The organism is Ruegeria sp. AM5 (assembly GCF_056540645.1).
The window spans coordinates 1-47,726 of record NZ_JBQFXC010000017.1; the positions used below are offsets into that span (position 1 = coordinate 1).

The 47,726-nt window shown below is 52.8% G+C and carries 32 protein-coding genes and 3 pseudogenes; 20 read left to right on the top strand and 15 right to left on the bottom strand.

What is annotated here, in order from left to right; genetic code table 11:
- Positions 1 to 153 precede the first annotated feature (153 nt).
- From ACR0AH_RS20040 to ACR0AH_RS20050, 3 genes are all read left to right on the top strand, one after another.
- Positions 154 to 744 (top strand): YceI family protein, encoded by a 591-nt coding sequence (locus ACR0AH_RS20040; RefSeq protein ID WP_170733644.1) that lies wholly within the window; start codon positions 154 to 156, stop codon positions 742 to 744.
- Positions 745 to 797: 53 nt separating this feature from the next.
- Positions 798 to 1,349 carry a luciferase domain-containing protein gene (locus tag ACR0AH_RS20045; RefSeq protein ID WP_480593437.1) on the top strand — a complete coding sequence of 184 codons (552 nt, stop codon included), beginning with the start codon at positions 798 to 800 and terminating at the stop codon, positions 1,347 to 1,349.
- A gap of 480 nt (positions 1,350 to 1,829) precedes the next feature.
- Complete coding sequence (locus ACR0AH_RS20050) at positions 1,830 to 3,194, top strand: alpha/beta fold hydrolase (protein WP_480593439.1); 1,365 nt, start codon at positions 1,830 to 1,832, stop codon at positions 3,192 to 3,194.
- Between the two features lie 234 nt (positions 3,195 to 3,428).
- Here the strand turns inward: ACR0AH_RS20050 and ACR0AH_RS20055 are convergent, their stop codons facing one another.
- Positions 3,429 to 4,787, bottom strand: a complete 1,359-nt coding sequence (locus ACR0AH_RS20055; RefSeq protein WP_480593440.1) for a hypothetical protein — start codon at positions 4,785 to 4,787, stop codon at positions 3,429 to 3,431.
- Positions 4,788 to 4,945: 158 nt separating this feature from the next.
- Here ACR0AH_RS20055 and ACR0AH_RS20060 point away from each other — a divergent pair, with 158 nt between their 5' ends.
- From ACR0AH_RS20060 to ACR0AH_RS20070, 3 genes are all read left to right on the top strand, one after another.
- A complete protein-coding gene (locus ACR0AH_RS20060) occupies positions 4,946 to 5,626 on the top strand; it encodes a hypothetical protein (protein ID WP_480593442.1) in 681 nt (226 codons plus the stop codon).
- Between the two features lie 335 nt (positions 5,627 to 5,961).
- Positions 5,962 to 9,474 carry a DEAD/DEAH box helicase gene (locus tag ACR0AH_RS20065; RefSeq protein WP_480593444.1) on the top strand — a complete coding sequence of 1,171 codons (3,513 nt, stop codon included), beginning with the start codon at positions 5,962 to 5,964 and terminating at the stop codon, positions 9,472 to 9,474.
- Positions 9,474 to 10,835: a hypothetical protein gene (locus ACR0AH_RS20070; protein WP_480593446.1), complete on the top strand. Its 1,362-nt coding sequence runs from the start codon at positions 9,474 to 9,476 to the stop codon at positions 10,833 to 10,835. The genes ACR0AH_RS20065 and ACR0AH_RS20070 overlap by 1 nt, the downstream gene beginning before the upstream one ends.
- Positions 10,836 to 11,086: 251 nt before the next feature.
- Here the strand turns inward: ACR0AH_RS20070 and ACR0AH_RS20075 are convergent, their stop codons facing one another.
- From ACR0AH_RS20075 to ACR0AH_RS20100, 6 genes are all read right to left on the bottom strand, one after another.
- Positions 11,087 to 14,455 carry a DEAD/DEAH box helicase family protein gene (locus ACR0AH_RS20075; RefSeq protein WP_480593448.1) on the bottom strand — a complete coding sequence of 1,123 codons (3,369 nt, stop codon included), beginning with the start codon at positions 14,453 to 14,455 and terminating at the stop codon, positions 11,087 to 11,089.
- 238 nt (positions 14,456 to 14,693) lie between these two features.
- On the bottom strand, positions 14,694 to 14,897 hold the full coding sequence (locus tag ACR0AH_RS20080; RefSeq protein WP_480593450.1) for a hypothetical protein: 204 nt from the start codon (positions 14,895 to 14,897) through the stop codon (positions 14,694 to 14,696).
- Between the two features lie 374 nt (positions 14,898 to 15,271).
- Positions 15,272 to 16,297 (bottom strand): adenylate/guanylate cyclase domain-containing protein, encoded by a 1,026-nt coding sequence (locus tag ACR0AH_RS20085; protein WP_480593452.1) that lies wholly within the window; start codon positions 16,295 to 16,297, stop codon positions 15,272 to 15,274.
- Positions 16,290 to 16,631, bottom strand: a complete 342-nt coding sequence (locus ACR0AH_RS20090; RefSeq protein WP_170519322.1) for an Hpt domain-containing protein — start codon at positions 16,629 to 16,631, stop codon at positions 16,290 to 16,292. Before ACR0AH_RS20090 ends, ACR0AH_RS20085 begins: the two co-directional genes overlap by 8 nt.
- Before the next feature lie 3 nt (positions 16,632 to 16,634).
- Positions 16,635 to 23,513, bottom strand: coding sequence for a GAF domain-containing protein (locus tag ACR0AH_RS20095; protein WP_480593454.1), 6,879 nt, complete (start codon positions 23,511 to 23,513; stop codon positions 16,635 to 16,637).
- A 482-nt stretch (positions 23,514 to 23,995) separates the two neighbouring features.
- Entirely contained in the window at positions 23,996 to 25,033 is a 1,038-nt protein-coding gene (locus tag ACR0AH_RS20100) for a GlxA family transcriptional regulator (RefSeq protein WP_480593456.1), read from the bottom strand.
- Between the two features lie 122 nt (positions 25,034 to 25,155).
- Between ACR0AH_RS20100 and ACR0AH_RS20105 the strand changes: the two genes are divergently transcribed.
- The 3 genes and pseudogenes from ACR0AH_RS20105 (at position 25,156) to ACR0AH_RS20115 (ending at position 27,856) form a co-directional block, all read left to right on the top strand.
- Positions 25,156 to 25,965 carry a class I SAM-dependent methyltransferase gene (locus ACR0AH_RS20105; RefSeq protein WP_480593458.1) on the top strand — a complete coding sequence of 270 codons (810 nt, stop codon included), beginning with the start codon at positions 25,156 to 25,158 and terminating at the stop codon, positions 25,963 to 25,965.
- Between the two features lie 78 nt (positions 25,966 to 26,043).
- On the top strand, positions 26,044 to 26,790 hold the full coding sequence (locus tag ACR0AH_RS20110) for an SDR family NAD(P)-dependent oxidoreductase (RefSeq protein WP_480593460.1): 747 nt from the start codon (positions 26,044 to 26,046) through the stop codon (positions 26,788 to 26,790).
- A gap of 307 nt (positions 26,791 to 27,097) precedes the next feature.
- Positions 27,098 to 27,856 (top strand): annotated as a pseudogene (locus ACR0AH_RS20115) (SDR family NAD(P)-dependent oxidoreductase).
- Positions 27,857 to 27,948: 92 nt separating this feature from the next.
- Here ACR0AH_RS20115 and ACR0AH_RS20120 read toward each other — a convergent pair.
- Positions 27,949 to 28,950 (bottom strand): LysR substrate-binding domain-containing protein, encoded by a 1,002-nt coding sequence (locus ACR0AH_RS20120; protein ID WP_480593462.1) that lies wholly within the window; start codon positions 28,948 to 28,950, stop codon positions 27,949 to 27,951.
- Between the two features lie 20 nt (positions 28,951 to 28,970).
- On the opposite strand from ACR0AH_RS20120, the gene ACR0AH_RS20125 reads away from it, so the two are divergent.
- The 5 genes from ACR0AH_RS20125 to ACR0AH_RS20145 all read left to right on the top strand — a co-directional run bounded on the left by ACR0AH_RS20125 (position 28,971) and on the right by ACR0AH_RS20145 (position 31,572).
- The gene (locus tag ACR0AH_RS20125) at positions 28,971 to 29,471 is read left to right on the top strand and encodes a DUF6647 family protein (protein ID WP_480593464.1); all 501 of its coding nucleotides are present in this window, start codon (positions 28,971 to 28,973) and stop codon (positions 29,469 to 29,471) included.
- Positions 29,472 to 29,635: 164 nt separating this feature from the next.
- A complete protein-coding gene (locus ACR0AH_RS20130; RefSeq protein ID WP_480593465.1) occupies positions 29,636 to 29,929 on the top strand; it encodes an antibiotic biosynthesis monooxygenase family protein in 294 nt (97 codons plus the stop codon).
- Positions 29,930 to 29,932: 3 nt separating this feature from the next.
- Positions 29,933 to 30,415, top strand: coding sequence for a GFA family protein (locus tag ACR0AH_RS20135; protein ID WP_480593466.1), 483 nt, complete (start codon positions 29,933 to 29,935; stop codon positions 30,413 to 30,415).
- A 108-nt stretch (positions 30,416 to 30,523) separates the two neighbouring features.
- The gene (locus ACR0AH_RS20140) at positions 30,524 to 30,943 is read left to right on the top strand and encodes a YybH family protein (protein ID WP_480593468.1); all 420 of its coding nucleotides are present in this window, start codon (positions 30,524 to 30,526) and stop codon (positions 30,941 to 30,943) included.
- 203 nt (positions 30,944 to 31,146) lie between these two features.
- The gene (locus tag ACR0AH_RS20145) at positions 31,147 to 31,572 is read left to right on the top strand and encodes an acyl-CoA thioesterase (protein ID WP_480593470.1); all 426 of its coding nucleotides are present in this window, start codon (positions 31,147 to 31,149) and stop codon (positions 31,570 to 31,572) included.
- 70 nt (positions 31,573 to 31,642) lie between these two features.
- Here the strand turns inward: ACR0AH_RS20145 and ACR0AH_RS20150 are convergent, their stop codons facing one another.
- Together ACR0AH_RS20150 and ACR0AH_RS20155 are read right to left on the bottom strand one after the other, a co-directional pair.
- Entirely contained in the window at positions 31,643 to 32,347 is a 705-nt protein-coding gene (locus tag ACR0AH_RS20150) for an SDR family NAD(P)-dependent oxidoreductase (RefSeq protein WP_480593471.1), read from the bottom strand.
- Between the two features lie 244 nt (positions 32,348 to 32,591).
- Positions 32,592 to 33,995, bottom strand: coding sequence for a pyridoxal phosphate-dependent decarboxylase family protein (locus ACR0AH_RS20155; protein ID WP_480593472.1), 1,404 nt, complete (start codon positions 33,993 to 33,995; stop codon positions 32,592 to 32,594).
- 447 nt (positions 33,996 to 34,442) lie between these two features.
- Between ACR0AH_RS20155 and ACR0AH_RS20160 the strand changes: the two genes are divergently transcribed.
- Together ACR0AH_RS20160 and ACR0AH_RS20165 are read left to right on the top strand one after the other, a co-directional pair.
- Positions 34,443 to 35,015 (top strand): carboxymuconolactone decarboxylase family protein, encoded by a 573-nt coding sequence (locus ACR0AH_RS20160; RefSeq protein ID WP_480593474.1) that lies wholly within the window; start codon positions 34,443 to 34,445, stop codon positions 35,013 to 35,015.
- Positions 35,016 to 35,236: 221 nt separating this feature from the next.
- On the top strand, positions 35,237 to 36,016 hold the full coding sequence (locus ACR0AH_RS20165) for a methyltransferase domain-containing protein (RefSeq protein ID WP_480593476.1): 780 nt from the start codon (positions 35,237 to 35,239) through the stop codon (positions 36,014 to 36,016).
- A 120-nt stretch (positions 36,017 to 36,136) separates the two neighbouring features.
- Here the strand turns inward: ACR0AH_RS20165 and ACR0AH_RS20170 are convergent.
- Positions 36,137 to 36,517, bottom strand: a pseudogene (locus ACR0AH_RS20170) (class I SAM-dependent methyltransferase); the annotation flags it as partial.
- 151 nt (positions 36,518 to 36,668) lie between these two features.
- Between ACR0AH_RS20170 and ACR0AH_RS20175 the strand changes: the two are divergent.
- Complete coding sequence (locus tag ACR0AH_RS20175; protein WP_480593477.1) at positions 36,669 to 38,366, top strand: adenylate/guanylate cyclase domain-containing protein; 1,698 nt, start codon at positions 36,669 to 36,671, stop codon at positions 38,364 to 38,366.
- 588 nt (positions 38,367 to 38,954) lie between these two features.
- Positions 38,955 to 39,482, top strand: coding sequence for a hypothetical protein (locus tag ACR0AH_RS20180; RefSeq protein ID WP_480593479.1), 528 nt, complete (start codon positions 38,955 to 38,957; stop codon positions 39,480 to 39,482).
- Between the two features lie 149 nt (positions 39,483 to 39,631).
- Here ACR0AH_RS20180 and ACR0AH_RS20185 read toward each other — a convergent pair whose 3' ends face one another.
- Positions 39,632 to 41,374: an adenylate/guanylate cyclase domain-containing protein gene (locus ACR0AH_RS20185; RefSeq protein WP_480593480.1), complete on the bottom strand. Its 1,743-nt coding sequence runs from the start codon at positions 41,372 to 41,374 to the stop codon at positions 39,632 to 39,634.
- Positions 41,375 to 41,602: 228 nt separating this feature from the next.
- Entirely contained in the window at positions 41,603 to 42,520 is a 918-nt protein-coding gene (locus tag ACR0AH_RS20190) for a LysR family transcriptional regulator (RefSeq protein ID WP_480593481.1), read from the bottom strand.
- A gap of 101 nt (positions 42,521 to 42,621) precedes the next feature.
- On the opposite strand from ACR0AH_RS20190, the gene ACR0AH_RS20195 reads away from it, so the two are divergent.
- A complete protein-coding gene (locus ACR0AH_RS20195) occupies positions 42,622 to 43,488 on the top strand; it encodes an NAD(P)-dependent oxidoreductase (protein ID WP_480593483.1) in 867 nt (288 codons plus the stop codon).
- Positions 43,489 to 45,170: 1,682 nt separating this feature from the next.
- On the opposite strand, the gene ACR0AH_RS20200 is transcribed toward ACR0AH_RS20195, so the two are convergent.
- Positions 45,171 to 46,670 carry a ShlB/FhaC/HecB family hemolysin secretion/activation protein gene (locus ACR0AH_RS20200; RefSeq protein WP_480593485.1) on the bottom strand — a complete coding sequence of 500 codons (1,500 nt, stop codon included), beginning with the start codon at positions 46,668 to 46,670 and terminating at the stop codon, positions 45,171 to 45,173.
- Between the two features lie 169 nt (positions 46,671 to 46,839).
- Positions 46,840 to 47,139 (bottom strand): hypothetical protein, encoded by a 300-nt coding sequence (locus tag ACR0AH_RS20205; protein ID WP_480593487.1) that lies wholly within the window; start codon positions 47,137 to 47,139, stop codon positions 46,840 to 46,842.
- A gap of 423 nt (positions 47,140 to 47,562) precedes the next feature.
- Between ACR0AH_RS20205 and ACR0AH_RS20210 the strand changes: the two are divergent.
- Positions 47,563 to 47,652: pseudogene (locus ACR0AH_RS20210) on the top strand (DUF805 domain-containing protein); the annotation flags it as partial.
- Between the last annotated feature and the right edge of the window lie 74 nt (positions 47,653 to 47,726).

Sequence of the window (47,726 nt, forward strand, 5' to 3'; positions counted from 1 at the left end):
CGCCGCCTGTCGTGTGGCGATCAGCCTAGGATCTTCTTTCAATCACCCCTCCTATAGAACATTTTGTTGCACAGTAGAACATTTTGTTCTAAAAGCTTGGTCGGTCAAAACCTAAATCCCACAAATACGTCTTGTCAAAACGGGAGCGTATCAATGTTCAAAGTGGCAGCAACCCCGCTGGCGGTACTCTTATCGATGGGCGCGACAAACGCATTGTCCGAGAGTGGCACCTACGAGCTGGATCCTGGACATAGCCAGGTATTGTTCAGCTACGACCACATCGGTTTTTCAGAAACATTTGGAATGTTCTCAGGTTTTAGCGGTGAGATAGAGTTCAACGAAGATGATCCGTCATCATCATCTGTCTTAGTGTCTATGCCTGTAAAATCCATGATCACGGGCTGGGACGCCCGTCTGCAACACTTCATGTCCGATGACTTTTTTAGCGCGAGTGACAGTGACGTGGTCACGTTCGCCTCGACCAGCATTGAAGTCACCGGGGACAATACCGCGAGTATTTCTGGCGACCTGACCATGAATGGCATCACCAAACCTGTTGTTTTAGAAACAACGCTTAACAAGTCAGCTCCATACCCGTTTGGCCCAAAAGAGGGCACGCCGACCCTGGGCCTAGCAGCCACGGCGACCATCGTGCGGTCTGAATTCGGACTTGGGGCATTTGCGCCAGCAGTGAGCGACGAGATAGAGCTCTTGATCAATATCGAAGCGTTAAAGGCTGAATGATGTGTGCAAGGGCGCCGATACTGCGCTGAACGCTCATTCCTTGATTTTGGCGGATGGTCAACACGATGAATGAAATCTTGAGAACATTGGCGTTTGCTATGACGGTAGTGGCATTGATGTGCTCGATGGCGTCCGCGCAAGAGCGCTCCTTGCCGGAGCGCACCTCGCACCGTCCTGAAACGACAAGCGGCGTACCGCATACTCAGATTGGTGTCAAAATTGATGCCGAATTGGCCCAGCTATTGCTGGAGCGAGTTGCTCAATTCCCAGGAGTTACACTTGGCCCCACACGCATATCACTACCTGGCGCAATTGGTTTTCAGCTTGATCCCGACATGCTGCTGTCTCAACCGAGCTCTATCGTCGGTGGGTTTGAATTTGCGCATATGCATCCTGATGGCAGCTTGCACGCTTCGCTGCATCCGGCAATGGCGCGGCGGGCAATTGAGGCTGGCTGGGCCGTAGCTCACCCTTGGGCCAAGCAACGTCCTGGGTGGAGCGGCTTTGTCTTGATATATACACCGACCACACCAGAAGAGTTGGATGTCGTCATCGATCTGGTAGAAAGCTCTTACACCTTCATCACCGGCAACACATTGGGCTAAGCTCGAATTGTGCGAAAGTGTGCGGGGACACCTGTTTCCTGTCAGAGAGCAGTTTCAGCCACCTTGTTTCTCATAGTCATTTTTTTATTAGATTGTCGCCGTGGCGAAGCGCTCGATACCTTCAAGCCATTCACACTAATGGAAGCTGCCGTCCGCTTGTTAGATTTTGCAAAGCTCAGAGTCGAAGTTCCGCTTCGGGCCGCCATCGGTCACAGATGAAGAGAGCAACGGGCTGACACTTTCAGAATGGATATTGCAAAGTGAACCTTTGTTAGTAACGCGAAACGCGCTAACTACTTCACCTCAATTCTAGGCTTCGCCAGCCAATTAGACATTTTGCTCGGCTGTGTGTTTCAACGCAAGTTTGGGAACTTGCAGGCTTAGCAAAATGCCCAGGCACAAGTTTTGGTCAAAATAATCTATTCTTCTGTTAATTTTGGTTCAGAGGAATTGGTTTAGCTAAAAGGATCACATCGACTGATGAAGCGGAAAATTGCTGCGATCCTAAGCATCGATGTCGTCGATTATACCAAGCGCATGTCAGAGGATGCTGAGACCACGCTGAACACTCTACAACGCATTTTGGACGATGTGATCAGACCGTTGGTCCATGAAAACAAAGGACGAATATTCAAGCTGATGGGAGATGGTGCTTTGGTTGAGTTTGTTGCAGCCGCAGACGCAATTGATGCTGCCAGCCAGATTTTCAGTCAGATCAGGGAAGAAGAAGTGACACTTCGAGGAGGTCTCCACGTTGGCGACGTAATGCCAAATGGCACAGACTTGTTCGGAGAGGCCGTGAATGTTGCGTCTCGCCTTCAGTCCAGTGCGCATATTGGAAGTTGTCTCGTCAGCAAGACAGCTGCTGAAGTTGCGGGAACTTCGCTGGCGGTTGCCTTACGACCAGAAAGCTCAATACGCCTAAAAGGAATTCCAAATCCGGTGGAAGCCTACTCTATTGATTTGGATGGTGACAAAAGGCGCGCAAAGAACAAGCTTCTGGCTAACTCCCAAGACGTCCGCTTTGCAAAATCAAAAGACGGTACAACGCTTGCCTGGACTTCGACTGGAAGCGGCAGAAAGCTACTGGTCACGCCAAACTGGCTTAGGCATCTGGAATACGATTGGACGATGAACACCATCGCCGGATGGTTGCCGCTGCTTTCTGAAGATCACTGCCTTTATCGGTTTGATGGTAGAAACAATGGCTTGTCCCAGAGGGGCGTACGGGATGTGTCTTTGAATCGGATCGTCGAAGATGTTGAGGCCGTATTGGACGCAGCCGGGATCGAAAAAGTGCCATTGTTTGGAATTTCTTTTGGGGCAACCATTGCCGCGGCTTTTGCCGCACATAATCCTGACCGTGTTTCGGGGTTGGTTCTACTCGGCGGATTCGCACAAGGACTCGCGGTGCGTTCACAGCCCGGAATTGCCGCGCTTGGGCAAGCAATGATGGATATGAGTCTCGAAGGCTGGAACGATGAATATCCTTCTGCAAGAGACTTGATGGCCCAGTCATTTGCTCCAACCGCAAGTCCGCATGACCAGCGCACTTATGCAGAGTTTATGAAAGTGGCAATGGACCATCAGGATTGGCTTAAGATTGGACCGCTGGTCGCCGAAGTCGACGTAACCGATCTGCTTCCGCGGATCACTTGTCCAGCTTTAATCATGCATGCTAATCGAGACAGGATGCACAGTGTTGAACAAGGTAGGATATTCGCCTCCGGCATCGAGAAGGCGCGCTTCATTGGCCTTGAGACGGCAAACAACACAATGCCAGAGTATGATCCTGCCTGGCCCAAAGCCCTAGTGGAAATAGAGCGTTTTTTGAATTCAATTTGAGCAGTGTACGTTGTTTTTCGCCAAACCTTTATTGTTCGAAGGTAAGAGGATGCCGTGCGCCTTTCGATTTTCGATACTGGAATTTGAAAACTCTAGGCTTCTCGTCATCGACCACTTTGTCCTGATCTCGGAAATTGCAAAGTCTTGTTACGAATGTCCGGTTTGGGCTGATGCTGTGTTGAAACCCTCTTGATTATTGGGGGCGCTCGTAGACATATTTTTCTGAAGCTCAAATCAGCCTTCAAAGTCCTCTGCATCTTCTGCGATGGCATCTATAGAAACATCCTCAGCAGTCGGCTTGTCCTGTTTGATCCGCGGCGCTGCCTTCTTCCAGACAGATAGATTTGCGCCGACTTCTCCATAAAACAGGGGAACAACTTCCTCTAAGTCGGATATGAAGTTGGCCTGTTGCGTGAAACGACCGCCGAGGCGTTTGGATAGGAACACGTGAAAGCCGTGTGTAACGAGGTGGTCTTTGCCTTCTTGGCAGATATCAATGTCTTCCCGCAGGTCTGAGACCAAGTGCTGTGTCGGTTCGCTGGCGCCAGGCCAAAGCAAGCGAATATACAGCCCCTCCATGTTGTCGACTTTGATCTGGCGCAGGAGCCAATTCAGCCTAGCTTTAGTCGACCTTTTATCTTCAGGTGCGCGTATGGTCATTCCGACGTCGACGCACCGCCGCTTCAGATCAGCTGTAACTTCGATAGGAGCGGCCGTATCCGGGACATCCAATGTGCATTGGAGCTGGTGGTGTTCGCGAAGCATCAGCAGCTCATCCTTTTTTCGCTGAGCCGGATCATTGATGTGCTTGCGCGACAGTTTTTCACTGACGGATGTTTCGACCAATCGGCTCAATATCAGCGACAGGTCTCGGGTTTCCTGATGCCAAGCGTCAATCACGACCTGAGCTTCTTGCGACCGCGCTGGAATGACACCGCCGGAAGACACTAGTTTGTTGAGATCACCCCATTCCTTGGGCATCCGATGGAAGCCCTGTACGCCGGCGCTCTCATGGTTGAGGAAGCGCCGAAGCTCATTCAGCAACAGTAGCTGGTCCTTGTCCTCGACTTGCTCATTGCTAATCAGCAACTCCGCAGTCGTGACGACGTGCATCCATGACCAGTGGTACACAGGTATTTTGGATCTACTTTTCCTGACTTCCTCGACTGGGTGAGCGGTCGGTGTAGTAGCGAACTGATTGGAGATCGTGATGACACAATCGACGCCATTCTCTTTTGCGAGAGCACGGTATCTTTCGACTTGCTCTGCATCGAGGGTGTTGTTCCCAACTTTAGTTTCAACGAGGGCCTTCCACTCGCGGGAGCCTACCTTCAGGACAATTAATCCGTCGGGCCGATCCTTGATTGTCTTGGACTGGTTCTTGAACACCACCTCAGTGAAAGCATGAACCTGGGCCCGTTTTCCGCGCTTCTGGCCTATTGATTGCAGCAACGCGGCTCCCAGCTCTTCAATCTGAACCATGCAGGCCAACACGATGGACGTCGTGCGACCTTCCTTTGAAGTGGTTGAGAGAACGGGGAACAAACGGGCGGCTTCGCCTTGAGCCAGGTAATCTGGCAACTTCTCAGTCATCTATGCGCCTGCAACTTGAAATTGAATGTCATGTCTCAAATAGAAAGTCGGCGCAGCTTTCCGTCAAGTTTTCAATGAAGTATCGTCCACAAAACGTTGAGGGAAACCGCTTCTCGCGTCGTTGAGTGACTACAGTTGTGAAGGAGTAGCATATTTCAATGAAGTTCCATTCTGATTGGAAATTCACGCAATGGCAGTCAGTTGAACGAGTTGCCAACAATGACTTAACGCGTGTCGTCGCGTTGGTGCCTATCATTGGGTATCTAATCCTGTTCAACGACAAAATTGCGGAAATAGCTTCATTTCGAATGATAGCTGGAGTTGAACCAGGTGTAGAAACACCGTTTTACCTAACTGGTATAGCTAAGATGAGGCTGGTCTTCTTTGGCAGTCTGCTTTTGTTGTGCTCAAATTTGATCTTTAAGGTGTTTCGCCCACCTGTTTTGGAGCTAGCCAAAGGAGATATTGAGTTTGCCGCCAGAGTTGGGGAACGCTACAGCGTCCATGAGCTTGCGGACATGGAAGCAAACGTTTTTTCCGATCATTGGAGACCGAGACTGCCCCTGTTTTGGAAAGTGCATGACGAGTTCAGGAGCAAAAAACCAGTTGTTTCAGGCTACAGGCCCGATGTGCGATCAGCCATGTTCAACAAATATAGCGACTACATCAGCTACCTTTCGCGAGAGTGGTGGACCGGGCAGATGCACACATTTCGGTTGGCCCGTCTCGCATCACTAAGTCTGGGGATCGCGGGTAGTGTTTTGCTTGCTATTCCTACGCTGGATATCACTCAAGCCGTCGTCGGAGACGTATCATCAAGCCTCATGTGGTTTGTATAATCCTAGCTCTCCTTGTCTTTTATGCGCAAAAGACCGGCTTGGCGCGAAAATCATCCAGCCGAGTTGATTGCAGAGCATATCATCTAATGTCACCTTCACCCCTTTCAGAACAATCAACCAGAGTTTGTGCGAGGCTACGTGCTCAGTTTGTGCCAGACTGTCCGAAGAAGAGGTGCGTAAGAAAACTCACCGGAGGCGCAGCCAATAGGTTGTTTTTCACTTTGCAGACGTGACAATGAATGGTGCAATAGATCACGGCGCGCTCATTGAAGAGATGTTCATAGCCTGTCTAACCCATAGTAAAATATTCCTAAAAAATAGAGAATTGTGCAAAAATGCCGAGCAGACCATATTTTAAAAAATCAATTAAAGAGCTGGAAACACTATTCGCTCAAAACAGCGAAGATGCTGCCATCCTTAGCAATCTGAAAGTTGAGCTTGGCTTTCGAAATACGCAGCGGGCGCATACCCTGAAAAGCAAGGTGCTTGCCGTAAATGGGAGCGCGCCAAAGGCTGAACCTAATACCAAGACGAAAACCAAGGAACCAAGCACCAGAGGTAAGGTAGAACCAAAGGCCGAAACACCTGTCCAGCCTGCCCCTGTTCAACCGTCCGCCAAGAAAACGACTTTGAAGCGCAGCGATCTAGGTCCGAAACCACCTGTCGAAAATTTTCCGCAGGATATTTTGCGTGCCTGGACGGCACTCGAAGTTCTCTCGCCCCAAGGCTATAAGCGTGAAGCAGACTTGGCTGCTGGCGATACTTCAAGAATTGCCCGTTTTGATGAAAGAGACTTGCCTTGGGAACTCGGTGAGAGATCACGGCCAAAGAAACGCCTGTATTATGAGCTTATCCTTGGCGCTATCGCTCTTGCCCCTGCCGTGGAAGAGCTTCTTAAGCTCTATTCCGACAATCGGCCAGATAAGCCAAGCATGAAGGGCTTTTGCCCGATAGCCAGTGTTTTGCTTGATAAAGAAGGCAGACCGCTGGAGGAAGACACATCCGCCGCAATTTCCAGCTTTGCCTGGGGTGTTCCCATCGCGCTTCATGGTGATCTGAAAGCATTGGCGGACTGGCCACATCAAGAAAAGCAATTGATGGCCGAGTTCAAAAAACGGCTGATCAGACGCGACCGCAATGATGATGTCATTCCTCTATCCAAGAAGCACATTGCCGAGGTGTTTGAACATCTGGTGCGGGCCTTGAATCTCGTAGGGCATGAAATCAAAGCCCCGTATTTCGCGCTTCGGCGCTATGAGTTTTTTGCAAGCAAGACACCGCCCGAGCCTGGATTGCTGAATTCATTCTTTCTGGAAGATCTGGCGCTTGCCCGAACCATGGAAAGCAGCGGCGATCTTCCCCATGCGCTGAAACACTATCTGGGCATTGCCAAGCCGCCAAGGCAGACAGACTTGTTGGAAAATGATGCGGGCTTGCAGCATCTTCTCCAACCTGCGCTATCGCCGCTTGGGCGATGGCCGGGCAATGGGCGATACCCTTTGGCTTTGTTGCAGCAGGCGGCTGTTAACGCCACCGATAAGCGCCTGATGGAAACAGGGATATTGGCGGTGAATGGACCGCCGGGAACGGGCAAGACAACATTGCTTCGGGATGTTGTAGCAGCACGGCTTATCGAGCGCGCCACAATCATGTGCGAGTTCAAGAACCCTTCCAGCGCATTTGCTCCAACAAATCAAAGCCTTCAAAGAAGCGGTGCAAAAATCACCCTGCACAAGCTCGATGAGCGTTTGAAAGGCTTCGAGATGGTCGTCGCATCATCAAACAACAAAGCGGTTGAAAACGTCAGTGCAGAGCTACCCGCACTGGACACCATCGCAGATGATGCGCCTGAATTGCGATACTTCAAGAGCATTTCCGACAAGGTGCTGGAACGTGATACCTGGGGGATCATATCGGCGGTTCTAGGGAATTCATCAAACCGCTACCTGTTTTCTCAAGCCTTTTGGCGCGATGAAGAAAACGGCTTTTCAACCTATTTGAACCATGCGAGCGGCTTGCCGCAGATCGTCTCGGAGCCGCAAGATGAAGGCCCGCCCATAAAGCGAAACCGTGAAGTCGTGGATGCTGAGAAGCCGCCCGCAAACGCGCGCGAAGCGCAACTGCGCTGGGACAAGGCTCGCAAGGAATTCCTGCAAGCTCTCAAGACCTCCCAGGAAACCCGAAGCATGCTTCAAGATTTGCACACGGGGCTTGTTCGGCTTGTTGAAATCGCAAACGCGCTGGACGATCTGCACGCGGAACAACCGAAACTCGAAGAAGAACTTGAAGCGCTTGCGATTTCAACAGAGCAAGCGCAGGAAGCATTTCGTCAGGCAGATGAAGTCCATAATGGAACCGAACGCGAACGGAGCGATCACTTTGCGGGGCGCCCAGGCTTTTTTGCACGGTTGTTTAGAACCAGCCGCTTTAAGGATTGGCAAAGGCACTATAGCTACCTCACAGCGCGGGTTGTAAGTGAAAAGACCACAGCAGATGCTAACAAAACGGCGTTTTTTAGCGTTCGGAGTCAGCTTTCGGAAAAGCAAGAGATCATTGACGAGGCTAAATCCAAAATCACGGTGCTGGAAACCGAAGAGGCGCAGTTAAGAGACGAAATCAAAGCAGCCAAGGACAGCCTTAATATTCCCATGCCGGATGCGGATTTCTTCGCTCTGGCCCATGAAGACATTCAGGTTGCCAATGTGTGGTTCGATGAAACCGCCAACCGTGAGCGTGATCAGGTCTTTGAGACTGCCATTGCGCTGCATCGCGCCTTTATCGACTGTGCCGCCGATCCGCTCAGGCAAAATCTCTCGATTTTCGTCGAATCGTTCGGCACGCGCTCGCTGGGCACGTCGCAGAAAGATGCTTTGATAGCAGATATGTGGGCCTCGTTTTTTCTTGTTGTGCCCGTTGTCTCAACGACCTTCGCTTCGGTCCATCGCATGTTCTCTCACCTTCCGACAGAAGCACTCGGCTGGCTGCTGGTCGATGAAGCGGGCCAGGCACTTCCGCAAGCAGTGGTCGGCGCGATGATCAGAACGAAGAACTCGGTAGTCGTTGGTGATCCCTTGCAGATCGAACCTGTTGTGACACTTCCTAACAGTTTGACCGAGGAAATCTGTGGATTCTTCGGGATTGATCCGCTGAAGTTCAATGCCCCCGAGGCATCAGCACAAACGGTGGCCGATGCAGCCAGCATGTATTGCGCCCGCTTTCCGATAGGAAGCGGACATAGAGATGTCGGCGCGCCGCTTTTGGTGCATCGGCGCTGTGAGAGCCCCATGTTCGATATTTCCAATGAGATTGCCTACGCGAACCTGATGGTTCAGGCCAAAAAGCCGTCAAGTAATGCTCCCGTCCTAGGGCGTTCCAGTTGGATCAATGTCGTCGGAAAGCCGGGGCCGGATAAGTGGTGCGCCGATGAGGCTATCGTGCTGATTGATCTGCTCCGCAAGCTACGAGATGCTGGCGAAAACCCCGACCTTTACATCGTCACGCCATTTGTCATCGTGCAGAATAACTTGCGGCAAGAATTGCTGCGAAGCCGCGTACTGGATGGGTGGACGAACAACCCGAATGCGTGGGTATGGGAGCATGTAGGCACTGTTCATACCGTTCAGGGGCGCGAAGCCAGTACAGTGTTCTTTGTGCTTGGCGCGCAAGGATCATCACAAAACGGCGCGCGCAATTGGGCGGGCGGCAGGCCAAACCTTGTAAACGTTGCCGTCACGCGGGCGCAGGCATCACTATACGTGATCGGCAACCGCGAGCTTTGGAAAAGCGCGGGCGTGTTCGCGGCGCTGGATCGCTATCTTCCGGATGGCGCAAGTGCGAATAATCCATGATGGCAGGAATTTGGCCCTGGCTCACTGAAAACTTTAACAATCGGGAACTTGCTGGAGCGTTTTGGCTCACGCTGGTTTTTTTTCTTCTTTTTCTGAAAAAGGACGTTCGCGCCGGTTTCGGCGGTATCATCAGAGCGGCGACGGCTCCGAAGCTTCGAGTTCTGTTCTCTGGATATGCAGGTTTTGTAGCTCTTCTGGCTTGGTTGGGTACTGGCCTGGGTCTTTGGACAAACGCGCTGATCATACCAACAACTGTCTGGTATTTTGCTGGCGGTTTGCCGCTTTTGTTTCGCGCGTTTGACGCAAAAGAAGGCACCCAACATTTTCGAGGATATGCAACATCGGTGCTCAGCGGAACTGCCTTGCTGGAGTTTTTGTATGTTGCCAAGACATTCAGCCTTTCAGCCGAGCTGGTTCTGACGCCCATTGTCACTGTTGTCGCGCTGCTCGCGGCAGTATCAAAGCGCGATCCGGAGCACTCCGCCGTGAATAATTTAATGACGTGGTTGCTCGCTGTTTTCGCCATTGTTGTATTCTGGAATTCGATCTCTCAAATCTGGGCGGAACCAGGGGAGTTCTTTACGACAGCAACGTTTGGAACCTTCATTCTGCCGGTTTATTTGACCATAGCATCAATTCCGTTTTTCTATCTGGTTCATTGCTATTCGCAAATTGAGAGCGCGCGAATTCAAATCGACCAGAATGCATTCCTTTCCGTCGATCTAAAAGCCTATGCGAAGAAGCGTTTCTTTCTAACATTCCTTCTTCGGCCTTGGCTGTTGAGGCGAGCGACCCGACAGCTCTTTGTTAAAACAGTCAAAGAAAAGAATGATGTGGACGCGATCATCGGGGAAATCCTGCAACACGAGCGAGACGAAGAGAACCCACCCGATGTAAATTCTAGAGATGGCTGGAGTCCGCACGAGGCGCGCGACTTTCTTGCAGATGAGGGAATGAGAACCGGGGATTACCATTCCGGCAACGACAGCGATGAATGGTGGTGCGGTGTGACGACCAAGGAACTGGATGACGGGCTTTTACCTAGCACAGCCAACTTTTCGTACCTCGGTGTTGAAGGGCTTGTGTCCCAAATCAGGTTGCGTGGGCATTTCTTGGATGAATTCGTCGAGCAAGACGCCTTGACGGAGTTTTCAAGGTTGTCGCAAAAGCTTATCGAACGAGCGATGCATGACACCGTAACCGAAGCGTTGTTGGTTCGATTGAAGGAGCAACTGCCATTCGCGACCAGAATCGGAGCAACGCAGGTGGAATTGAAGCGAGAGAGTTTCCCAAGCAGGAAAGGGTTTGAGCTGGTTCTAGAACTTAAGCGAGATGCCAATCGATCTGACCCATTCCCATGATCCGGGCCGTTTGGATGTAGCATCTGTTCCTACGTCATTCTGACACCCAACATTCTGCCATGTACAATAGTAGCCGACGCGTGGATGATAAATGGTGTGGTTCACCTGTGTCTAAGTTGGCGGAAGTGGCAGGACGCGCCACCTTGCAGCGATACAAAGCTCAAAGCGAACTTTCTTGCGTAGCAAAAGGTCCGCTTCATGTGGGCCTTTGTAAAACTGAGCGACCTGGTTTCACTGCTTTCTGAGGCTGCTTAGTGCTCGCCTGCACCATCCGAAAAGAACACCACCGAAATGCGCTGTCCGATTGCGGGTTCGTGGTCGCGTGAAACATGTTCTGCTTCCTCGATGACCCGGACCATCTTTTCATGGATCTTAGCGGACGCCTGATGATCGCTTTCGAGCTTTTCCAGGATAACCTGAAGCGCGATGTACCCCTTGGGAAGATCCTCATAGGCGAAGCTGTCACGCACTTCGTGTTTTGCTTTTTCCCAGAAGGGATCAAGCTCTCGGCTCCACGCCTCGCACACCATTTCTACGGCCGGTAGTGAAAGATGGCCAAACCATTCTTGATCATTGAGTTCGACACCGCCCTTGCGGCCCATGAACTCGGCGCAAGCTTTCATGAGGCTCTCAACGCGCGCCGGGCGCAAGTCCCACTCGGTCAGTTTGCCGATCTGCTCTGATATCGTCTCCAACGCTTCAGCGAGATCTTCCAGTGACATGTGGGCGTGTTCCATGCCCAGGCTTCTGGTCCGTTCGTACGCAGTCTCCAGAGATTGGGCGCAGGCCAGCTGGTCGCGTTCCAATATCAGGCCTGGCGCAGTATCCTTAAGAAGCAGCAGGCGAGGCGGAAAGAAGCTATTGCTCTTGCTAAGTCCTTTGAGATGTAGCGCCGTGAATTTCTCACGGGCCGATAGGAGCGCCAACTCTGCACCCCAGGTGCCCTGGATTTTGGCCTTGTCGATGAGTTTGTATCGGTCTTCGGAGATTGTTTGCTTGGTGCGTTCCAGCACGTCGTGAAAGTTATTGTCGCGAAGTCGCCGTGGGGATCGCAGATATTCAACAACACTATTGAGGATCAGTTCTGCGTCTTCGGTGCTTTCTTCTAAGACGGCGTCGATTAGCGCCTCCCCAGCCAAAGTTTTATAGTTCTCTATGCGCTGGGCGATTTTTTCGTCAGATGCAAACTGACCTACTGGCACATCAACAAGGTGGTAATTGACGACCCCGAACTCACTGTCGATCCTGTCGATCCTACCCAGACCTTGGATGAGCTCTTTCAGGTTCGAGGTCAGGCCAAGCAACACCAGCGTGTCTGACGACTGAAGGTTGATACCTTCAGCCATCTTGTAAGTCAGAAAAACCGATGCAGATCCTTTTGGTTCGTTCTTTCCTCCTGGTCGGAAGTAAGACTCCACGGACTTGCCCTGTTTGATACGCTTGAAGCTGTCGGGGCCATCTCCAAAGATTGCTTTCACGGCACGATCTTCACCCTTGGTTTGGTTTCCCACGACATAGTTGGTGTGGTGGCCTCTGCGCGACAGTGCTTCTGCAAAAATCTCGAGTGTGTCCGTCCGTTCTGCGAGAAAGACGACCCTGTCTTTTTCATTTTGTATTCTCAGGCACGCCTCATATCGCTTCTCATCAAGCTCCTTGAGAACACTGAGACCCAGTTTTTGGTTTAGAGCGTCGCATTTCTTTGTGGGTTCAGGCGCTTCTATTCCTAATGCTTCGAACATGTCGGACTGGTCGCGGTGGGATATCTTTTTCTTCGATTTCCCACCACGCTCGAAGTCGCGAAGCGATTTGCCAATAGCTCCATGAGACATCTCCCAATGGGCCTGGGCGGCGCTCACGCGCAGAATGTTCAAAAGGTTGCGGATGTAGAGTTGGTCCTGCGTGCTTTGTTGCGTGCTGACGTGCCCGAACCGGCTTTTCTCGACAGCGGTCACCCTACCGCCAGGCGCAAGCTCTTTACAGAGTGCCACAATCTCATCCAGGCGCGTTTGCTGAGGCTTTGTCACCTTAAGTTTCTTCGGGCGCCCGTGGTTTTCAAGTTTCGGGTAACTGTGCTTTTTGGGATCTTCGTCCTCGCCGATGCATCGCCTTTGTCTGCGTGTCAAAAACGGTGAAACAAGTTGAGCGAGTTCGGCGCGAGCCTCTCGCGTGAGCGTCGTGTCAGGTTCTGACAAAACGGCCAGTTGTGCATCCTGGTTGAAGATATCCTTGGGAACGTGGGTTTCGCGCTCGAACAACTCACCCATGGCCTGAATGAAGGTTGGGGTCATGAAAATGGACGCCCGCTTCTCCTGCATATGGGTCAACCAGTCGACATCCCGGTTCCCGAGCAGCGTTGCCGACAGACAGACATTCCAGCTTGGCGGGGCAAGTTCGATGGCTGAGGCCATTTGAGATGCTTGTTCAAAGCCCGGAGTAACTGTGTGGCTTTCATCGATTATCAGAATGCCAAACTGATCGAGCCTGAGCCCAGATTTTTCTTCATCGCCAGCGCCGCGGAGGTGTTGTTTGGCAAGTTTGCTATTTGCGACAGGTTGGAGCGAGTTTGTCGAGTACTTGCGCCAACTGGGAATAACTTTGGGCGGGGCAATTACAGCTGCATTTTTTCGCGCAACGCCATGGACCGGGGAGCGGGGCACGACTTCTGAGAATGTTTCTGACAATGCTTCAGCCAGGTGACAGCCGATCTCCGTCTTTCCCGAACCGGTTGGCGCTTCTACGAAGGCGATCCCATGGTCATAGACGATGGAACACGCCTCATAGGTCAGCTCCTGTTGATACCCAAACAGCGTGTGGCTCGTGATATCTTTTCGGTCTCCGGTGAGCCAGGGTTCGAACCCCTTTTGCTCCGAGATAGTTCGCGCCATCGCGTCTTCAGCGGTCACCGGTTTGATAAGCTTTTCGAGTATCTCCAGCGCTTCTGTATTCCAATCGACAGACACATCCCAAGCCTGCTCAGCGGCTTCTGTGCGTTCGACCTGAAGTTCATGAGTGCCCGCATCCAGGTCATCGGCATACTCGATGTTTTTGTAGAGCCCTGAGTAGGAAAAGTTTGCGGACCCGGCGACGGCACCTTTTGGTGAGCTGACGATTTTTGAGTGTAGCCGCCGATCCCCAGATATCCCCAACTTGCGTTTGGCGAGCTCCGGATCGAAGACACGCAGATCAATTTTCCCGGTTTTGATGGCGTGTTTTGCCAGCACTGCGATGAGATCGTGATCCTCCTCCACTTGAAGCCCGGAGCGCTCCAGCCAGTAGAGTTTCATTTCTTCGGTGACTGGCTTGGGGTTTGTCAGCCTTTTGGTATTCGCTGTGTCGATCCCGAACGATATCCGGATCCGGATATCGCTGTCGTTTTCGGGATCCCTCAGCTCTGGCAATTCCTTCATCAAAATCGACAGTGAAGACAAGAAGTCCTGATACCCGGTGACAATCAGACAATCCCCGGAGGTGATATGGGGTCGATAAAGATTGATGACCGGCCGGTCGATATTGGTGCCGACCTTCGCAACTGGTTCGGCATCAAGCTCGCTTGCGGGCTTTTGTTTTGCTTCGGTAAGCTGCTTTGGCTTGGAACGCAGCCAATCAGGGAGTGAAAACAATGAACAAGACTTGGTTTTAGGACGCTTAGTCTAATAGTGATACTGCGGGCATCGTCCTTCAAGATATCACCGGAAGAAACATTCGTTTTCCTGAAACTGTCGGAAATTCGCACCGGTTTTAAGTGGGCGATGACCAGGTTCTCAAACACAAAATGAGCTGTCAGCCTGCCAGGTAACTTTGCCGGTGACTGAGAGTATTTTGAGTTAGGGGCCTGGCGGCATACCAGGCCCTCTCTAGTCAAGTCCTGGCGCTAGAGACCTCGAAGTGGGTGTTCACCACACGCAACAAGTGCTCATAATCACCCTGAATGGCGTCCTCCAGAAAAGTCTGAATTCTGGCTTGCTCAGCTCCGGCTCTTTCGGCTGCGGACTGGCAGCGCGCCAGCACTTCAAAAGCGTTTGCGTTTGTCCTGGGCAGGTCAATGGTTGCAAGTTTTTTCATGTCAAATCCTCATTTAGAATACCGTGCAACCGTCGCAGGTCGAAATTAATCTCACGTATAAGAATTGCTGACTTTGGCCTCATCCAACGAACTTCTCCAGATTTGACATAAGCCGCGATAATAGGCTCAGCGGCAAATGATCCTATTAAAAGCGGCCATACGCTCAGTATGCAGCAAATGATGGTACTGAGCCCACATAAACCGATGCTGCGCGAAGCCCCAATGACATCAATGCGCAGAAAAGCTGACTTTGCAAAGTCTGACAATATCTAGTCTCCAATCACTGAGCCACATATGAAAATCATCGGGCTAAAAGCAAAGCCACAAGCGCAACTACACCCGATGTAGTTGCGCTCGCCAGGTTGCATGAATGGTCATAGCGCATGGATATCGAACGGATCGGAGAAACCCTTGATCATTGTTCTACCAAATGTCTCCAACACATTTGCCCCTTCCAACAGATCGAAGGTTTCTTGATCAATCAATATACGGCTTCCGGTTTTCTGCGTTTCTGCCTCCAGGCGAGCAGCAAGGTTTACAGTCGATCCGATACAAGTATACGTCGCCCGGTTGTCCGTACCGGCATAACCAGCGACGACTTCGCCGGTCGCTATTCCGATACCGATTTTTAGGTCACTTTTTCTTTCTGCTCGCCTTTCGAGATTTAATATCTCAATCATGTTGTGCATTTCATGCCCTGCCGCCACCGCACTTTGCGCGGTGTTGGACAGCGGCTGCGGAACTCCGAACAGAGCCATCAAACCGTCTCCCAGCATCAGGCTGACAATTCCGCCATTGCTGGTAACAGCCTCGAACATCAACGTGTAAAAAGTGTTGAGCAGATCAATTGTTTCCTCGGGAGCGAGATTTTCAGACAAGGTCGTGAAGCCGCGAATGTCGCAGAACAGGACCGAAGCATTGGCGCGCTTGCCGCCTATGGCAAAGCCGGACTCTTGTAAGTCTTGTGCAACCTCAGTTGTTGCAAAGCGCTCTAGCAGGCGCTTCTGTTCGTCCCTGAGCCTTTTCTTTTCAAGGCAGCTGGAGACACGCGCACTAAGTAGTGTCTTATTAACAGGCTTTGGCAGGTAGTCTTCGGCACCCAATTCAATGCAGCGCACTACGTTGTCGAGACCCTCCACAGATGATGTCACTATTACCGGCAGATCGCGCAGATCTATGTCCGATTTGACGGCCTCCAGAACTTGGAAGCCGTCCATTTCTGGCATTTCAATATCCAGTAGCAGCAAGTCAAACGACTGGTTAGACAACATCTCCATCGCAACCCGGCCGTTTTCCGCGACCGATGCTTGATGACCCAAGAGCTCTACGCTGCGCGACAAAAGCAAGCGGTTCACCTTGTTGTCGTCGACGATGAGCAAATGGCCGGGGGCGTCAGACATCAATCAGGCTCCGCAACGCGGCGGCGGCAGTGGTTAGGGCTGTCTCCAACGCCGTCGCATCTGTTAGGTCTCCGGCCTCGGGCAGTTCTCCCAGCTCGACTTTCCTGGCCAGTTCGGCAAGAGCCGTCGCGCCAAATGTGTTGGCATTCGACTTGATAGAATGTGCAGCACGGCGGTATCGGTCTACATCGGCCTCGCCCGCCGCCGTTTTCAATTCGCCAATCATACTTGGCGCTTCGTCGAGAAAGGTGTTTACAAGTTCGGCTGCAAAGTCTTCGCCTGTGGCGTCTTTTAGTTCCATGAAGATTTCATGATCAATCGGGCTGTCTGTCATGGATCACCTTCTTATTCTTGGGGAATTTAACAGGGCTTCGATTAGGACAGGTACGCGGATCGGTTTGGTGATATAGTCGTCCATCCCTGCATCCAGGCACATCTCACGGTCCCCCTGCATTGCGTTCGCGGTCATCGCGATTATACGAGGGCGACTTCCATCGGGGAGCGCTTTGTTGATACGTCGTGATGCTTCCAAACCATCCATTTCGGGCATCTGCACATCCATGAAAACGACGTCGTATTTTTGACGGTTCACGCTTTCGACAGCCTCGGCACCGTTGCTGGCCAAATCAGCGCGATAGCCCATCTGCTCCAGTAGGCGCAGTGCAAGTTTCTGGTTCACCAAATTGTCCTCGGCCAGCAAGATTCGCAGTGGATGTCGCGTTGCCATATCCGGATCTGTTTGGGGTTTGTCCTGTAGTTTGGACGGCTTTACTCGTACTTTTTCAGTCGCGAACAATGTAACCAAGGTATCGAACAGGTGGGATTGGCGCAAAGGTTTGGCAAGGTTGGCAGCAAAGAGCCCTTCTTCCAGATCTACTTCACGCGGGCCAAGTGAACTGAAAAGGATTAGTGGCAATCCCGGCTTCTTGGCGCGAACCTTTTTGGCAAGCTCTTCTCCATCCATTTCGGGCATATGCATGTCGAGAATGGCCAAATCGAACTCGACGCCTTCATCAAGTATGATAAGCGCCTCTGATGGAGATTCACGCGTCGTGGTCTGCGTGCCCCATTTCTCAGTTTGAAGAGCAAGGATTTTACGATTGGTGGCATTGTCGTCCACCATCAAAATTCGCTTGCCTTCGAGTTCAGGCTGAACGCCGACAAGATTGCGGGAAGAAGACTTAACTGGTTTTGCAGGTATTGCCTGGATTTTGAAAACAAAGGTGGAACCGCTCCCCTCGCCATGGCTTTCAGCCCACATGGTCCCACCCATAAGTTCGGCGAGGCGTTTCGAGATCGCAAGACCCAGACCAGTGCCGCCATATTTTCTGGTCGTGGAACTATCTGCCTGACTGAAAGATTGAAATAATCGACTCATGCCATTTTGGGACAGGCCGATTCCAGTATCTCGGACTTTGAACGTCAGTTCGAGCGATCCCTGCACCTCGGCGGATTGTTCAACAGACAGAACCACTTCGCCGCTTTCGGTAAACTTCACTGCATTAGAAAGGAGATTCAGCAGAATTTGCCGCAATCTGGTCAGATCTGCGCTAATCGCCAGGGGCAGTGTGTCATCGAACTCATAAGCCAAGTCGAGCTGTTTCTCGGCAGCTTTACCGCTGACTAAATCGAGGGCGCTTTCTATGCATTCGCGCAGGTCGAACGGATGGTTTTCGATATCCATCTGCCCGGCTTCAATTTTCGAGAAGTCGAGGATCTCGTTGATGATGCCCAACAGCGCATCGCCGCTATCGCGGATGGTATTGGCATAGTCACTTTGTTCTGCGTCCAACTCTGTGTCCATCAACAGCCCGCTCATTCCGATTACGGCGTTCATTGGCGTTCGAATTTCGTGGGACATCGTCGCCAGGAAGGCGCTTTTTGCTTCGTTTGCTTCTTCAGCAACCTTTCGCGCCTCTTCGGCCTCACGGAACAGACGCACGTTTTCGATGGCAATCACCGCCTGATCTGCAAATGAGTAGGCGAGGTCGATCTCATCTTTGGTGAAAGCGCCGGTTGTTTTTCGAGCGAACACCAACACACCCAGACACGCCTTGCCTTTCATAAGTGGCAGCAACAGAGCTGCGCGCACGCCATGCCGGTCATACGTAATCTGTTCGAACGGTGAGAGTTCGAGTGTATCCCAATCCGGTAGATGGAGCATCTTCTTCTCATGCAGAACCTGCGCGGGAAAGCTGGACATCGGATCCGGGTCGATAGGAAAACTTTGGTTGCCTTCAAGGGTAGCAACACCTTCTGCACTAACCCGCGCAAGCACCTCGAACGTGTTATCTTGCGCGGTCATAGCTGCAACCATATCAGAGGAGACCAACCGCACACCTGCTTCTGCGATTGCCTCGAAGACTGGCTTGATGTCGTCAGGAGATTGGCTAATTACCCGTAGAATGTCCGCACTCGCAGTCTGACGTGCCAGGGAAGCCTGAGTTTCATTAAACAGGCGAACATTTTCCAGCGCGATGATGGCCTGATCGGCGAAAGACTCGGCAATGGCGACCTCATCTTCGCTGAAAACTTTGGCCGTTTTTCGGATGAATACCAAGGCACCGAAACACTCCGTCCCGCGCATCAGAGGCACTGTCAGTGAAGACTTGAACCCTTTCCTGCGGATGATTTCTTGATCGCGCGGGGGTAGCTCATCGTATCGCCATTCGGGCAAATGCAGGGTCTTGCCGTTCTTGATTGCCTTCGACGGCAAATTGTCTTCAGGATCAATCGGCAGGCGCTCGGTCCATGTTATTTCTTCGACGCCATCGGGTGTCGCGGCGGCGATCTGCCAAAGTTCAGTCTTGTTCGCCTGAATAGCAATCGACAGGTCGCAATCTATGAGGGTTGTCGCCAGCGCGACAATCTTCTCGAAAACCGGTTTGGTATCGGTTGGAGATTCAGAGATTACTCTTAACACATCCGCGCTTGCGGTTTGGCGCGCGAGGGCGGTCTGCGTTTCGTTGAAGAGTTGCGAGTTCTGAATTGCGATTATCGCCTGGGACGCGAAGGTCTCCATTTGCTTGATTTGTTTTTCGTCAAAAGCGGCCGCCGTTCGGCTCCCCATGCTGATAACACCAATTGTGTCACCGTCACGGATTAGTGGCACGGAAAGAACGGATCGGTAGCCTTCGAGATTGGACTTGAGCAGCGGATCATAGTTGGTGTCAGCTTGAGTGTCCTCAACATAGTCGGCCCTTCCATGCAGAAGCGCACGCGCTGTGGCCGATGTTTCTCCGGGTTCAAAAGGATGCGCCTTTAAAAAATCCGCGAATTTGGCCGACACATTGTGTCCGGCAAAATAATGGTACTTTCCATCTTCGGGTGTCTTAAGCGCCACGAAGGCATCCTGTAGGCGGCAAATGCGGGACGAAACGGCCAGCAATGCTTCCAGTACAGGCTCTAGTGCGTCGGGAGATCGGGAAATAACTTCGAGTACCTCGCTTGTGGCTTTTTGGTACTCCAAAGACTCCTCAACTTCGGCGGTGCGTTTTTGCACTTCCTCGAATAATTGCGTGTTGTTAATCGCGATCAAAGCCTGCGACGCAAAGGTTTCCAGCAGGTTGATCTGTTTGGCGCTAAATGCCGAAGCCTGCCTGTGCGCCATGACGATAACACCAAGCGTGCGACCATTTTTGACAAGTGGAACCCCGAGAGTGGTGAGGTAATCGCCTATCTCGGCAGCCTGCTTCCATGTGTAAGTTGGGTCGTTTCGAGTATCTTCTATGTAGACTGTCTTTCCATGCAATGCAGTTCGCCCGATGCACGAGCCTTCTTCAGGAGCTATCGGATTATCCGTCAGAAACTTCAGAAATGCCTCGCTTACGTTGTGAGACATCACGACACGATAAAGCCCATCGTCTGCATCCCGCATGGCAAAAAATGCGTACTCTGGCGAGCAGATGCGCGAAGAAACCTCCAGGATGGCGTCCAACACTGGCGGCAGGTCGTTGGGTGAACGGGAGATAACATCTAGTACTTCAGACGTAGCTGTCTGGTACTTTAATGTCTCTTCAGCTTCGGCGGTACGAGCTTGAACTTCTTCGAATAACTGAGTGTTGTTGATCGCAATCACGGCCTGTGCCGCAAAAGTCTCTAAGAGTGAAATTTGCTTTGCGTTGAATGGTGCGACTTTGTCGTGGCAGAGGACTATAACACCGACTACTACTTTGCCCTTGATCAGTGGGACACCCAACAGCGAGCGGTATTTTCCGATACGGGCCGCCTCTTTCCACTCGTATTCTTCAGCTTCGGTATCCTTGTAATATACTGTTTCTCCTCGTGCTGCTGTTTGGCCAATACCGCTTCCATGACCGGCTGGCACAGGGTTGTTTTTTATGAACCTCATGAAATCACTGTCAAACTCCAGCGTGATATCAGTGTGGTATAGATTATCCTCTGGATTGAGGATCGAAATCGCGGCGTATTTTGGTTCACAGATTCGGCTTGCAACCCTCAAGACTTCCTCAAGCACCGGTTCCAGCTCGTTTGGGGATCGCGAAATGACCGACAACACATCAGATGTGGCCGTCTGGTATTCAAGCGATTGTACTACTTCCGCAGTGCGTTCCTCGACCTCGCGGAAAAGACTCGCATTCGTAATGGCGATAGTGGCTTGATCTGCAAAAGTTTCCAGCAACTGTATCTGCTTGGTAGAAAACCCCGATACCTCGGGGGACCCGATTGAAATAACACCTACGACATCGCCGTTCTTGATCAACGGCACTCCGAGCACGGATCGATATTCACCGACGCCGCTTTCTTCCATCCAAGTATAAGAAGAATCCGTTTCAACATCTTCGATATAGATTGTGCGCTTCGCCAGAATGGAACGCCCGCTTACACCGCTTTCATCAGGCGAAATAGGATGAGCTTTGACATATTCCGCAAAGGTGGTGTCCTGCGTAAGTATCGCATGAACATGAAAAAGCTGATCGTCGGGGTTCAACATTGCAACATAGGCATCCTGCAATTCGCAGATACGCGACGCTTCTTTGAGGATAGCTTCGAGAACGGGTGCCAGCTCGTTTGGCGACGACGAAATCACCCGCAGTACTTCAGATGTAGAGGTCTGATATTCCAAAGCCTGCGTAACTTCCGCCGTCCTGTCCTGTACTTCCCGGAACTGACGGACGTTTTCCATTGCGATCACGGCCTGAGCTGCAAAGGTTTGGACCAGTGCCACATCATCATCTGAGAAAGGCGCAACTTCACGGCGATATAGTACGATCACCCCTAGACCCGTGCCGTTCTTCATCAACGGAACTGCCAGAACCGAGCGGGCTCCTTCAATCTCAACCATCTGAACCCGTTTTGGGTCTCGGTCCTTGAAATAAAGCGGGTCATCCGCGATATCATCCTGGCGAATAACTTGGCCATCGATCATTGGTCTGATCGCGATCAATTCAGTGCGCGTTAACGGCTCCTCAAAATTTTTCAGCGCTTCGTCAAAATCGGTTCTTGCGCCAATATTTGCCGGGATCGTTGCGAGCCCTCGTTCGTGATCAGCGATACACAAGAAGGCGAGTGGCGCTTTGCACAGACGGCTGGAGTTTTCGAGAATGCTTTGGAATACAGGTCTTTCGTCGTCGCGGCTACGGCTTATGACTTCGAGGATTTCTCGCGATGCTTTTTCGCGCTCAAGTCGTTCCTGAACCTCTCGAAATTGGCGCGTGTTTTCTATCGCTATGACTGCGTGTTTGGCGAACTCTTCGATGAATTGCACGTCGGGATCAGAAAACGGGCGGACTTCGCGGCGGCTAACCGCAATAGCACCTATCGCTTGTTCCCCCTGCATCAAGGGCACAACAACCCGTGACCTGATGCCTTCGACCTCGACCATTGTAACAGCAGTAGGATCACCTGAGCGGTAGAACTCAGTGTCGGCAATGTCCTCGACGCGTACAACCTTGCAATTTCGTATAGCCGCCGCCGCCGTGACCGAACCATCGAGAGGCCACTCTTCTCCCAATTCGACGTCGGTTCTATCGTGCCCCCATGCACCGGCCAATTGAATATGGGTTCCCGCAGCGTTGACCAAAACCAGCGCCGCCTGATCCGCGTCACAGATTTCCGTGGCTTGCTGAAGTACGGCTTCAAAGACTCGTGCGTCATTATCCCGGCTTTTGCTGATAACACTCAGAACCTCCTGCGTCGCCGCTTGGCGTTCGAGCTGAGTGTGCAGCTCTTTCATTTGACGTGTGTTGTCGATTGCAATCACAGCCTGGGCCGCAAAGCCCTCGACCAAAGAGATCTCATCTTCAATAAATGGTCGCACTTCGCGCCGGTAAATCCCGATGACACCTACGGGGTCACCATTTGCTGACATCAAAGGAACCGTCAGAAACGAACGGACACCTTCCTCATCAACCAGTTGCCGGCGCCAAGGATCCCCGTTGATGTAGTGGTCTGTCTCGCGCAAATCGACGTTGTGAATGACGCGCGCTTCCCGCACGGACTCGGCAATTTGTAAATTTGAGTCCAGAGACCAGCGATCCACGCCGACCTTGTATGTAGCCAATTGATCGCCAAAATGTGCCGCATATTCCAAATGAGTTCCTGCCTCATTTAGCAGGCTCAACGTGGCTACATCTGTTTCGCAAAGCCGTGCGGTGTTTTCCAAGATCGTCTGAAACACCGGCGCTTCATCATCCCGAGACCGACTGATCGTCTCCAGAACATCACGCGTGGCACCTTCACGAGCCAGACGCACCTGCAACTCGCTAAACTGTCGAACGTTTTCGATGGCAATCACCGCTTGCGCGGCGAAAGTTTCAACCAGCTGCACCTGATCGTCGGAATAAGGTCGTACCTCATCCCGTGCCAACATCAGGCATCCGATTGCGCTACCACCTACTTTCAATGGAACAAAGAGATTGCTCCTGCACCCATGAGTGTCGACAATGAGCTTAAAGCGCTCATCTCCCGATTTATGAAAATTGGTGTCCCCCATATCGACAACACGTTTTGTCTCGCCACTTAGAATAGTGTCAGTCACAATGGAGTTGCCTGGCTCCATCGTGTATTTGCCGTCGAGCCAGAGTTGCTGAATATCTGGGTGTAGATTAACGCTGGCAACCAGTTGCTGACGAGCATCCCCTTCTTGCCCGAGTACCAGACCGGCAAAAAAGGCATCACAGAGATCTTTTGCCAGCGTTACAATCAGGTCGCATACTGGCTGGATGTCATCCTTGGTCTCGGAGATCGCCTGCATAACCCGCGCGGTGGCTTCAAACCGAGCCTGCTGATCATCCGCGCTGAGCCTCCTGCTTTGCGAGGATGACGACGCTGAATCAGCAGTCTCTCTTGATGCCTTTTTTCCACCCACCTGCGTTCGTGCCCCCACGCAAACCAAAGAAACACACAAGACTGGAGTTTAGAGGGCATACCATAGAAGTCACAGAGTTTCTTTGCGGGTTGTGTTCCATGCGCTTTAGGTGATGAAGGTATGGCGTGAACCTGGGCGTTTTCGCAGAGCGATTATGAAAGCTAACATATAAGCCAAAAGAGGTTCCCATATTCGCCTCCGGCATCGAGAATGCGCGCTTCATTGGCATTGAGACGGCAAACAACACAATGCCAGAGTATGATCCTGCTTGTCAGAAAACCCTAGTGGAGATAGAGCGTTTTTGAGTTCAATTTGAGCAGTGTATGTTGTTCTTCGCCACGCCTACATTGTTTATGGGAAAAGAGGCCTCAGCGAGCCGAAAGAAAGCCTCTGCTGGAAAATCGTCGTCGATATTCGGCAGGGCTGAGACCAGTCATCTTTTTGAACAGGCGCCGGAACGCTCGGGAATCTGAATATCCGACGGCCTCGGAGACAGCTTCGATACTATGGTCATCCATCTCCAGAAATTGTTTGGCCTCCTCGACCCTGAGCGACTGCACATAGTCTTTAGGGCTGTAGCCCGTTGCCGCGCGGAAGCGTCGGTCGAACGTACGTCGGGGGAGGCCAGAGCGCGAGATCATCCGTGCTACTGCGTCACGCTTTCCATAAGCATCGGCGAGCCACGTCTGGCATTCCTGAATGACCGCGTCGTCGCTCTGCAACCTTCTCTTGGGAGCTGCGTAGTGTCTTTGGCCGTCGGGTCTTGGATCGACACAATAGAACCGCGCTGATTTGGCTGCGTGCTCCGGTCCGATGTATCGCGCAATCAGGTAAAGCGCGAGGTCCTGCCAGGATGCCATACCTCCTGACATCACGATGCAGTCTCCCTCTCCCGCAAAAGTAAGCGTGCGGTCCGGACAGAAAGCCACACGCGGATAACGCTTCTCAAAAACCTCAGCCATGGACCAGTGCGCCGTTGCCTCTTGATCGTCGAGGAGCCCAGCGTCCGCCAAGAGCGCCGAGCCAGAGCATGCCGTTGCTAGGCGCGCGCCTGCCGAATGTCGCTCGACGATCCAGTCGATCTCCGGCCCCAAAACCTCCTTCGGCGGGGTCATCATACCGATCCTGAAGTTTGGCAGGCAGATGATCTCTGCGTCGTCTGCTTCTTCAAGCGTCGCGTCAGGTGCCACTGGGACGCGGCTTATGCAGCGGAATGGCTCCTTGGCTCTGGCGACGATCCTAACTCGTGTCATTGGCGGGGTCGGCGCGCCCTCGGTGAGGTAGGACCACGCCGACCCTACCGACGTCAGCAGATCATAGATGCCGTAGAGAATGGCGCCCCGGCAACTCTCAGCCGCTAGGATGTCGATCCGCAGAGGTTCAGTGATGAAATCCCTGGTTGTCATTTCCACACTCTCTCATTCGAATCCGGTGGCCGATTTGGCCCTCTTGTGGCCAGTTCGACCCTGACGCATGCGCTTTTCGTCCACCAGTTTGGAGCAGTCTACAAAAGCACGCGAGGATAATCATGACCTACGAAGCTTTCAAGTTTGCAGAAAAAGAAGGATGGGACGCCCGCGCTGCCGCCTATGACGACTTCACCGGGCGGGTGACAACCGGCGCGATTCCGACGCTTCTGGCGATGGCCGAATTGGCCCCTGGCAAACGTATTCTAGACCTTTGCTGCGGCACCGGAAGGGCTGCGGGCGCAGCAATCGCACTTGGCGCTAACGCCGAGGGCGTTGATGTCTCTGCGTCGATGGTCAAGGTGGCGCAAAGCGCTTTTCCCGCGGCACGCTTTGTAACCGGCGATGCCGAGGCGATACCGAAAGATGATGCTATTTTCGATGCTGTGATTTGCTCGTTTGGGGTTATGCATGTGGGCAGCCCGGAAATCATGTTCAACGAGATTACGCGCGTTTTGAAACCCGGTGGGCGAGTAGCACTCAGCCATTGGATTGGACCGCCACAATCACCGTTGTTCCGGATCGTCTTTGGCACGATGCAAAGCCTTGCGGACATGTCCGTCGTCCCTGCGTCACCGCCCCCATTCGCTCTTTCTTCGGAAGATACCATGCGTGAGAAATTGGAAGCGGCTGGTTTTGGGGAGTTTTCAAGCGCCCGAGTTCCACTCGTCTTCAAAGCTCCGAAAGGACAGTTTGCCAAACACTTCCGAAATTTCGCCGCAAGGGCGGCTGTTATTCTCGACAAGCAGAACGAAGACGTACTGAAAGAAATCTACTCATCTTGGGATACCCAGTTAAAGGATTTTCTCGATGGCGAGGAATACCACGTTCCGATGCCTGCCATAGCAGCGACTGCCGTCCGAGGTGTGTAGATCCATGGTGATCTTTCGACCTATGCTCACAACGAACGGAGTTGGAGTAACCCGGCTCAAGCACAAGGAGCGCTCGACATGGATATCGCAGGAAAGCCAGCTCTCGTCGTCGGCGGCAGCGGAGGCCTGGGCCGCCGATTAGTAAAAAGACTCGCGGAGGCCGGCACCGACGTTGCCGTGGGCTATTGCGGCGGCGAGGATCGCGTCGCCGAGGCCTGCGATGCTGTCGAGAAGTGCGGACGCCGCGTGGTGGCCGTCCGGCTCGACGTGCGCGACCCAGCCTCGGTCGAAGCAGGTGTAGCGCAGGCGGCAGAGGCACTAGGCGGCCTCGCGATCCTGATGAACGCCGCCGGCGCGGCCGGGGGACCGCCGGCGGGCGATCTCGTCGCTTACGACCCTGAAACCTGGGACCGCATCAGCGACATCAACTTCCGCGGCCCCTTCCTTGCGTCCCGAGCCGCGGCACCGCATCTACGCGCCGCACGGGGCGCTATCGTGAATTTCGGCTCAACTATCGGACACGGGACCTGGGGCGCCGACCGGGCCTTTCAACCAACGAAGGCCGCCGTCTCGGGCCTAACCCGGTTCCTTGCGGCCTCTCTGGCGCCAGAAGTGCGTGTGAACTGCGTGGCTCCGGGTTTGATGGAGAACACGGTCATGAGTAGCGGGGCACCGGAAAGCTTCGTTTCGACCTGGCGCGAGGCGGCGAAACTGAAGAAGACCACTTCCATCGATGACGTGGCAGAGCAGGCGCTGACCTTTTGCAGGGCGGAGACTGTCACCGGGCAGACGCTGGTCATCGACGGGGGGCTGACGTTTCGCTAGGTCCCCACTCAGTGCCGAATAGCTAACCTGACACTCAATTCAAGGTGGTTTTGTCCGCAGAGCCGACCTCTGGCACACTGGGAGACTTTTGACAGCTGTTAGAAGTGGTCAGATGACCGCTTAGAGCCCAAACGTACCATTGCTGCGGTCAGTACCAAGGTCGCCAACGCGCAGAAAGCTGACTTTGCAAATTTCGGCCTGCTGGTACTTGCTGTCATTCACATCACGCAGGCATTCCGTATTCGGTGAAAAGCACCCAAATCTGATACATACTCAAATAGAAGTTGGGTATTAGCACAGGTGAGCAATGGATATTGCAAACAGCGTGGCCTTGGTGAGCGGTGGCAGTGCTGGTCTTGGATGCAAGATTTGTCGATTGCTTGCTGCCAAAGGTGCCAAAGTGATCGTCGGATACCGCCACGGCGAAAACCGAGCGCAAGCCGTATGCCAGAGTATCATAGACCAGGGGCAATTGGCGAAGACGGTTAGAGTAGATCTAAGCGATCCAGAGGCCGTCTCGGAGTGCGTTGAATACGTCGTGAACACATTTGGCGGCCTGGATATTCTGGTGAACAATGCCGGAATGGCGTCGGGTGGACACGAGCTTCCTCCCGGCGACCTAGAAGCACTGACCCCGGAAATCTGGACAGAACTGCTGAATGTAAATCTAAGCGGACCATATTATTTGACCTGAGCGGCCGCCCCTTTTCTCCGCAAGTCAAATTGGGGTCGGGTTATCAATCTTTCTTCCACAATTTGGCACGGCGTCTGGGGCGCGGCTGCGGCTTACGCACCCAGCAAGGCAGCCGTTGTGCCTCTTACCCGATTTTTGGCGACGGCACTGGCTCCGGATGTTACAGTCAACTGCATTTCCCCTGGGTTAATGCAGGGTACACAAATGTCTGGGGGCGCTCCTGACGAGTTTGTTGCCGTTTGGCGGGATAGATCTATCCTGGGCGCGACCACATCTATCGACGACGTCGCCCAACAGGTTCTAACCTTTTGCAAGAGCCCGTCGGTCACAGGGCAAACGGTGGTCATTGATGGCGGCATTCACCTCAACTGACGTCGGCTTCGGGCCGAGAGAGTAGCCAAACCTGCACTGTACTAATTTCAAAAAACGACACTCTCGAACTTCGGTTCTGCACTCAAACTCAATCACTCGGCGGCTTCATTCGGGACTCCTGACGCCTCTTGATCGCCCGCTTCCAAGAGAAGCCAGTCGCGGAACGCGCTGATGAGTAGATCACCCCGCCTCGCCGATTGGGTCGCAATTGCGTAAATGGTGAAGGGAAGCGTCGTTGTGTCAAACATTCTGACCAACCGACCTTCCGCCACTGTCGCGCTTACGACGACTTCATAGGCCAGCGAAACCCCAAGTCCAGCCTCGGCGGCGGTAGAGGCATATTCGCAGTTTGGGTACACAGGATCACTGTCTGAAAGTTCAGCCAACACGCCCGCCGCGCGGAACCATTCGGCCCACTGGTCGTCGACTTCGTCACGGAACAGGGTCAGGCGCAGCAGATCGCGTGGGTGGGTGATGCTTTCCCGCTCCAGCAGCGTAGGCGACACGACTGGATAGCGAGCCGAACGCAGAAATGGTGTGACATCGACACCTTCTTCAGGATCATCGCGCCATTTGATCACGACGTCGGCGTCGTTAGCCGAAAAATCAGTAGAAGGAGCGCCCTCAGCTATGCGCAGCCGGATTGCCTGAGCGTGTTCAAATCTTCCCATGCGCGGCAGAAGCCAACGGGCAGCAAAGCCAGGAGTCGACAAGACCCGCAAGGTTTGTTTGTTTTCTTCCCCCGTAGCTGTTCGCGTGCTGTCGTCGAGGTGATCCAACAATTGTGTAAGCCGCCCGGCATAATCTCGCCCTGTGCCAGTCAAACGGATCCTGTTTCCCTCACGATGAAAGAGAGCAGTCGCAAGATAGTCTTCGAGGGCTCGTATCTGATGCGAAATCGCAGAAGGGGATAAACATAGTTCCTCTGCGGCATTTTTGAAACTTAGATGCCGAGCCGCGGCCTCGAATGCTTTCACGGCCGAGAAGGGAGGCAACCGCCGTTTCTTCACGCGTGAATCTTCCTCATCCAGCGATGAAAAAATGTCTTTTGCCGTCGAGTGTACCAGCCAGATAGGCTTGTCGCAAATCCACACCTGCCCGGTTGGAGGGACTGATGTTCTTCTTTAAACGCACCACGCTTGCCGTGGTCGCCCAGCTTTTTGTTGCCGTTTCCAGTCAAGCAGTGGCTGATACACCGGAGCTATCGGAAACTCTAATTGAAGAACTTCACGCTTGGATCGATGCCGCTACGGGTCTCCCAAGAGCAGGAAAACCGGCCAGCATACTGTTTGCCGAGCCGCACGAAGTAACAGGCATCAGTAAAATGGCTGCTGGCATTGGGAACGTACCGCGCGGTCTATACGATCCGGTTAGTGGCAAAATCACCCTGGTTCTTCCCTGGAGCGAAAGCAATCCGCAAGATGTATCGGTCCTTTTGCACGAACTAGTACATCATCGCCAGAATGGCAGGCACTACTTTTGCCAGGCAGCCAAAGAGCAAGACGCCTACTACTTGCAAAGAGATTGGCTGGCCGAGCGAGAGCTTACTCTCGATGTCAATTGGGTCGCAGTGATACTCGCGTCCAGCTGCACACCGCGCGACATTCATCCTTAGAGAGCTTTCCAACCCCTGGTGTCCGCTTCAGGCCGCGACCAGGTACAGATTTGCATTGCGGAATTTAGCATGCATGAGCCCAATCAGGACATTCTTCAGACCTGATGATATGATCTGATGAGAGGCATTGTGCGGGCAGGTATTTCTCAGAGGGGGGAAACTGCATGATAGTGCGTATTTTTCAGGTGCAAGTGAGAGAAGGGAAGGAAGACGAATTCGCGGAGTTCTTCCACAAAACCGCTATTCCAATGATGAAAGGAACAGAAGGGATTGTTCAAGTTCTGCCTGGTGCGCCACACGGCGATAGCCAAAGAGAATTCAGTTTTGTGATGGTTTGGAGGGACTTGGCATCGCTCAAAGCATTCGTTGGCGAGGACTACAACTCTCCACATATCGACCCTGCCGAAGCCGAATTGGTCGAGAGCAGGTTAATCAAACACTACGAATTGGTGGAGTGATCCATGGGTTCAGAGGAAGCAAAGAAATACACCGGCTCCTGCGGATGCGGCCAACTGACTTATCAACTGTCTTCATCACCGATGTTTGTGCACTGCTGCCATTGCAGGGAATGCCAGAAGCAAACCGGTTCGGCATACGTTCTAAATGCCATCATCGAAACGGAGCGCGTGACGTGGACGGGTGAAGCTACCAATCACACGCTGGCTACTCCAAGCGGCAAGGGCCAAAAAATCACAAGATGCGCGGTATGTGGTACGGCTGTATTCAGCGAGTATTTGGTGAGGCTGGGCAAGCTTAGGTACGTTCGTGTTGGCACGCTGGATAACCCCGATCTTTGTCCGCCGGATGCGCAGATATTCACATCAAGCAAACAGTCTTGGGTTCCACTAAAACCTGATATCCCACGTTTCGAAAATTTCTACGAGTTCAAAGAGGTCTGGCCCAAAGACGCGTATGAAAGACTAAATGCGGTGTTCAAAGAATGACCGTACCTCTGAATGACTGAACCAGGGCTGCACCGGCCTCTTTAATCCTTGCTTGAGCGAATTTGCTATCGTACGCCAACGTCTTCTTCGGCCACATGGAGCATCGTTATGTCGAAATTTGCCGACCCAACCCAAGTGATTGAAGATCTCTATCGAAGATATCTGAGCGCATGGAATGGGCGTGATTTTCAAAGCGTCGCGGATTGTTTCTCGGAACCTGCATTCTATGCGTTACCCGGGATTGACGTCACTATTTCTGACCGTGCCGCTTTTGTAGCTCTTCTTGAAAAGGTCTTTGCGGGGCTGGAAGCTGATGGATTCAGCCATACGGAAATCGGTGAAATCTCGGCTCAGGCCTGCTCTGAACAGATGGCAATTGTGGACGTCAAGTCGATCACACGACTAAGGCAGGATGGATCGTCCATTGAGGTGATAGACGCACATTATGTTGCTCGGTATGCCGATGGTCGCTGGCGCTTTACAGCAGCTGTGACTTGCGCGCCCGGTTGGCGCGGACAGGTGATTTAGCAATTCTTGGCGGGATGTCATACGTCATTGAAAACCAACTGTGTTGCGTTCTTGTGGCGTGAGAGACTTAGGTGGAAAGTTCGCATGGTCTGCCATCGACATATCATGCGACCTCGAAAAACGTCAAAACTGAACCCTGAACAAACCTTTGTTGTTCGCGCTTGGCACAGTATGATCCTCGCATTGCGTCTGGGAGTAAGTCGATGCCTGCGATGGTTTCATTTCGTTCTGTGGTCGATCCATCGGACTGCGATTTTCTTGGCCATATGAATGTTTCCCGATATTTCGCCGCCTGTTCTGACGGCGTTTTCGCGATCCAGTCGGAAATGGGACTAACGGCAAATGATATGCGAAATGGACGTCAGCTTTCGTTCGCCGTCGTCAATGCTCAAAGCGACTTTCGTGCCGAATTGTCAGCGGGTGATGCATTGAGATTGGAAACATCCGTTGCCGGGATTGGTTCTAAGTCCATGACGTTTAGACATTGCTTAATCAGATCAGAAGACGACACTGTAGCCTTTGAGACGATTTTCAAATGTGTGTTGCTAAGCCTTCAGACGCGCAGGGCGGCCGATATTCCAGAAGATGTTCGTGTGAAAGCCGCACAGTGGCTGGAACATGAAGTGTGAGATTCTGAGCCGCCCAAACCCCCGGTATCATAAGCCTTGTATCTTATGTCCAGTATGGGCTTTCTGTGAGTTACCACTTTTCTCCGAAGGGTCGAATGTCGAGTTCGAATGTCCAGGCTGACTTGTCTTGTCGTGCCAACATCAGAGCTGTCTCCGCAATCCGCTCTGGCTTGATAAAGAAGTCGTCGGGTTCATCTGGAGCAAAGTTCGTCCGTGTGTCCTCCGTGTCGATCACACCATCAATTACGAGATATGCCACATGGATGCCCCGTGGGCCGAGCTGCTTGGCCAGTGCATTTGCCAGCGTACGTTGGGCAGACTTTGAAGGAGCAAAAACCGTCGTCCAAACGTTTCCACGAAGCGCAGCGGTCGCGCCCGATACAATGATCACCCCGGAACCACGTTCGGCCATCTGAGGCCCTAGGAGTTTTGCGGTGGTAAAAAGACCCAAAGCCCCGACGCGCCAACTCTGCTCGAACTGGAGCTCCGAAACGTCTTCAAGCGTTCCAAACTGTGCGAGGTCTGCATTGTAGATAACGACATCGATTTCACCAAGATCGCTTTGGGCTGCGTTAAGCGTGTTCTTCAAGTTGTCTGGATCTCCGGCGTCGCATCTGTAGGATCGAACTGACGTATCAGTTGAACCCTCGTCACCGAGTGTGGCACCCGAACGACTCAGCAGTGCGAGAGAGTAACCGGCCTGCTTGAAAGTCTCAGCATATGCGGCACCTAAGCCAGGGCCAAACCCGATGATGATGCAAACCTTGCCATCCATAACTTGTTCTCCTTACAGCTTTCTTCTCTCTGCAATCGTAGCACAAAGCTTTTTGGTTCGTTTGGTGAGGGACAGCACTGCTCGCAAAGCTAGAATTGCAAAGGCTTGCTTTGAATGTCGGGTTCGGGGCTGTGGCCGGTCATTGATGAAAACGTAGTGAAAGGCGGCAACGAGCCCAAAATCACGGCTTCAACGGGATGCACCTATCTCCACTCCTACTGGTGTGCCAATATTGTGACGAACCCTATTCGCGGACACTTCGCCAGGCTGATATGATTGCTTCTGCTGAGCGAGTACCATCTTCCAGCGTCATGGGACCAGAGCACACCGAAATCCGCATTGCTGTGCGTCCGCGCCAATTTCCAGCACTTGGATAACATGTTCCCTCAGCCTGAATTGTGGCAAGCGTTGCCTCCGTCTTGCGACCAGCGTCTGGATCGCTGTCATCTCCACACGTCAAGACAACCTGATTCAGGACCACATCATTGAGTACAGTCAGTCCCGGCTCTTGCGCGAGACGGACTGCAATATGTCTGGCAATTGAACAGTGGCGTTCGATCATCTCAGCGACACCGGATCGCCCCAAGGCCTTTAGCACAGCCCAAACTGCAATGCCTCGCGCTCGCCGCGAAAGCTCGGGAGCGTAATCTGCCGGGTTGCGCCGCTCCTCTTGAGGCAAATAGCTGGCAGTCGATCCCATCGCTCGCTGTAGGGCACCTCGGTCACGGACCACAACAACACCGCAATCATAGGGAATCTGAAGCCACTTATGAGCGTCAGCGGCCCAGCTGTCGGCCAGGGACAACCCCCTGGTCAGAATTTGTTTTTCTGGTGATGCTGCGGCCCAGAGCCCGAATGCCCCGTCGACATGCACCCATGCCGCGTGTTGATGGGCGATAGGAATGAGGTCTTCGAATGGATCGAACGCACCGCTGTTGACGTTGCCTGCCTGCAAGCATACGACCGTTGGGCCGTTTAGGTTCCGCAGTACTTCAGCAAGTCGGTCTGGACGCATCCGTCCTTGGTTGTCAGCTTCTGCAATATGGACACGCTTTGAGCCGAAGCCCAGCATTCGCAAAGTCAGATAGACAGACGAATGTGCTTCGCCTCCAAGAACAACGTTAACGGTAGGAGCGTCGAACAATCCGTCCGCTTCGACGTCCCAACCAGCCTTATCCAAGAGTGCAGTCCGTGCAGCTGCGAGTGCCGTAAAGTTCGCCATAGTTGCGCCTGTGGCAAAACCCAATCCTGCATTTGTGGGTAAGCCCAGCAGGTCAAGAAGCCAATCTGCTGCAACTTCCTCAGCGGCAGACGCACCCGGTGCGATGTCGGCAAAGCTGGCAACCTGACCCCAGGCAGAGGTTAACCAGTCTGCTGCGACTGCGGTGGGGTGCGAAGCTCCGATGACCCAGCCAAGGAATGCTGGGTTGGTCGTGCCCATCAATCCGGGTTCCATTCGGGCGATCAACTCGCTGATTACCGCATCAGCGGTCATTCCGTCTTCGGGCGTACATTCGCGAAATCGTTCCAGAGCGGCAGGCGCCGGTTCTGTAGGGCAGATAGGCTGAATGTGAACGCTGCGCCGATATGCCATCGCCGCTTCCATTGCCAATGAAAACGCTACTTCTTGGTCGGGGCTAAGAGCCATGTTGCTCTCCACTAGTCGCTATCAGTCTTGATAGTGAGGGTACGAACGCAGAGTAGAACTACCAAGAAATTTGTTTGGCACGCTTGTCTCGCTTTTTTGGGTATTCCCAAGAACGAATGTCTTTTGCCTGACAGCTTCACATTAACGGTCATTGGCGCAGCCGCAGCGAAAGGCAACTAAGTCCCGCAAGGCGGAAGTCACCACGCTTGGATGTGAAGCTCCGGTTTGGAGCTCAATCCATACTTTGAAGACTTACGAGAACGGCTCAAATGAAATTGCCTTTAACCAAACGACGAACTTGCTGGGGTCTCGTTAGGCAAACCTGCCGTTCGTAGTGTTCCAACGGAAATTCTGTGCGGAACCCGGATTTGCGTTAAGGTTGCGTACAGATCGTTGCTTCCTCATTTTGAGACGAAGTGATCCAAAGCAAGATTGAAAGAGAACTGAATGAAACGCCTGTTTCCATCTCTGCCGGAGAACGCAACACTGGGAAGTGTCTATCAAGCCTTTCCAGATAAACTCTCTCCGCTTTGTGCATACGAAAGCCTTGTGATGAGGGGCGAAAGTGACCTCTCGGTTGCTGAACGTGAATTGATTGCAGCCTATGTCTCTGGCTTGAATGCTTGTGCGTATTGCCATGGGGCGCACATCGTTTTCGCCAAAGCCAACGGCATTGAGGTCGAGACAATCGAGGCACTGATGGAAGACCGCGATACGGCGCCAGTCGAAGATCGTCTCAAACCATTGCTGGCATACATTGAAAAGCTCACTGTCTCGCCATCCCGAATGACAGAAGCCGACGCAAAAGCAGTCTACGCGGCAGGCTGGTCGGAGAGTGCGTTGTTCGATGCTATTCAGGTCTGTGGTGTCTTTAATCTCGTGAACCGTTTCATAGAAGGAACCGGTGTCCAGAGCCCTGGCAACGACCCAAGACAAGCAGACAAAGCCACTTTGGATCGATACCGCAGCGACACTTTCTATACCGATTTCGGAAGAGAGAACGGTCTCGACATCCCTTGAATTGATGTTGTTCTTTCGTTCGAACGACGACAAAAAGCTGGTCCGACAAAACGCCAGCTGCGGCCTTATCTCCCGAGGTTAACCAATTCGTCGATACCAGTCGGCACCTTCAGTTATTTTGGTAGATCCATGTTCAAACCTCGATGATCCGCCCTGCTTTTCGTAGATAACCCATTTTCTGATAAGGTTTGGAGACCTGTGGGCTTTGTAAGGGTGGAGAGTTGCTTAAATTTGACGCTGAAACAACGAAATTACTTGAAATCGCCTATCAAGGCGCAGAACTGACGCGGCGAAGACAGGCTTCATTTGATGCGCTGTGCCCGGCTCATGGTGAAAATATTTTGGACATCGGTTGCGGTAACGGGATGTTAACAGTTGAGTTGGCCCGGGCAGTTGGCTCGGATGGCTATGTCATCGGGATCGACCCAAGCGCTGACATGACGGCAGCTGCCAAAGAACGGTGCAGCGACTACGCAAACGTGGAGTTTCGTGCTGGCGCCGCAAATAGCTTGCCCATTGAAGATGAGAGTGCTGACAAGGCCGTCTCGGTACAGGTCTTTGAGTACATCGAAGACGTAGACGGTGCGTTGGCTGACACGCTGCGGTGCGTCAAACCCGGCGGGCGGCTCGTCATCAGCGATCTACACTTTGGCAGCTTGATTTGGTTCAGCGATGAGCCCGATAGAATGCAAAAGATGCTGACATCCTGGAACCAGCACTTTGTGAGTGGTTCCGTCCCGGAAAGACTGCCCGCGCTGATAAAGGCTCGCGGCGACCATGTGGAAGATGTCTTGTCGTTCACAATGACAGATCACCAGCTAAAGCCTGATGGCCTCGCAATCATGATGATGCACCTCATGAAGCAATACGCGGTTGCAAATGACCATGTTGATCCCGCTGTTGCGCAATCGTGGTTTGATGAGCAGCTCAGCCTTGCAAAAGTTGGACGCTTCTTTTTTTCCATGACCCAATTTATCGTGGTGACGCGCAAAAAGGGGTGATCGTTCTACAACGCGCCACTTGATCTCGGCCGCGCTCGCCAATCCGTAGTTGTGGAGCAAGGTTCGTGGCTGGCATCGGTTAAGCACCGTGTGCATTATCAAGTCTTCAACCGAACCATCATCCAGGGGCAGCGACGCTCCATCTGCGACCTCAAATTCCACATTGTTGTGGCTCCCGACCCGCGCTCTTGCTTCGGCCACAAAGCCTACAGACGGCTCGAAACCAATGACGCGCGCGGGGTTGACCTTCTCCGCAATGCGGCGCGTGACAGCTCCCGCACCGCACCCGACTTCAACCGTCAGGCTATCTTTGGCAATCTCAAGTTTGGCCAGATAGTTTGAAACGATCTTTTCCATCGTGGGGTCGGCCTGACGCGCGTCCATCGAGTCGGCAAATGCGGAAATAAACTCCGCACCCGCAGCATCTACATCTTGAAACAGATCAGCCGTCCCAACCACCCTCCAATAACGCTCAGTATTCTCTACCAAAAATCCTAGCATCACCTGAACCAAGAACAAGCCGTGCCGAAATGCTTAACTTGGGGCAAATCGGAGGTTTATGCCAAGGGCGGAGAGCGTCAGTAGTGAGCCCTGAGCGAACCTCGTATTCCGGCGGTTGGAGTAGAAGGCCGCATCATCTATCGTCGAACGCATGTCGGACAAGGGACAACATTTGCAACGAAGGTTGGCAGCAATACTGGCCGCGGATGTCGTTGGGTATTCGGCGCTTATGCACAAAGATGAGCAAGCCACAATTCTAATGCTTGATCACCTGGAAAGCGACATCATCACCCCAACGATAGCCGGCCAATCAGGTCGTGTCGTGAAGAGTATGGGTGATGGCTGGCTGGTGCAATTTGACAGCGCGGCGCAAGCTGTAACCGCAGCAATGCAGCTACAAGAGCAGTTGGTTGAACACTCGTTAATGAACCTGCGGATCGGTGTTCATTTGGGCGACGTCACAGAAAAAGGTGACGACATACTAGGCGACGGCGTGAACATAGCCGCTCGACTTGAGGGCATTGCGCCGTCAGGTGGCATCGCTATCTCTGAACCCGTACATCTGATTCTTGAAAATACTCTGGCAGACGCTTTCAAAGCAGTTGGGAAAAAGAAGCTCAAGAACATCCAACGCAGCCTGGATGTGTGGATTCATGATGGACCGCAACTTGGCGCATCGCACAGCTCACCTTCTTTCACAGAGACGAGCTTGCCAAAGCTCTTCATTCATCCTGTGACATGCAACGACCAACGCACTGAGCTAAGGGAAATGGCCGCAGCTCTCACTTCAGATTTCGGTTCTTTCTTTCGAACGATCAACTGGTTAAACGCGGCAATAACTTCCACGGAAGCATCAGAGGGATATGCACTTCGCTGCGTGCTGCGTGGACACCGCGACCGATTGCGTCTGGAAGCCCGCTTAAATGACTCTTCGGGTTCCGAAATCTGGACACAGAAGTTCGACGGTTTGGTCGAAGCTATCTTCGATTGGCAAGACGAGGTCGTAGAAAAGCTGTTGGATGCGGTTAGCGGAATCTTGATCCAGTCTGAGACCGCAAAGCTCACCGCATTGCCAGAAAACGAACTGACTGCCGAACAGTGCGTCTTGATGGGCATGATCACATGGTCGGAGGCCAGCATCGATAGCTATGAAGAGACGTTGTCGTACCACGCCAGGGCCATCGAATCCAATCCAACCCTCGCTGCCGCCTATGCCGAGGCTATTTGGACAATGAATGGCGCGAGAACCTATGATCTTAGTCGCGAACTTTCATCTTACTACGAGAAACTGCCACACTGGATTGAGGCCGGACGACAGATGGCTGGACAAAGCCCGACGCTTGATCTGAGTGTTGCAGTGGCTGATTACAATGTGGACGGGGACGCGGATCGCCTTTCCGTGGCGCTGGAGCAAATCCGGCAACGAGCGCCATTAGATGCCCGCCTTCATTTGTTTATGGGTTGGGGATACAACTGGGCCGGTTTTCCTGAAATGGCACTAGGCTGTTTTCAGACGGCGCTTCGGTTGGGCCGATATGGAGCCGTTTTCGTTGGTGCTTCCGGAGGTGCCGCCACCTCTTGCGTGATGCTTGGTCGAGACCATGATGCTATCGCCTATGCGGAGGAAGGTTTGCGCTTCTCGAAGAACTATGCCGCACTTCACAGCACGAGGGCCGCTGCTCACGCTATGCTTGGGGAACCTGAAAAGGCGTTTGCGGCGTTGGCGCAAATGCTGCAAATGGAACCTGATGAAACGATCTCGAAATGGCGTAGCAACGTGGACTATGGCGGTTCAGAAGGCGCTGAACGCTACTTTGAGGCGCTTCGCCGGGCAGGATTGCCAGAATAGCGGTTTGGAACCAAGTTGCGATGCTAAAATCGACGGCTTGGTTGCGCATCTTGGTAGCTGCAAAGCTCGGATTTGAGGGTCGGCTTCGGGCTGCGAGCCCTAAAGCATCAATCTGCAATGGAAAGCTCTCAAACTGGGCTTTAGGGCAATTTAAGTTGACAATTCATCTGTGAAATCGCCGGATTTCTTGGGTAACAATTTTGAAGGTGGTGAACGCTTGCCGCTCCAGCCTGCGGCTAACACCAAATTAGGAGATACGCAATTTCTATCGACAGTTTTGCGGAAACCGAGATTGGAAAACACCTCGCCGACGCTGCACGTCGTCGTCGCTTGGTTTTCTTCACTGGATTACCTGCGTCTGGAAAGTCATTCCTGTTGCGCCAGCATATATCGATTTTGGTCTCGTTGGGACGACGCGTACATATCATGCGGTGGGATACAGGACTCGCGGCGTTTCAGACCGAAGACATACTCGCAAAGTATCCAGATGTTTCAGATGGAACTCATCCGTTGATCCGAAAGGCAGCCGGATTGTGGGGCCGGAGAGCCCTGGCGCGATGGCTCGCTGAGACTACCGATCCCACAGACATGATTGTCGGTGAAGTCCCTATCATCGGAAACAGGTTTTCCGAGTTCATCCAGGCGCAGCCGGATCAGGTTGAACCAGTCTTAGCATCCGAGGAAACCACATTCATCTATCCCGTTCCTACAAAGGGTTTGCGCGCCAATCTCGAAGCCATCCGAAGGTCTACGTTTGCGAACCCCAGACATACTGATGAGGCCAGAGATGCGCCTCCATCGACAATGGAACTGGCTTGGCGTTTGACGTGTGCCAAGGCCGCAGAATTGGGTTTGATCTCTGAAGCGGACAGTCATTCTCCGTACGAGGAGATGATTTATGTGCGGTTTTTTGAGCACCTACTGCAACATCGAAACGCCATCAAAATTGGGGTCGATACGATTTATTCAAATGCCGGGTCAGCCCATGATCTGGGGGCGAGTATTTTAGAACTCAATGCAAGCCCGGATGAAGTACAGTGGGTAGTCGCAGAGGTAGAGGCTGCTTTTACAGTCGAGGAAGCTACCCGAGACGTTGAAAACTGGTATCGGGTGTAGTCTCTTGTAAAAGTTCGCTCTTTGGCGTCTTGGAAACTGCAAAGTCTAACTGTGCATGTCCGCTTTGGGTTCGCGCCGCCGAAAAAACAAAGCGCAGAGAAACGCGTCATTGAGGCCGCGCTGTTTGGACAAACGAGTTAATGTCGGTGTCAGCCGGTCAACCCTGCCGCCCGTAGCCCATCGGCAAGACGTTTGAAATCATCCGGTCGCCGCCACATCGACCTGAACCCGCGGGCAAGACTATCCACTGTGTCATCCTCAACCACAATACCTCGACTTGTGAACTCATCGTGACGTTCGGAGACGAATTCTCGCAACGCGTCGGAAGCGTCTCGCTCTCGTTCGAGCTGCGCGTAAGACGCTGCGACAAAGGCAGTGGCCAACGAGTTAAGCCGCGCTGCTCCCATCAGAAAACCAAGCACTGCTTCATAGTTACCGTTGAAAAATTCGACTTGCCCCATAATCCAGTCGATGGCAGGCGGATGTAGCGGGTCCAGCGCCATAGCTTCCGAAACTACGTCGCGCGCCTTTTCGTGCTGGCCGAGCAGTAGGAAAGCATAGCCGCACCAAGCCATCGACTCCGCCTCGCTTTCTATCATGGAAAGTGTCTTGTTGAATTGCGCTTCGGCTTCATCCCACAGCCCGGCGCAGAGATAAGCAAAACCAAGCTGGTCCTGAATGTAGACGTCCCGGTTATCCAGTGCCACGCCCTTTCGGGCGATATTCAACGTGTGGGCGGGTGCGTCAGCATCCGCCAGACCCAGCCACAAATCTATGACATATGTATCTGAAAGATACATGTAAGATCGCGCGATACTGGGATCCAGCGCGACCGCTCGTTCCAACAACGCTCTCGCCTTGGCCGTATCTCGTGCGTTCAAGCCGTCGCGTAGTGCCTTGCCCTTGAGCATCAGCTCATAGGCCTTCATCTGATCCGTTGGTTTCTGTGTCGAACGGTCGACGACATCGTGCTGGACCCTGCCTGGCAACACTGCGACGATATTTCGGGCCACCTCGTCTTGTACCGCGAGAACATCTTCCAGTTCGTGGTCGTATCGATCCGACCAGAGTTGAGTGCCCGTTCGGGCGTCAGCGAGTTGCACCGAGATTCTGACGCGACTGCCGGCCTTCCGCACGCTGCCTTCAACGAGATATTCTGCGCCGAGAGTCTCCGCGATTTTGGCCGGATCTGTGTCCAGTGTCCGGAACCTGAAAGACGCATTTCTGGAAACAACCTTAAGCGTCCGAAAACGCGATAAGCCCACAATAATGTCTTCCGCAATCCCGTCGCTAAAGAAGGCCTGCTCGGGGTCATCGCTCATGTTTTGTAGTGGCAAGACCGCAATAGTGGCTTTTCCTGATGTTTCAGGCCGAGGCGGTTCAGCGCATATTGCGCTTGACCCGCCAATGCGCCAGGCACGTACCGGTTCGGCAACGTTCTTTACTGTGTGCTGACCAGCATCCTCCCAGGCGACCGGTATACGGTTCCCGACCACACGATAAACAGCGTCCGAAACCAACACACCGCCGGGCGGGGCAAGCTGCTCCAACCTCGACGCAAGGTTCACACCGGACCCAAAAACGTCTCCGTCGCGCATGATGATGTCGCCAAGAGTGACGCCGATGCGAAAGCGAAGCGGGTCGGAGCCCACCACTGGCGAATTTTGCCATTCAACTGCGCAAGAAACGGCATCAACAGCGCTGTCGAAGCTTACGAGCAGACCGTCACCCATCTGTTTGACAATGCGGCCGTGATGACGACCGACAAGCGGAACAACGGTTTCGTCAATGTGCGCTGAAAGGATTTCGAGCGTGCCTTTCTCGTCCCGCTCCATCCGGGCGGTAAAGCCGACTAGGTCGGCTATCAGGATGGCCGCTAGCTTTCGCTCCACGTGTTGTACTCCTATCTGTTTCATACTGATCGCTACGTGTTTAGACCATGCGAAAGTGAACAGGGGTGGTGTCTGATCTTGTCCGAAGTCTGTTTCAGCTTTGGAAAGCGCTGCGATACGTCTGCTTTAGCAGCTCAGTGGGCAAACGGCCTTTTTTGTCCTCATCTTGCGAAAAATCATCGCCGCTCTGGGTTGTTGCTATCCGTTCGAGTCGAACGCCAATAACAGTTATATCAAGTGAGCAGGCGTCCATCTGAAAAGGCTTTTTTCATATTCGGTAATTGAACTGGAAAGCCACTTCTGAAACACCTTTGCCGCTGGACGAACTGCTCCAGGCAGCGTGACGAGGTGATATCCGATCTGCGGGATTGGATCATCGAAAAGCGCCACGAGATCTCCAGACTTCAATTCGTCAGAGATGAATGCCGGAACCGTTGCCCCGATACCATCACCTTGGCGGATTCCATCAAGCAGCATGTTGCCCGGCAAGCGAACAACTCTCCTATCTGCACCAGGTGGCACTCCAACCTTTTCCAACCACAGGTCAAATTCGACCGAAGCCTGTTCCTGAAGAAGAGTAAAGTCGAGCAACTCAATTGGGTCTTTGAGTACCCGTTCCCCAATCAATTCTTTTGCAGCAACCACTGTCAGACAGCCAGGTAGCAACATTTGCGACACCAGCCCCGACCAGCGCCCGGTGCCGTATCGAATGGCTATGTCAATGCCGCCTGGCTTGAGGTCGACAGCCTGGATTGTTGAGTCGATCCGAAGCTCAATATCCGGGAACTCCTGAACAAACGTCGATAGGCGCGGCATGAGGAATGCGCTTGAAAACATCGGTGTCGCACTGACCACCAGCGGGCGAACCGCCTCTGCACTTGATATGCTCTCAGTCAGGGACGCCATTGAGGCGAATGCTTCGTGTAGGCCCGCCGCTAAGAATTCTCCCTGCGCGGTCAGAGCGATACCGTGTCGCGTCCGAGTAACAAGCTGGGTTCCCAGATGCTGCTCCAGACCACGGATTTGTTGGCTGACCGCGGAATGGGTCACGTTCAGCGCCGCTGCTGCGCGGGTCAAGTTTTTAAACTCTGCGGCGGCGGCAAAAGCTCTGAGAGAAGTCAGCGAGGGAAACGTGTGCCAATCCATGAGTCAGAAAATCTAACAATACAGAAAAATTTACAACTACGCGATTTCTCGATTCTTACGCATGTTGACTGAAACACCAATAACCAGAACAGGAGGAAACCATGGCAACGCTTGCGGTACTCGGATTGGGCAGCATGGGTTCGGCGTTGGCGCATTGCCTGCTCAATGCAGGTTACAGCGTCTGCGTCTGGAATCGGACGCCTAAAAAGACAAAATCGTTTGCAAATGCAGGTGCAGTTATTTGCGCATCGCCAGAAGATGCTGTTGCAGCGTCGGATTTCGTCATCGTCTGTATCAAAAGTCACAAGGAAACTGTCGATTTGTTCAGCGGTCTAAGTGTATCTTTGAAGGGGAAAACAATCTGCGACATGAGCACCGGCGACACGTCCGATGCTGATTCACTGGTCTCATTTCTCAGCGAAAAAAACGCAGACTACATGTTGGGCATGATCAATGCCTACCCTTCGGGCATCGGTGGCAGCGACACCACCATCCTCACCGTAGGCAGTGACGGAACCTGGGATCGCTACGGCGAAGTAATAAGATCTCTGGGGGGAAAGTCGGAGCAAGTCGGTGAGAAACCCGCAGCTCTTGCAGCACTTTTTGCTGGTCTCTTCACTGTCCGGCAAGGTTTCATGTTCGGGATGATATACGGTGCACTGGTTTGCCAGAAAGCTGGTGTTCCTATGCAGGTCTATGTCGATCAACTTCCTGCCACGATCAAGCTGGTAAATGACTACCAAGATCTCTTTGTCCGTACCGTTCCAACCGAGGACTATGACGACGCTGAAGCCTCGTTAAAAGTCTACGCATTGGCCCAGGAGGACGCTCTAAAGACCTGCAAATCTCTGAATGCTCCGGCTGACTTCATCCGATTGATGCATGACCGCACAAAAGCCGCGTGGGAGGGTGGATACGGAGACAAACAATTGACCTCTTTGGTCAAGCACATGACGGATGCCTGCTGAAATCGAAAGCTTACTGTCAAAATAGCCGTTCGACTTTACCAACAATCGGCTGCAAAGTTGCGTACATGGGATTGCGAAGTTGCGTCGCCAATGTCCGGTTTGGGCTGCGACCAGCCAACCATGCAAGCTGCAAAGAACGGAAGCACTGAGCCCATTTTGACCGATGCTGCGCGATGCCCGAATGACGGCAATGCGCGGGAAAGCGAACTTTGCAAAGTTGCCGTTCAAAGTTTCGCTTGCCCGACCTGACCGTCCCAGATGGTCGGAGGCCCTTCGTGGAAGTGCGGCACTTTGGATTGTTGGTCTATTTGAAGCAAATTTAGGTACAGAGCATTGTTGGGCTACGTCAGTCAACGTAAACGCCAGGGAATACGGGCAATACGAAATCCAATTATCCAGATGACAATTGACCAACTATTGGTCGATTAATCTCATTGTCCGAGCAAAACCTACCATGCGAGTTTCAGCGCTGCTTTCGTTTAACCGAAATAATGCACCCAGAGTGTTTTGGATGACGAGCAGGTACATCCCGGGCCATTGCGTCCACGTTTCCGAGGTGCCGCAACGCTCCGTTGTTCAGCAACACGCCTCGCCCAGCATCATACCGGCGCTGTCCAAATCCGCTGGCAACGCATTCCCAGTCTTCCTTGGCCGCCGCGTTGCGGAATCTCGGTAGGTCGTGCGGGTCATGCCGTCCAGGTGTTGCTGCGACGTGATCATGTTTCTTCGCATTGCTTTGGTGGGTTAAATGGTGGGTCACTTGTGTTGTGCCAGGTTGCTGGATAGTACCGGTTGTCGGCCTCGGCCTAGGGCGCATGATTGTCACGACGCCTTGTGGTTTCGGATGTCCTGGGACTGCCACGTGAGTTGCCGTAGGTTTCGGTGTCAACTGTGGAACCTGACCAGGAACCGCCGTGGGAACCTGATTGGGGGTTGCGGTTGGGACAAGCGGTGGTGTCGCTGTAGTGCCGCTGGGTTGCGGAACACGGCCGGGCACTGCGACCGGAATCTGGTTTGGTGTTGCAGTCGGGACGAGCGGTGGCACAGCAGTTTGACCCGTGGGCTGAGGTGGGACCTGACCAGGAACTGCGACTGGAATTTGGTTTGGTGTTGCGGTGGGCACAAGTGGCGGCACCGCTGTTGGGCCGGTAGGTTGAGACGGAACCTGGCCAGGGATAGCTATCGGAACTTGATTGGGAGTTGCAGTCGGAACTTGCGGCGGCACCGCGGTGGGACCAGTAGCCAATGGCGGAACCTGATTTGGAACAGCTGTCGGAACCCGGTTTGGTGTCGCGTTTGGTGCCAGAGGCGGAGTTAGGGTCGGCGCTACTACCGGCGTGGGAACCTGACCAGGAATCGCTATCGGTGTCGCAATAGGAACCTGACCGGGAATTGCGTTCGGGACCGCGCCCGGCGCAAGGACTGGAACAGCAACGGACGTGGGCGTTTGCTGCGTTCCCTTAGGCGGCAACTGATTTGCCACCGGCTGAGTTGGGCCAGTAACTTGATTACCTGCCCCTTGCCCGCCAGCCTGCCCGCACCCTTGGCTCGACTGGTGTGGGTTCCCTACGCCTCGGCACCACCCGTAGTGATTTCCGCGGGCAAAGACCTGAGTAGCGGCCAGTTCTGCAATTAAGCAAGTTGCGGTAAGTACAGCAATTCGGTTCAGTTTCATAACATTCTCACCAACTTGTTGTCAGAGCAAGATACGCGCCAGGATCGCCAGAGTCGGTCAAAGGGCCGTCTCTTAAAGGGACACCGACATATCCCGACAGAAATAGATTTTGCTTAAACTCAATGTCCAAACCCAGACCTGTCGATGCCAGTGTAGCATTATCAACTTCGAAACTCGCAGGGTCATTGTTCGAGATGTAACCCACGTCGAAAAAGGCAAAGGGCGTTAAGCGATGTATGCTCTGGGAACTGGGGAAGTAGGAATGAGACACTTCGAAAATCGCGGAAATTCCGGAATCACCATCCACTTCGTCAAAACGATATCCGCGCAAAGCATAACGATCACCAAGGAAGTACTCTTCGACTGAGGGCAGCCGGTCTGTTGTGTACTGCCCCCAGATCTCGGTGCGCCAAGCTGTGTTGGGAGACAAGCCCGTTAGCGGGCTTTCGTATCCGACGCCGCCTCGTAGATGCCAGAACGAAGAGTCCCCGTCGTCAAAATTCGCGTCTGTCGTGTCGTTGTCATTGTCACCAAAAGATAAGGTTAGCCCCGCTTCCAGAGCTTGTCCCTTTGGATAGTTTTGCCCGTAAAGATATGTAAGACCAACGACACTCGCGTCACTGGATAGTGGAACGCCACCGCTGACTGAATCCGCTTTTGAAAGGCGATAGTCCAGCAGAAGATACCCATAACGGGCCACATCGCGGATCACGGGGTAACCCATCGCGACTGTGAAGTTCTCGCCGTCAATATCTGTTCTCGCAAAGTCCCCCGAGAGGTCACGTTTTGCGTTTATGTTCCCGTAGAAGATCTCACCGTACAGACCATTGCTGTTCAGCGGCGTGCGATAGGTAAGAGCGCCCCATAGAGAGTGTTCATCGTCTTTGTCCCAATTGTAATTGCCTGATCCCTCAAATCGCAGCAAATCCCCGACGGTCAGCGTTGAATAAAACTCTTGTACGACATAGAAGCTGAGCGCTTCTCCAAGCTCACGTGGAGGGTTGTCGAGTGTCGCACTACCGGCTTGTTTTCGCAGTGGCTCTCCCAATACTCTCAGCCGAGCACCAGCCTGATCCGGGTAATCAAGTTCGGCCGACACGTCCAAGTCGGGTATGTCCTCGGCCAACATAACCGCCCGCTCAAATCGTTTGAGAGTTATTGGGTATGCGGTGGTGAGGGGGCTAAAGATCTTTTCTAGGGTTTGGAACGTGCGCGTATCTACACCTTCTATTTCGATGGTTTGAATACGCCCCTCATCAACAACTATGCTCTGCCCATCGGGACCAGGCCACGCCTCAGCCAAGAAGTAACCGTCTTCTCGGTAGATCTGAGTGATCGTTGATGCGACCTCCACCGCTGTAATGCGCCCTGACCGATCAAAGGCCAACTGACCGGCAAAAGTTAGCAGCTCGTCCGTATCATACACTGTTACGCCGCTGACAGAGTGCTGTGATGCAATGTCCCAGTTTTGTGCAATGCTGTATTTTGGAACCGAAACAATGGCCACAAAAGTGCAAATGATCGCAATTACAACCGAGTTGGTAACGGGCATTTTCTACAACCTTTGCGTGATTGAGAATGTTAAAACCCAATCCTATTACGAGGTTTGAATGTCTGAGCTTGCCGATATTCAAATTTGATCACGACTGGTGCTTTCGAGATACACAGCGAACAGGTTACAATGCGCCTTCGTCGCCCAGGAACTCGATACCAGCTGTCGCGCCATCAGTGTAAGCAATACAATTCCAAGGAGCGCGTTCCTCACCAACACCGACAGTGACTTGTGTTCCGGCCTCGCTAAACGCGGATGAGAGCACAACGACTTGCGAATTGTTCGTCGTGTTGGCTACATCTCGCAAACACGCCTGCTGAGCGGGTGTGAGTTCGGCGGACGCACTGGATGTACTCGTGTCGTCACAGGCCGCAAGCATTGCGAAACAAGTTGCGCCTGCAATCATCACCATCTTTTTGGTCATTTTCTTCTCCCTCTGGGTCAGTTAAAATTAGTGAAATTGGATGCGTTAAGTTTCAGCATCGCGTTCTCCCAACGCTCAATTCTTGTAAGAGGCCTTCCAACCGCCAGCATTCACTCCAGCGGCCGGAAGGGCTCAGCAAAGCGAGCAGCAGCGACAACAACGGAGTTAAAAAAAGCTGTGTCGAATTCGCATGTTTGAATCTAATTTTTGATAAATCAACATTTTTTCCGCGCGTAAACTTCTTTACGCTCTCGTACGATAGGCTTCTGCTTTCAAACAAAAAGATTAGTGGGAGCACCCATAAGGGCGCGTGTGTTCTTCTGAGCGGCGAAGCGATTTGAGGCCGCATAGAAACCAAGAGAGGAGTGAAATATGGGATTCGGTGAAGCAGTAAAAACGTGATTCTCGAAATACTTCCAGTTTTCCGGGCGGGCGATACGTTCAGAATACTGGTGGTTCTTCTTGTTTGTAGTTCTCGTGAGTGCCGCTTTAGCTGTGAGCAGCCTCATCTGACTGGTCCAATTTGATTGTTAGTGCATCATCGGCCTGTGATCCATCGGGATGATGGTTTCCGGCGCTGGCGGGCG

Excerpts from the sequence above, each read along its gene's own strand:
- ACR0AH_RS20195 (WP_480593483.1), top strand. The coding sequence starts at position 42,622 with ATGGCAACGCTTGCGGTACTCGGATTGGGCAGCATGGGTTCGGCGTTG.
- ACR0AH_RS20105 (WP_480593458.1), top strand. The coding sequence starts at position 25,156 with ATGACCTACGAAGCTTTCAAGTTTGCAGAAAAAGAAGGATGGGACGCC.
- ACR0AH_RS20135 (WP_480593466.1), top strand. The coding sequence starts at position 29,933 with ATGGGTTCAGAGGAAGCAAAGAAATACACCGGCTCCTGCGGATGCGGC.
- ACR0AH_RS20040 (WP_170733644.1), top strand. The coding sequence starts at position 154 with ATGTTCAAAGTGGCAGCAACCCCGCTGGCGGTACTCTTATCGATGGGC.
- ACR0AH_RS20160 (WP_480593474.1), top strand. The coding sequence starts at position 34,443 with ATGAAACGCCTGTTTCCATCTCTGCCGGAGAACGCAACACTGGGAAGT.
- ACR0AH_RS20095 (WP_480593454.1), bottom strand. The coding sequence starts at position 23,513 with ATGCAGGCGATCTCCGAGACCAAGGATGACATCCAGCCAGTATGCGAC.
- ACR0AH_RS20055 (WP_480593440.1), bottom strand. The coding sequence starts at position 4,787 with ATGACTGAGAAGTTGCCAGATTACCTGGCTCAAGGCGAAGCCGCCCGT.
- ACR0AH_RS20140 (WP_480593468.1), top strand. The coding sequence starts at position 30,524 with ATGTCGAAATTTGCCGACCCAACCCAAGTGATTGAAGATCTCTATCGA.
- ACR0AH_RS20090 (WP_170519322.1), bottom strand. The coding sequence starts at position 16,631 with ATGACAGACAGCCCGATTGATCATGAAATCTTCATGGAACTAAAAGAC.
- ACR0AH_RS20130 (WP_480593465.1), top strand. The coding sequence starts at position 29,636 with ATGATAGTGCGTATTTTTCAGGTGCAAGTGAGAGAAGGGAAGGAAGAC.
- ACR0AH_RS20125 (WP_480593464.1), top strand. The coding sequence starts at position 28,971 with ATGTTCTTCTTTAAACGCACCACGCTTGCCGTGGTCGCCCAGCTTTTT.
- ACR0AH_RS20050 (WP_480593439.1), top strand. The coding sequence starts at position 1,830 with ATGAAGCGGAAAATTGCTGCGATCCTAAGCATCGATGTCGTCGATTAT.
- ACR0AH_RS20180 (WP_480593479.1), top strand. The coding sequence starts at position 38,955 with ATGATTGTCGGTGAAGTCCCTATCATCGGAAACAGGTTTTCCGAGTTC.
- ACR0AH_RS20155 (WP_480593472.1), bottom strand. The coding sequence starts at position 33,995 with ATGGCTCTTAGCCCCGACCAAGAAGTAGCGTTTTCATTGGCAATGGAA.
- ACR0AH_RS20045 (WP_480593437.1), top strand. The coding sequence starts at position 798 with ATGGTCAACACGATGAATGAAATCTTGAGAACATTGGCGTTTGCTATG.
- ACR0AH_RS20205 (WP_480593487.1), bottom strand. The coding sequence starts at position 47,139 with ATGACCAAAAAGATGGTGATGATTGCAGGCGCAACTTGTTTCGCAATG.
- ACR0AH_RS20070 (WP_480593446.1), top strand. The coding sequence starts at position 9,474 with ATGGCAGGAATTTGGCCCTGGCTCACTGAAAACTTTAACAATCGGGAA.
- ACR0AH_RS20085 (WP_480593452.1), bottom strand. The coding sequence starts at position 16,297 with ATGTCTGACGCCCCCGGCCATTTGCTCATCGTCGACGACAACAAGGTG.
- ACR0AH_RS20175 (WP_480593477.1), top strand. The coding sequence starts at position 36,669 with ATGTCGGACAAGGGACAACATTTGCAACGAAGGTTGGCAGCAATACTG.
- ACR0AH_RS20100 (WP_480593456.1), bottom strand. The coding sequence starts at position 25,033 with ATGACAACCAGGGATTTCATCACTGAACCTCTGCGGATCGACATCCTA.
- ACR0AH_RS20080 (WP_480593450.1), bottom strand. The coding sequence starts at position 14,897 with ATGAAAAAACTTGCAACCATTGACCTGCCCAGGACAAACGCAAACGCT.
- ACR0AH_RS20110 (WP_480593460.1), top strand. The coding sequence starts at position 26,044 with ATGGATATCGCAGGAAAGCCAGCTCTCGTCGTCGGCGGCAGCGGAGGC.
- ACR0AH_RS20060 (WP_480593442.1), top strand. The coding sequence starts at position 4,946 with ATGAAGTTCCATTCTGATTGGAAATTCACGCAATGGCAGTCAGTTGAA.
- ACR0AH_RS20150 (WP_480593471.1), bottom strand. The coding sequence starts at position 32,347 with ATGGATGGCAAGGTTTGCATCATCATCGGGTTTGGCCCTGGCTTAGGT.
- ACR0AH_RS20065 (WP_480593444.1), top strand. The coding sequence starts at position 5,962 with ATGCCGAGCAGACCATATTTTAAAAAATCAATTAAAGAGCTGGAAACA.
- ACR0AH_RS20145 (WP_480593470.1), top strand. The coding sequence starts at position 31,147 with ATGCCTGCGATGGTTTCATTTCGTTCTGTGGTCGATCCATCGGACTGC.
- ACR0AH_RS20190 (WP_480593481.1), bottom strand. The coding sequence starts at position 42,520 with ATGGATTGGCACACGTTTCCCTCGCTGACTTCTCTCAGAGCTTTTGCC.